General features: G+C 47.0%; 55 protein-coding genes, 1 tRNA gene, 1 riboswitch and 2 other annotated features (1 of these 59 running past the window's edge). Of the genes, 2 read left to right on the top strand and 54 right to left on the bottom strand.

Features of this window, described 5'->3' with window-relative positions; all coding sequences use genetic code 11:
- From QOZ98_RS13685 to QOZ98_RS13555, 27 genes are all read right to left on the bottom strand, one after another.
- A protein-coding gene (locus QOZ98_RS13685; protein WP_308787979.1) for a Spo0B domain-containing protein crosses the window boundary here: on the bottom strand, positions 1-477 show its 5' portion. Its footprint begins 39 nt before the window's first position; the window shows 477 of its 516 coding nt (coding positions 1-477); the start codon lies at positions 475-477; its stop codon lies beyond the left edge, outside the window.
- A gap of 144 nt (positions 478-621) precedes the next feature.
- Positions 622-915 carry a 50S ribosomal protein L27 gene (rpmA, locus tag QOZ98_RS13680; protein WP_308787978.1) on the bottom strand — a complete coding sequence of 98 codons (294 nt, stop codon included), beginning with the start codon at positions 913-915 and terminating at the stop codon, positions 622-624.
- Between the two features lie 13 nt (positions 916-928).
- Positions 929-1,258, bottom strand: a complete 330-nt coding sequence (locus tag QOZ98_RS13675) for a ribosomal-processing cysteine protease Prp (RefSeq protein ID WP_142827726.1) — start codon at positions 1,256-1,258, stop codon at positions 929-931.
- Positions 1,259-1,260: 2 nt separating this feature from the next.
- Entirely contained in the window at positions 1,261-1,569 is a 309-nt protein-coding gene (gene rplU / locus QOZ98_RS13670; RefSeq protein ID WP_142827725.1) for a 50S ribosomal protein L21, read from the bottom strand.
- Positions 1,570-1,583: 14 nt separating this feature from the next.
- Positions 1,584-1,665: a sequence feature (ribosomal protein L21 leader region), on the bottom strand.
- A gap of 223 nt (positions 1,666-1,888) precedes the next feature.
- Positions 1,889-2,827, bottom strand: a complete 939-nt coding sequence (locus tag QOZ98_RS13665) for a nuclease-related domain-containing protein (protein ID WP_308787977.1) — start codon at positions 2,825-2,827, stop codon at positions 1,889-1,891.
- A 60-nt stretch (positions 2,828-2,887) separates the two neighbouring features.
- Positions 2,888-3,688: a septum site-determining protein MinD gene (minD, locus tag QOZ98_RS13660; RefSeq protein ID WP_308787976.1), complete on the bottom strand. Its 801-nt coding sequence runs from the start codon at positions 3,686-3,688 to the stop codon at positions 2,888-2,890.
- Position 3,689: 1 nt separating this feature from the next.
- Complete coding sequence (gene minC, locus QOZ98_RS13655) at positions 3,690-4,379, bottom strand: septum site-determining protein MinC (RefSeq protein ID WP_308787975.1); 690 nt, start codon at positions 4,377-4,379, stop codon at positions 3,690-3,692.
- Complete coding sequence (gene mreD, locus QOZ98_RS13650; protein WP_308787974.1) at positions 4,379-4,909, bottom strand: rod shape-determining protein MreD; 531 nt, start codon at positions 4,907-4,909, stop codon at positions 4,379-4,381. Before mreD ends, minC begins: the two co-directional genes overlap by 1 nt.
- On the bottom strand, positions 4,906-5,790 hold the full coding sequence (gene mreC / locus QOZ98_RS13645) for a rod shape-determining protein MreC (RefSeq protein WP_308787973.1): 885 nt from the start codon (positions 5,788-5,790) through the stop codon (positions 4,906-4,908). Before mreC ends, mreD begins: the two co-directional genes overlap by 4 nt.
- 13 nt (positions 5,791-5,803) lie before the next feature.
- Entirely contained in the window at positions 5,804-6,832 is a 1,029-nt protein-coding gene (locus QOZ98_RS13640) for a rod shape-determining protein (RefSeq protein WP_308787972.1), read from the bottom strand.
- 94 nt (positions 6,833-6,926) lie between these two features.
- Complete coding sequence (radC, locus tag QOZ98_RS13635; RefSeq protein WP_142827718.1) at positions 6,927-7,619, bottom strand: RadC family protein; 693 nt, start codon at positions 7,617-7,619, stop codon at positions 6,927-6,929.
- Entirely contained in the window at positions 7,613-8,221 is a 609-nt protein-coding gene (locus QOZ98_RS13630) for a Maf family protein (protein ID WP_308787971.1), read from the bottom strand. Before QOZ98_RS13630 ends, radC begins: the two co-directional genes overlap by 7 nt.
- 224 nt (positions 8,222-8,445) lie before the next feature.
- Complete coding sequence (locus QOZ98_RS13625) at positions 8,446-9,201, bottom strand: prepilin peptidase (protein WP_308787970.1); 756 nt, start codon at positions 9,199-9,201, stop codon at positions 8,446-8,448.
- Between the two features lie 278 nt (positions 9,202-9,479).
- Complete coding sequence (locus tag QOZ98_RS13620; protein ID WP_308787969.1) at positions 9,480-10,238, bottom strand: pilus assembly protein PilO; 759 nt, start codon at positions 10,236-10,238, stop codon at positions 9,480-9,482.
- Positions 10,235-11,008 (bottom strand): PilN domain-containing protein, encoded by a 774-nt coding sequence (locus tag QOZ98_RS13615; RefSeq protein WP_308787968.1) that lies wholly within the window; start codon positions 11,006-11,008, stop codon positions 10,235-10,237. The genes QOZ98_RS13620 and QOZ98_RS13615 overlap by 4 nt, the downstream gene beginning before the upstream one ends.
- A 6-nt stretch (positions 11,009-11,014) precedes the next feature.
- Positions 11,015-11,953 (bottom strand): type IV pilus biogenesis protein PilM, encoded by a 939-nt coding sequence (pilM, locus tag QOZ98_RS13610; protein ID WP_308787967.1) that lies wholly within the window; start codon positions 11,951-11,953, stop codon positions 11,015-11,017.
- Between the two features lie 32 nt (positions 11,954-11,985).
- Positions 11,986-12,456: a prepilin-type N-terminal cleavage/methylation domain-containing protein gene (locus tag QOZ98_RS13605; protein ID WP_308787966.1), complete on the bottom strand. Its 471-nt coding sequence runs from the start codon at positions 12,454-12,456 to the stop codon at positions 11,986-11,988.
- A 133-nt stretch (positions 12,457-12,589) separates the two neighbouring features.
- Positions 12,590-13,801 carry a type II secretion system F family protein gene (locus tag QOZ98_RS13600; RefSeq protein WP_308787965.1) on the bottom strand — a complete coding sequence of 404 codons (1,212 nt, stop codon included), beginning with the start codon at positions 13,799-13,801 and terminating at the stop codon, positions 12,590-12,592.
- A 1-nt stretch (position 13,802) separates the two neighbouring features.
- Positions 13,803-14,843: a type IV pilus twitching motility protein PilT gene (locus QOZ98_RS13595; protein WP_308787964.1), complete on the bottom strand. Its 1,041-nt coding sequence runs from the start codon at positions 14,841-14,843 to the stop codon at positions 13,803-13,805.
- Between the two features lie 3 nt (positions 14,844-14,846).
- Positions 14,847-16,505, bottom strand: coding sequence for a GspE/PulE family protein (locus QOZ98_RS13590; protein ID WP_308787963.1), 1,659 nt, complete (start codon positions 16,503-16,505; stop codon positions 14,847-14,849).
- A gap of 22 nt (positions 16,506-16,527) precedes the next feature.
- Positions 16,528-18,126: a VanW family protein gene (locus QOZ98_RS13585; RefSeq protein ID WP_308787962.1), complete on the bottom strand. Its 1,599-nt coding sequence runs from the start codon at positions 18,124-18,126 to the stop codon at positions 16,528-16,530.
- Positions 18,119-18,532, bottom strand: coding sequence for a hypothetical protein (locus QOZ98_RS13580; RefSeq protein ID WP_308787961.1), 414 nt, complete (start codon positions 18,530-18,532; stop codon positions 18,119-18,121). The genes QOZ98_RS13585 and QOZ98_RS13580 overlap by 8 nt, the downstream gene beginning before the upstream one ends.
- 30 nt (positions 18,533-18,562) lie before the next feature.
- The gene (locus QOZ98_RS13575; protein WP_308787960.1) at positions 18,563-20,104 is read right to left on the bottom strand and encodes a hypothetical protein; all 1,542 of its coding nucleotides are present in this window, start codon (positions 20,102-20,104) and stop codon (positions 18,563-18,565) included.
- A complete protein-coding gene (locus QOZ98_RS13570; protein WP_308787959.1) occupies positions 20,091-20,582 on the bottom strand; it encodes a type II secretion system protein in 492 nt (163 codons plus the stop codon). Before QOZ98_RS13570 ends, QOZ98_RS13575 begins: the two co-directional genes overlap by 14 nt.
- A 1-nt stretch (position 20,583) precedes the next feature.
- Positions 20,584-21,099, bottom strand: coding sequence for a PulJ/GspJ family protein (locus QOZ98_RS13565; RefSeq protein WP_308787958.1), 516 nt, complete (start codon positions 21,097-21,099; stop codon positions 20,584-20,586).
- A gap of 216 nt (positions 21,100-21,315) precedes the next feature.
- Positions 21,316-23,019, bottom strand: a complete 1,704-nt coding sequence (locus QOZ98_RS13560; protein ID WP_308787957.1) for a sensor domain-containing diguanylate cyclase — start codon at positions 23,017-23,019, stop codon at positions 21,316-21,318.
- A gap of 48 nt (positions 23,020-23,067) precedes the next feature.
- Entirely contained in the window at positions 23,068-24,255 is a 1,188-nt protein-coding gene (locus QOZ98_RS13555; RefSeq protein ID WP_308787956.1) for a bifunctional folylpolyglutamate synthase/dihydrofolate synthase, read from the bottom strand.
- Positions 24,256-24,326: 71 nt separating this feature from the next.
- Between QOZ98_RS13555 and QOZ98_RS13550 the strand changes: the two genes are divergently transcribed.
- Positions 24,327-25,190 carry an ATP-grasp domain-containing protein gene (locus QOZ98_RS13550; protein WP_308787955.1) on the top strand — a complete coding sequence of 288 codons (864 nt, stop codon included), beginning with the start codon at positions 24,327-24,329 and terminating at the stop codon, positions 25,188-25,190.
- Complete coding sequence (locus tag QOZ98_RS13545; protein WP_308787954.1) at positions 25,187-25,984, top strand: ATP-grasp domain-containing protein; 798 nt, start codon at positions 25,187-25,189, stop codon at positions 25,982-25,984. Before QOZ98_RS13550 ends, QOZ98_RS13545 begins: the two co-directional genes overlap by 4 nt.
- Before the next feature lie 408 nt (positions 25,985-26,392).
- On the opposite strand, the gene QOZ98_RS13540 is transcribed toward QOZ98_RS13545, so the two are convergent.
- The 27 genes from QOZ98_RS13540 to QOZ98_RS13410 form a co-directional block, all read right to left on the bottom strand.
- On the bottom strand, positions 26,393-29,026 hold the full coding sequence (locus tag QOZ98_RS13540; RefSeq protein ID WP_308787953.1) for a valine--tRNA ligase: 2,634 nt from the start codon (positions 29,024-29,026) through the stop codon (positions 26,393-26,395).
- A gap of 50 nt (positions 29,027-29,076) precedes the next feature.
- Positions 29,077-29,299 (bottom strand) — a binding site (T-box leader).
- Positions 29,300-29,320: 21 nt separating this feature from the next.
- Positions 29,321-30,376: an AbrB family transcriptional regulator gene (locus QOZ98_RS13535; RefSeq protein ID WP_308787952.1), complete on the bottom strand. Its 1,056-nt coding sequence runs from the start codon at positions 30,374-30,376 to the stop codon at positions 29,321-29,323.
- Positions 30,377-30,524: 148 nt separating this feature from the next.
- Positions 30,525-31,811 carry a glutamate-1-semialdehyde 2,1-aminomutase gene (gene hemL / locus QOZ98_RS13530; RefSeq protein ID WP_308787951.1) on the bottom strand — a complete coding sequence of 429 codons (1,287 nt, stop codon included), beginning with the start codon at positions 31,809-31,811 and terminating at the stop codon, positions 30,525-30,527.
- Positions 31,808-32,791, bottom strand: coding sequence for a porphobilinogen synthase (gene hemB / locus QOZ98_RS13525; protein WP_308787950.1), 984 nt, complete (start codon positions 32,789-32,791; stop codon positions 31,808-31,810). Before hemB ends, hemL begins: the two co-directional genes overlap by 4 nt.
- Positions 32,788-33,489, bottom strand: coding sequence for a uroporphyrinogen-III synthase (locus QOZ98_RS13520; protein WP_308787949.1), 702 nt, complete (start codon positions 33,487-33,489; stop codon positions 32,788-32,790). The genes hemB and QOZ98_RS13520 overlap by 4 nt, the downstream gene beginning before the upstream one ends.
- The gene (gene hemC / locus QOZ98_RS13515) at positions 33,482-34,411 is read right to left on the bottom strand and encodes a hydroxymethylbilane synthase (RefSeq protein ID WP_308787948.1); all 930 of its coding nucleotides are present in this window, start codon (positions 34,409-34,411) and stop codon (positions 33,482-33,484) included. Before hemC ends, QOZ98_RS13520 begins: the two co-directional genes overlap by 8 nt.
- Before the next feature lie 18 nt (positions 34,412-34,429).
- The gene (gene ccsA / locus QOZ98_RS13510; RefSeq protein WP_308787947.1) at positions 34,430-35,260 is read right to left on the bottom strand and encodes a cytochrome c biogenesis protein CcsA; all 831 of its coding nucleotides are present in this window, start codon (positions 35,258-35,260) and stop codon (positions 34,430-34,432) included.
- An 84-nt stretch (positions 35,261-35,344) separates the two neighbouring features.
- Entirely contained in the window at positions 35,345-36,718 is a 1,374-nt protein-coding gene (gene hemA, locus QOZ98_RS13505) for a glutamyl-tRNA reductase (RefSeq protein WP_308787946.1), read from the bottom strand.
- A 575-nt stretch (positions 36,719-37,293) separates the two neighbouring features.
- The gene (gene yihA, locus QOZ98_RS13500; protein ID WP_308787945.1) at positions 37,294-37,875 is read right to left on the bottom strand and encodes a ribosome biogenesis GTP-binding protein YihA/YsxC; all 582 of its coding nucleotides are present in this window, start codon (positions 37,873-37,875) and stop codon (positions 37,294-37,296) included.
- Positions 37,872-40,199, bottom strand: a complete 2,328-nt coding sequence (gene lon / locus QOZ98_RS13495) for an endopeptidase La (protein ID WP_308787944.1) — start codon at positions 40,197-40,199, stop codon at positions 37,872-37,874. The genes yihA and lon overlap by 4 nt, the downstream gene beginning before the upstream one ends.
- A 427-nt stretch (positions 40,200-40,626) precedes the next feature.
- Positions 40,627-41,898 carry an ATP-dependent protease ATP-binding subunit ClpX gene (gene clpX, locus QOZ98_RS13490; protein WP_142827690.1) on the bottom strand — a complete coding sequence of 424 codons (1,272 nt, stop codon included), beginning with the start codon at positions 41,896-41,898 and terminating at the stop codon, positions 40,627-40,629.
- A 174-nt stretch (positions 41,899-42,072) separates the two neighbouring features.
- A complete protein-coding gene (tig, locus tag QOZ98_RS13485; RefSeq protein WP_142827689.1) occupies positions 42,073-43,359 on the bottom strand; it encodes a trigger factor in 1,287 nt (428 codons plus the stop codon).
- A 102-nt stretch (positions 43,360-43,461) separates the two neighbouring features.
- The gene (locus QOZ98_RS13480) at positions 43,462-44,439 is read right to left on the bottom strand and encodes a tetratricopeptide repeat protein (RefSeq protein WP_308787943.1); all 978 of its coding nucleotides are present in this window, start codon (positions 44,437-44,439) and stop codon (positions 43,462-43,464) included.
- 88 nt (positions 44,440-44,527) lie between these two features.
- The gene (locus QOZ98_RS13475; RefSeq protein WP_308787942.1) at positions 44,528-44,827 is read right to left on the bottom strand and encodes a TIGR04104 family putative zinc finger protein; all 300 of its coding nucleotides are present in this window, start codon (positions 44,825-44,827) and stop codon (positions 44,528-44,530) included.
- Between the two features lie 136 nt (positions 44,828-44,963).
- Positions 44,964-45,037 (bottom strand) — tRNA-Arg (locus tag QOZ98_RS13470).
- 143 nt (positions 45,038-45,180) lie between these two features.
- Positions 45,181-45,786 carry an XTP/dITP diphosphatase gene (locus QOZ98_RS13465; protein ID WP_308787941.1) on the bottom strand — a complete coding sequence of 202 codons (606 nt, stop codon included), beginning with the start codon at positions 45,784-45,786 and terminating at the stop codon, positions 45,181-45,183.
- A complete protein-coding gene (gene rph / locus QOZ98_RS13460) occupies positions 45,783-46,532 on the bottom strand; it encodes a ribonuclease PH (protein ID WP_308787940.1) in 750 nt (249 codons plus the stop codon). The genes QOZ98_RS13465 and rph overlap by 4 nt, the downstream gene beginning before the upstream one ends.
- A 77-nt stretch (positions 46,533-46,609) precedes the next feature.
- A complete protein-coding gene (gene racE / locus QOZ98_RS13455) occupies positions 46,610-47,413 on the bottom strand; it encodes a glutamate racemase (RefSeq protein ID WP_308788165.1) in 804 nt (267 codons plus the stop codon).
- A 16-nt stretch (positions 47,414-47,429) separates the two neighbouring features.
- Positions 47,430-47,882: a MarR family winged helix-turn-helix transcriptional regulator gene (locus QOZ98_RS13450; protein WP_142827684.1), complete on the bottom strand. Its 453-nt coding sequence runs from the start codon at positions 47,880-47,882 to the stop codon at positions 47,430-47,432.
- 76 nt (positions 47,883-47,958) lie between these two features.
- Positions 47,959-48,426, bottom strand: a complete 468-nt coding sequence (locus tag QOZ98_RS13445; protein ID WP_308787939.1) for an acyl-CoA thioesterase — start codon at positions 48,424-48,426, stop codon at positions 47,959-47,961.
- Between the two features lie 326 nt (positions 48,427-48,752).
- The gene (gene sdhB, locus QOZ98_RS13440) at positions 48,753-49,523 is read right to left on the bottom strand and encodes a succinate dehydrogenase iron-sulfur subunit (RefSeq protein WP_142827682.1); all 771 of its coding nucleotides are present in this window, start codon (positions 49,521-49,523) and stop codon (positions 48,753-48,755) included.
- Between the two features lie 22 nt (positions 49,524-49,545).
- Positions 49,546-51,294, bottom strand: coding sequence for a succinate dehydrogenase flavoprotein subunit (sdhA, locus tag QOZ98_RS13435; RefSeq protein ID WP_308787938.1), 1,749 nt, complete (start codon positions 51,292-51,294; stop codon positions 49,546-49,548).
- Positions 51,295-51,339: 45 nt separating this feature from the next.
- Positions 51,340-51,951 carry a succinate dehydrogenase cytochrome b558 subunit gene (locus tag QOZ98_RS13430; protein WP_308787937.1) on the bottom strand — a complete coding sequence of 204 codons (612 nt, stop codon included), beginning with the start codon at positions 51,949-51,951 and terminating at the stop codon, positions 51,340-51,342.
- 393 nt (positions 51,952-52,344) lie between these two features.
- On the bottom strand, positions 52,345-53,571 hold the full coding sequence (locus tag QOZ98_RS13425) for an aspartate kinase (RefSeq protein WP_308787936.1): 1,227 nt from the start codon (positions 53,569-53,571) through the stop codon (positions 52,345-52,347).
- 139 nt (positions 53,572-53,710) lie between these two features.
- Positions 53,711-53,885, bottom strand: a riboswitch (Lysine riboswitch).
- Between the two features lie 37 nt (positions 53,886-53,922).
- On the bottom strand, positions 53,923-55,719 hold the full coding sequence (gene uvrC / locus QOZ98_RS13420; RefSeq protein ID WP_308787935.1) for an excinuclease ABC subunit UvrC: 1,797 nt from the start codon (positions 55,717-55,719) through the stop codon (positions 53,923-53,925).
- Positions 55,720-55,776: 57 nt separating this feature from the next.
- On the bottom strand, positions 55,777-56,091 hold the full coding sequence (trxA, locus tag QOZ98_RS13415; RefSeq protein WP_142827677.1) for a thioredoxin: 315 nt from the start codon (positions 56,089-56,091) through the stop codon (positions 55,777-55,779).
- Positions 56,092-56,372: 281 nt separating this feature from the next.
- Positions 56,373-57,338: an electron transfer flavoprotein subunit alpha/FixB family protein gene (locus tag QOZ98_RS13410; protein WP_308787934.1), complete on the bottom strand. Its 966-nt coding sequence runs from the start codon at positions 57,336-57,338 to the stop codon at positions 56,373-56,375.
- Between the last annotated feature and the right edge of the window lie 333 nt (positions 57,339-57,671).

Here is a 57,671-nt window from a genome sequence, read left to right as displayed (position 1 = left end):
GTTTTCGCTGCACTCTTTTCGTACCGTAAATCCTTGTGCTTCCGATAATTCCAAATCCAGCCAATGTCCCGGACAGGTGATGTTCATTTCAAAAGATGAGGCATTGGAAACCAATAGAATCGTGCTGTTGAATGCCTGGTAAGGATCCAGAAGCTCTTTAGCCGCTTCTACAAAATTCTCAAGAAAATGCCAAAACTCCGCATCCAAATGGACAGGTGCCTTTACTGCAGGACACTCTACTTGAAAACGAAATCCAGAAAATCGCCAATTGGCAGTCAACAGCCATTCTTCTGTCAGCGGCAGCCCAAGGTCGGACAGCCGGCTGGCATGCATAGCCGCTTCGGCATGCGAACGAATTATTGCCTGTGCCTCCTGGTGACGGCCAAGGTCCAAATTCATTTTGATCAATTGCAGTTCGTTCAAGAAATCATGGCGCGCATGCCGAAGCGATTGTGCCACTGTCATTGTTTTTTCCATAAGTCACGTCCCGGTTCAGCTTCTTATTCCAGTATACCAAGAGTAAGCAGGAAACTCCTAAAATAATGCGTATAGCCGCACCGGGAACCGCGCTTATTATGTTCAAAAGAAAAAGGACTGCGAAAGCAGCCCTTTTCGTTTTTATTAAGCTTCTTGTGCTATTACAGGGTATACGCTCACTTTTTTCTTGTCGCGGCCGTAACGCTCAAAGCGCACAACACCGTCGATTTTAGCGAAAAGTGTATCGTCTCCGCCACGTCCAACGTTTTCTCCTGGATAAATTTTAGTACCGCGTTGACGGTATAAAATTGAACCACCAGTAACTTCTTGGCCGTCTGCACGTTTAGCGCCAAGGCGTTTAGATTCTGAGTCACGTCCGTTTCTCGTTGAACCTACACCTTTTTTGGATGCGAAAAACTGAAGATCTAATCTTAACATTCTGTCCCACCTCCTAAGCTGTGAAGGTTATTTTAATATATTCTTCATAGTCTTGTTCAATCGTTTTCAATGAAACAATCATTGCGCGTACCAGCAGTTGAACCTGCTCGTCCGTCTTGTCATTCAGGTTCTCCGGAAAACTGACTTTTAAAAAGCCGCTGTTTGCCTGCTGAATGTCAGGTTCGATTCCCGTCAGCTCCATGATGGCGTTCACCGCTCCAAATGAGACAGCGGACGCTCCAGCACATACGAGGTCTTGCCCGTGTTCAGCATAATCCGCATGGCCTGACATTTCAAATGACGAAATGCGTTTTGATGTTTCTTTTACAGTTACAAGTATCATTCTTACAGGTTGATCGCATCGACAGTCAATTTCGTGTATGGCTGACGGTGACCTTGTTTTTTATGGTAGTTCTTTTTAGCTTTGTATTTGAAGACAGTAATTTTTTTCTGTTTACCGCTTTTTACAACTTTAGCTGTAACAGTAGCTCCTTCAACAAAAGGAACACCAACTTTAGTATTGTCTCCACCTACAAATAGAACTTTATCAAATGTGATAACATCTCCAGCTTCTCCAGTCAATTTCTCAACATAGATCTCTTGGCCTGCTTCAACTTTGATTTGTTTTCCACCAGTTTCAATAATCGCGTACATATCCTTGCACCTCCTCTTAGAATAAGACTCGCCTATTCAGGTGACTCGCCGGAGCGAATTCTTAAAGCAACCTGATTCGAGCGGTTGTAGCACGGTACGCTACAAACATAACATTAGAATAATACCACGCCAGAACATGGCGCGTCAATAGACAATGTAAGGTTTCTGGAAAATGGTGATTCGCAGTTTGTGGATTGATCGGGTTGAGGTGCGGTTGTTGCGGATTGAGGTGCGGTTATGGGCCTGCGAGGTGCGGTCTTTGGTGTTTGAGGTGCGCTTATTGGCTCATGAGGTGCGGTCTTGGCCATTTGAGGTGCGGTCACCGGTAAATGCGTCCGAAATAGTCCCGCAGCAGCTCCCGATTTTCAACAATCTGCCGCTTTCCACGCACTTCACTTTGTGGCGCCGTCTTTTCCAGCAGCCGGTAGAGGACGTATTTGTTTTTGACCCCGAGCAACCGGTATGCAAGCCGTGTATCGAGCTCGCTGCCAAAAAGCAGGGCATATTCCTGAAGCGTCACTTCATGCGCACCCCGCGAATAAAATCCGCAGACGCCGCAATTCCATTTGCGCTCTTGCCAATCCAGCGAACAGGTACGGCAAGTAGGACAGGTCACACCGAGCCGCAATGAATCGAAAGTGATGTTATGGCGCTCGAGCCAGTGGTGACTGAAATTTCGCGCTGGCAAGTTTTCCAGTTTGGAGGCCAGCGCTGCTGTATCAAAAAGTTTCAGACCATTCGCCAATTGCTCCAGATGAAACGGCAAATAATCGAGCGACACGACCGGATAATGCTTCGGTGCTTCCACCACTTTTCCAGAACGGCTCGCCAGGACGATCACACCTTGCACCGGTACGCCGAGAAATCCGCTGGCAGCCCGCACCGCTCGATGAAGCTGTGCTTCCGGATTGCGCATCCCTTCCCTGCGGCCGTCGACAACACGGTGAAACTGAAAATTCACCGTGTCAAAATAAAATTCCCCAATCATGTTCTTCACTTCCAATACGCAAACGAACTCCTTGTGAACCAGCAGCAAATCAATTTGCGCCGCGCCGTCTTTGTATGGGATATGAACATCGCTAAGAAAAATCGCTTCACCGGGCAAATCCAATTCTCTCTTTAATAATGAAGCCGTGCGCTGCTCGCCGCTGGCACCCGCCAAAGAATTTTTCAGTTCTGACAATACTGCAGTCTTTGATTCGTGCGCAGCCGGCAGACGTTCTGCCGCAATCATTCCTGCCAATAAAAAATCGTTCATTCGACACCTCCCCAAAGTTATAAAAAAGCCCCCGCTTTCACAGCGGAGGCTCGGATGATCTTATTTTGTGAAAACAGCTTTGATTTTTGTGAACAGGCTTGGCGGTGCTTTTTCCATGCTCATGAGTGGAACCGATTCTCCGAGCAGACGGCGCGCAATGTTGCGGTAGCCGAGTGCAGCGGCGTTAGATGGATCCATGACGATCGGCTCGCCTTTATTCGAGCTCGAGATGACGCGCTCGTCGTCTGCGATGATGCCCAACAGATCGATCGATAAGTGAGTGGTAATTTCATTGATGTCCAGCGCTTCTCCCGCTTTCATCAAATGCGGACGGATACGGTTAATGATCAAGCGCGGTGCATCGATGTTCTCTTCCAGCTCAAGTAGACCAATGATGCGGTCAGCGTCGCGGACGGCCGATATTTCCGGCGTCGTTACGACGATGGCATGGTCTGCCCCAACAACCGCATTTTTGTAGCCTTGCTCAATTCCAGCCGGGCAATCGATGAGGACGAAATCATAGTCTTTCTTCAATTCCGTCACCAATTCTTTCATCTGTTCCGGATTGACGTCGTTTTTGTCAGCCGTCTGTGCTGCCGGCAAAAGATACAGCATGTCTTCAAAACGCTTGTCTTTGACGAGCGCCTGGTGCACTTTGCAGCGGCCTTCCAATACATCAATCAAATCATAGATGATGCGATTTTCCAGACCCAAGATAACATCGAGGTTGCGCAATCCGATGTCGGTGTCGATCAGGCATACTTTTTTCCCTTGAAGAGCCAATGCAGTGCCGAGGTTGGCGGTTGTCGTCGTTTTACCGACGCCTCCCTTGCCTGATGTAATTACGATAGCTTCTCCCACACTAGCTTCCTCCTTTAAACGTTGAAATTTGCGGACGGATAAACCGCAATTCCTGCAAACGGTCAATGATGATGGTGCCGTTTGTATGTAAATAAGCACATTCCATTTCCGGCTGCTCCGATAAACTGGACAATTCGTCCGTCATCGTTTCCAATTCGTCGTCGATTTTCAATTGCGTGGCTTCCAGCCATGAGGCTGCGATAACTGCGTCGCGATTGCCTTTTGTACCGGCGTGCGCCGCGCCTTTTAGCCGGCCCAGTACATAAACGCTGCCGCCTGCTTCCACGCGGCCGTTCGGATTGACGTCTCCGATGACGACCAAATCGCCTTCAGCTTTGATGACTTGTCCAGAGCGCACGATGCCGACATATGTTTCCGACTGGCGTTCACGGATCATTTGATCGCTTTCTTCGACTGTCAGGATATCGCTCGTCGTCGCAACTACCTTCAAATGAGGATTGGTTTGGACCACTCCGCTCAATTCCTGGATCTGGCTATCGGTGCAATAGCGTTTATTCAGATGCACCGTCACTTCGGTATCACTGTCAAGCGCAGGATCCGACACCTTTGCTTTTAACTCGGTTAATAGATCAGCGTAAGCACACTGGTCATCTAGATACAGCACGAGCCCTTTGTTTTTCCCTTTAATATTAACGAGATTCTTCAAAAAATGTGTCACCTGCGCTTTCATTAATATAACCCTATCTTATTGTCACGCTCCGACAGCTGCGTGACCATCACCGATTTGAACACCCAGCCGAGCATCACCAGAAAAATCGAATTTGCGACCATCGTCGGCCAAAGCCTTGTCGATAAAAATGTGCCAAGCGGCATCCCTGTCAATGAAATCAACAGGAAAAACTGGTACAGCACAAATTCGAAAATTGCCAATAACGCGAGCGTCAGCAGCGTCGATGTCAGCAGGTTCCGCGGAACCCGCTTGAAGACAAACGATGCCACGAGGCAAATGGCTGGATACAAAAAAGAATATAATCCAATAATATCAATGTAAAAGACATCATACAAGAGCCCGAAAAATAATCCGTAAAACATGGCATGCTTCAGATCATAGTAAAGCGTCAGGAAAATCAGGAACATTATCAGAAAACGCGGCACAATGTAATTCAATTCTCCGCCAATATTCAAAGGTGAAAAAAGGCCGAAAACCGGTTCCATGAAAAACAGGACGAGGCAGATCAACGGGATCAGGAAGCGGATCATGATTCATCGTCTCCTGTCACGCCATTGTCTTCACCGTCCACTTCCGGCATTACACGGTCCGCAATGATCACATGATTCAATAAGGAAAAGTCAGCCGCAGGTTTTACATAAGCAAGCTGCGTCAATCCAAATTCATCAATGGTGATTTCCGTAATAGTGCCGATTAAGATGCCTTTTGGAAAAATGCCGCCCAGTCCGCTGGATATGACCTGGTCGCCTTCTTTCAGTTCGATGTCGGCGTCAATTCGCTTCAACAGCAACTCACGGCGCTCAGCGTCATAGCCTTCAATCAGGCCGAACACCTCTTCATCTCCACCGACGACCAACGCGGAAACGCGGTAGTTCGGGTTCAGCGTAGAAATCAATTCCACTGTAGAAGTGGTTGGCGTCGTCAGCGTCACTTTGCCGATCAGGCCGCTAGCCGTCATGACCGCCATGTTTTCCGCCACTCCCTGGTTGGAACCGCGGTTCAAAATGATTTTTTCTTCCCATTGATCCGGATTCCGTGCGATGACGGTTGCCTGAATGGGGTTGTAATCCCGCAAGTCTTCTTCTTTTCCAACGATTTGATTTAATTCTTCGTTTTCAGAACGCAAGTCTTTAACTTCTGCCTGCACGCTTGCAAATTCTTCTAAGCGCGTTTTCAGATGCTGGTTTTCTTCAAATGTATTCAACAATGAATCGACATTATCAAAAATTCCAGTGACAAAATGAGCAGGGCGTGAAAATACCGACTGCCCGGCTCCAACAGCATCTTTTATGATTTGTTCCGGCAGCGATACATTGCTGCGGTCACGGAGCGAAAAAGAGATTAGTGCTACGAGCAGGATGACTCCCAACAGCAGCAAAATCAGCCGCTTGTTCGTTAAAAGCTGTGGCATATCGCCATCCTCCTTATTTGATTGATAGTTGGCGGCGGAATTGGTCCATGTTTTCCAAAGCTTTGCCTGTGCCGAGTGCAACACAGTCCAATGGATTATCGGCGATAAACACCGGCATGGACGTTTCGGCTGAAATGACGCGGTCGAGGTTTTTCAGTAAAGCGCCTCCGCCAGTCAACACGATGCCGTTTTCCATAACATCCGCGCTCAACTCAGGCGGCGTCTGTTCCAGCGTCACTTTGATGCCAGCTACGATAGCGGCGACCGATTCGCTGAAGGCTTCCGCAATTTCCTCGGAAGTGACTTCCAGTGTTTTCGGGAATCCTGTCAACAGGTCGCGCCCACGGATTTCCATGGTCACGCCCCGTTCAGAAGGTTCCATGATGCGCGCAGAACCGATGCCGAGTTTCAAGGCTTCGGCTGTCCGCTCACCAATCAGCACATTGTAGGTTTTGCGGATATACTGAGTAATTTCCATATCCAGTGCATCACCCGCAACGCGAATCGACTCGCTTGAAACGATGCCGCCAAGTGAAATGACCGCTACTTCAGTCGTTCCGCCTCCAATATCGACGACCATACTGCCCATAGGTTCCCATACCGGCAAATCTGCTCCGATTGCCGCTGCGAAAGGCTCTTCGATTGTGAATGCCTCGGTCGCTCCGGCTCCCCGGGCAGCGTTCAAAACAGCACGCCGCTCGACAGAGGTAATGCCGTAAGGAACACAAATCATCACCGTTCCGCTTTTCCATTTGCTGCCGGCCGCTTTAGACGCTTCAACTAAATAATGCTTGATCATCGTCAAGGTCGTATCGTAATCGGCGATGACGCCGTCGCGCATCGGGCGGATTGCCGTGATGGAATTTGCTGTGCGCCCCATCATGTTTTTGGCTTGGCTGCCGACTGCCACGATTTCGCCGGTTTTTTTATTTTTAACGACAACGGAAGGCTCGCGAAGAACGATTCCTTTGCCTTTGATATACACCAATGTATTTGCAGTACCTAAATCAATTCCAACATCTTTTGAACCAAATCCAAACACAGGGTTTCTTCCTTTCTATAACAAGCCGGTATTTCGGCAATTGCGTTGACACAATACTAATCATTATAGACGAAAAGAAAAAAAATAAACAGTGCTACATGAACCCCTTTTCTTTCAACGAAATGAATTGGTGGTCTCCAATGATGACGTGGTCAAGCAGCTCGATGCCGATGATGCTGCCTGCTTCAACAAGCCGTTTGGTGACGTCAATGTCTTCCGGCGATGGTGCCGGATTTCCGGAGGGGTGGTTATGAGCGCAGACGATTGAAGCCGAGGAACGGCGAACGGCTTCACGAAAAATCTCGCGTGGATGGACGATGGAGGCATTCAGGCTGCCGACAAAAATGGTTTGCCGGTGCATGACCTGGTTTTTGATATTGAGAAACAACACGACGAAATGCTCTTGCTTGAGAGAGGTCATGTCCGCCATTAAATAAGAAGCCGCATCTTTCGGGGAACGGATGGTGAACTTTGTATCGGTCTGTTTCGAAGACAAGCGCCGGCCTAGTTCGACGGCGGCAAGCAGCTGCACCGCTTTCGCCTGGCCAATGCCATTGATCGCCACCATCTCTTCAATGGTGGCGTTTTTCATTTCCTGGATTTGCTCGAAATGCGTCAGGACGCGGTTGGCCAAATGCAGCACCGACTCCTGCCGGCTTCCGGTCCGCAAAAGAATCGCGATCAGCTCCTGGTTGGACAAAGCTGCCGCCCCCTGATTGACCAAGCGCTCACGGGGCCTGTCGGCAATATGGACGTCGCGGATCATCAACGGCGCTTCGTTCAGCATCGAACACCGCTCCCTTCCAAGAAAATAAATCCTGCAGCTGCCAATTTTTGCGTAAGCCCTGCAATCGGCAAACCAACCACAGCGTTGTAATCGCCTTGAATTTCTTTGACAAACAAGCCGGATACTGTCTGGATGCCATAAGCGCCGGCTTTATCGTACGGGTCGTCCGTACCAATGTAAAGATCGATCCATGCTTCCGGCAATTCGTAGAACGTCACCTGGACCGCTTCATGGAACGTCAGCTCGCTGTCTCCTTGGACAACGGTCACAGCGGTAATCACTTCATGCGTGCGGCCTGATAATTTCTGCAGGTAATCTTTGGCCTGCTCTTTGCTTTTCGGTTTCAGTAAAATCTCGCCGTCCAAAACAACGATCGTATCAGAGCCGATGACGACAGCCTCTTTGTGAGTTTGTGCCACTTCCTGCGCTTTTTGTGCTGCGCATGCCAGCACATAACCTAGTGCTGTTTGGAATTGGAATGGATCGGGTTCATCTTTCGTGCTAGGGACGACTAAAAAATCAACGCCCAGCATGCCAAGCAGTTCCTGGCGGCGCGGCGACTGTGAAGCTAAAACAATGGGGAAATCGGATTTGAATTTCATTTATGGTATCTCTCCTTTTTCAAGAATCATACCATTTGGAGAAACGCTGAAACAAACAGCAAAAAATGAATTTTGCATGGATTGCGGGATCTAAAAATGAGATTTGGATGATTTGATTTGTACAAAGCGCTGCGCAGAGCTATTTTAAATTCTAATTTACAAAGTTTGAGTTGTTGTTCCGAAAAACAGCTGCAACTTTCAATAAAAAAGATGAAGCCTCAGCTTCACCCCAGAAAATTCATATACCATGCGAGCATGCCATCGCCCCAAAAATAGACGATGACGGCAGCTGCCGCAATTGATGGACCAAACGGAATTGGTGTCTTGCGCCCTTTTTTCGTGACGCGCAGCTGGATGATGCCGACGATCGCCCCGATGAACGATGCGAAGAACAGGGTCATGAACGTACCGACTGTCCCGAGCACCAGCCCAATCACAAAGAACAGCTTGATGTCGCCGCCCCCCATGCCGCCTTTGGAAACGACAGCAATCAGGAACAACAGCAAAAATCCGACCGCAGCGCCGAGCAGGCTGTCCCACCACGGTTCAAGTGGAATCACAAAGCGCAAGCCGAGCAGCACTACCGCAAACGGCAGGAGCACTTTGTCGGGTATCAGCATGTAGGCGATGTCCGACACCGTGATGATGACCAGCAGCGAGACGAACAAGATCGCCACAATCAGCTCCGGCGTAAATCCGAACATCAAATACGACGCCACGAATAAAATTGCGGTGACGGCCTCCATCAGCGGATAGACCCAATGGATTTTCGAGCCGCAAGTCCGGCACTGGCCTTTTAAGAATAAATACGAAAACACCGGGACCAGATCAAGTGCCGTCAAGCGCCGTTGGCAGTTTGTGCAATGCGATGGCGGGTAAGCGATCGATTGTTTTTTCGGCACACGCAAACCGACCACATTGAAGAATGAACCGAACACCAGTCCAAACAGCGAGAAGAAGATAGAATAAGTCAGTACCATAGAAACCCTCTTTGCTTTAGTTTTTTTAGTTAACCAGTAGTGAAGTTGAAGAAATCACTTCAGATGGATGTTTTTCGCAGGCGAAAAGCGATTAACAGAGCTTTTGTTTGCGGAATAATCTAGTTTGTTTGCGGGATAACCTAATTTGTTTGCGGGATATCATCGTTTGTTTGCGGAATACACCATGTTGTTTGCAGAACGGTCTCCATCTATTGCAAATCCTTCAAATCAGCTCTACCAAAAAGAGAGAAATCGCAATGATTTCTCTCTGTCGTTTATTACTCCTCTGAATCAGTTGCGTTTTCTTCTACATTAATATCAATATCCACGTCGACATCCGTCTCTTCGTCAACTACCTGTTCTTCAGCCAAATCCGTTCCGTCATTTTGCGGCAGCGGATTGACTTTGCCTGCCGGAGCAGGGGCATCGATTTTCGGTAGCGTGTCTGCTAGGGCAATCAAGTCTGGACGGAAGTACGCAGAAAATGTCAGGTTGACATCAATCGCTTCGCTCACTTGGTCGGCTGAAGTGATTTCTTCGTTGGAACCGAAATCGATGGCTTCAACAATCATGATGCGTTCCATCGCTTCCACTTCTTCGATGAAAGCCGTGATTTCCTGATAGTCGTTCGCTTGGATGGTGACCGTCGTCAGCACTTCCTGAAGGTTTTCCAACCCTTCGACCGGCACCGGCAATTCAACGAGGCCTTCTGTTATGCCGATGTTGTCTACTAAAGTATCGGAAATCAATTCAGCTTGTTCAATCTGCAGAACAATTTGTTCGGTCAATGATTCGACGGAAACCTTTTGCTGCAGATCGCTCGGGCTTATTTTTTCGCCTTCCGGCAATTCTTTCAGCTGCGCCTGCAGCGCAACCAGCACGTCGCGTTCAGAACTTAAAGTTTGTTCGGCCTGCAGCCGGGCTTCTTTCGCCGGAGCGTAAATGGATAAATACGAATACGCAGCCAGTGCCAGCAGGAAGATGATGGCTAACACGATCAGGCCTTTTTCTTTTTGGCTTTTCGATAAGCTGCTCATTGGCCATCCCCCCCCGTTTCTGCTGGAGCGGTTTCAGCCGGTTCGACTGTATCGGCAGGCGCTTCTGTTTCGGTATTGACGTCAACGTCCACTTCGACATCTTCTGCTGGCTCTTCTACCGCTTCTTCTGTCGGCTCTTCGGTTACAACTTCGCCTTCTACCGGAACTGCCGTATCGTCTGTCGGAATGCGGCCGTCGATAAAGATGATGGTGTATGTCGCCAAATAGCGAGGCGTTTCTTGAATGATCGCTTCTTCGATTACGGCGCCTTCTACAACTTCTTCAGTTTCCAGTTCATTTTGCGAGACACTGTCCAAAGTCGCTGATTCGATCAGCTCAGATGCTTTCAGCTGCGCCAAATAATATGCGGCTTCACGTGCCGTATCAAATTGGACAGACAAGATTGCCTGGTCCAGACCGGTATAGGAAAAGCTTTCAAAAAAGCCCCGTTCCGGCAGCATGGATACCAGCTCCTGCAAAAGCGGAACGGTATCAAATTGATAACTCTCCGCCCAGTCGACAGTGGCTTTCAGCTGCTGCTCTTCGTTCATGCCTTGCGCCGCTTCCAATTGGGTGCGGATCGCTGCTTGTTCGGCAGCGACTTGTGCGGATTGCGCCATTAAAGTTTCCTGTTCACTTGCATGGGAACCGGCCATAAATGCCAAAACCGCCCAAATAATGACGGCCACCAATAAAATCGAAATCGCCGCAATCAGAAAAGCGGGACGGTCCCGTTCTTTTTGCGGCAATAGGTTAATATCTACTAGCATAAAACCTTACACCTCTTTCAGCGCGAGACCGATGGCCCGGTTAAAGCGTCTTGAAACATCTTTTTCGTCGCCGCATGGAATGACATCAAGCACAAGCGGCTGGATCGGAATCTGGAACCGCATTTCCAGGCTTTGCTGAAAAGCCTGCCAATCGTAAAACTCTCCATTGCAAACAACTTTCGTAATGCCTTCTTCTCCGCTGTTCATATTGTAGCGGTAGAAGTTGGCCAGTTTTTCAACTTCAATTTCAATGGTCTCCATAACTGCAGAACGATCGGCCAACAACGGATCTTCAATTTCCAGATCAACCGGCCGCATGAACATCGGAAAATGCTCGTGGAAGATGGAGACGGTCATTTTTTTCGACTGCAGGTCGATCAGCATGATGTGTTCATCTTCCTGGAAGTCGTGCTGCAAATAGCCTAAACGGTAAAGAGCGAGCGGTGTAATGTCAGCGACGATTGCTTTTAGCTTTACCTGGTCAAACACGTCTTCATAGGACTTCACGACCGATTCCTTGGAGGCGATGATGATCGCTTCCGGCTGTTCTTCTTCCGGATGGTACGGCACCACATCAAAGACGGGATCTTCAAAGGGCAAGTAAAGCGTCGAACCGATTTCGATGAAAAAATGGCCTTTCAGTTCATCGGCTTCGACATCTTCGGGGTATGGTACTTTGCGGATAATAACGAATTCGTCAGGGGCGAGGAAGCGGACTGACTTCTTAGAGAGACCCCACTGATTGACAGCCTTATCGAGTTCCGAGGCCAGCGCCGCCGCATCGACAATCTTACCCTCTTCGATAATGCCTGCTGGAAGAAAAATTTCTTCCGCGCAATTCAGCTCTATCGGCAAAGAGGATTTTAAGTCGACATGACGGATCGCGTCTTCTTCTATTGTAATGGTGACGACGCGTGCTTTTCTCGATAAAAACGATAAGGCCATTTTTTCAGCTCCAAAATTTTTATTATTTGTTATTAATTAGTTTGATAGTCATCGCCAAATTGAGCATTTGATAATGCGCTAAGTCCAGAATTATTAATTGCTGTAGTTATATCGTAAGTATTTCCATTAGCAGCAGCTGCTCCTTCAATAGTATTACCACCTTGTACTGCTGTAATTAAAACTCCATCTGCAAGAGATCCGGCATCATCCATATATGATGAAGATGTAACTTCGGCACCGGTAGCACCAGTCGTAATCCCGTTCACAAGCTCATCAACTGTAACATCAGCTTCACTTGGATTTTCTGTAAAAAAGATATTTGCTGCAGAAAGTGCATTTTGATAATCAGATTTAACTGCACCGTGTCGGCTATTCTCTATGATAGTACCAATCGCCGGAATAGCAATCGCCGCGATAATCGCGATAATTACGATAACAGCTAAAAGCTCGATCAATGTCATACCTTTTTCGTTGTTCAGTTTCTTTTGCAAATATTTTTTCATTTTCTTTTCCTCCTATTTTTTTACTTTTAAATAATACTTTGAGTACAGCTTCATTATAACAATAGTACCAGTTTTAGCAATAGTCTTTTCTTGTTTTTTTACAAAATATTTTAAAGAGAAAATGTGGAAACCGCTACAATTGGTCTACATTCTGGAACATCTCGAACATCGGCATCATGATAGCTAGCACTATAGTCCCTACTAATGCAGCAAGGAAGACGATCATCAACGGTTCAATCAACGCTTTCAATCGGTCGGTCTCGGCTTCGACTTCCTTTTCGTAGAATTCGGCTACTTTGCTGAGCATGTGGTCGAGCGAACCGGTTTGTTCCCCGATGGAAATCATATGGGGAATGAGAGGCGGAAATGCCCAATGCTTGCGCATCGGCTCGGTCAATGAACCGCCGCGTTCCAGTGAGTCGCGTGAGGACAGGATAACTTTCGACATGACGGCGTTGCCAACAACTTTTTCAGTCATGGTCAAGCATTGCAGGATCGGCACCGAACTGGAAAACAGCGAGCTCAACGTTCTGGTCAAACGGGCAAGCGCCGACTTCTGGAGGATCTTGCCGAAAATTGGGATCTTCAGGAGCAATGTATCCAGGATCATATTGCCTCTCGGGTCTTTGCGCATCAGCCAGATAACTGCGAAAATCGCAAGCGCACCCATCACCAGCAAATACCAATAGCCCATGACAAAGTCAGATGCGCCCATGACAATCTGCGTAATCATCGGCAGTTCGCCGCCAAAGCCTTCGAACATATCGGCGAACATCGGCACGATGGAAGACAGCAGGAAAATAACAACGCCAATTGCCAGGATGCCGACAACAACTGGATAGGACATCGCCGACACCACTTTTTGTTTTGTTTGGTAGGCTTTGTCGTAATGCGTCGCCAAACTTTCCAAAGATTCATCGATGTTCCCGGACATCTCTCCCGCTTTTACCAAGTTAATGGTTAACGGCTCGAAGATTTTTGGGTATTTTGCCAGCGAGTCGGATAAGGAATTGCCTTTTCTCAGCTCTTCTGCGATTTCTGATAAACTTTTTCGCAGCGCTTTGGATTCGACCTGCTGCGACAGGATGTGGATTGAGTCGACAATGGTTACGCCGGCGCGCATAAGCGTCGAAAATTGGCGCAGGAACATGATAAACTGGTCGCGTTTTACCGGGTTGCCGAACGATATGTCTTTTTGCAGCGTGGTCGCCGGCATTTCACGGATGTCAATGACGCGAATTCCTTCATCGCGCAGCTTTTCCACCGCTTCCCGCCGGCTGTTGGCCACAGCAATGCCGTTCCGGATTTTTTTACGGTCGCGCCCTTCGTATTTGTAGCGGGCCACGTTATTCCGCCCCTTTCAAGTAAGGCTGCGCAATTTCACGCGTGATCTTGCCTTTTTTCAACAGCTCCTGCACAGACGTTTCCATCATGTGCATGCCGGACGCACGGTTGGTCAAAATAACGTTCGGAATTTGATGGACTTTTTCAGAACGGATCAAGTTGGCGATGGCCGGATTGGAAATCATGATCTCGGTTGCCGCTACCCGCCCTTTGCCATCTGCAGTTGGCAGCAGGCGCTGGGAGATGACCGCTTTGATGATGCCGCCAAGCTGCGTCCGAATTTGGGCATGCTGCTCGTGCGGAAATACGTCAATGATCCGCTCGATGGTCGAAGCGGCACTCGAAGTATGCAGTGTGCCCATAACCAAGTGGCCCGTTTCGGCAGCGGTGATGGCGGTGGTGATTGTTTCCAAATCCCGCATTTCCCCCACTAAAATAACATCAGGATCCTGCCGGAGTGCTGCACGCAAGCCGTTGGCAAATGAATTTGTGTCAAAGCCGACTTCACGCTGGTCAATGACCGAGGTGCCATGCTTGTGCATATACTCGATCGGATCTTCCAGTGTGATGATGTGTTTGGTCATATGTTCATTCATATAGCGGATCATAGCGGCAAGCGTTGTCGACTTGCCGGAACCAGTCGGACCGGTCACGAGGATCAATCCCTGGTGGGTATCCGCCAATTTTTTTAACGTATCCGGCATTTGCAGGTCGTCAATGGATGGAATCCTGGATGGAATGGTCCGGAAAGCGTGTGAAATCGAACCGCGCTGATGGAATGAGTTGACCCGGTAACGTGCCACACCCGCAATCGAGTAGGAATAATCCATCTCTCCTTTTTCAAGGAATGTGTCCCATAACGATTCGGGCATCAGCGCTTTGGCGATTGCCATGGTGTCGTCCGGCATCAGTTTTTCTTCGCCAAACTGGATCAAGGTGCCGTTCATACGGAAAATCGGTGGGATGCCAGTCGTCATATGGATATCGGAAACATTGCGTTCTTTGGCTTCGGTCAATACGTTATCGATAAATGTAGTAGGCATAGGCTAGTCTGTCATGGCAACGCGAAGTACTTCTTCCGTCGTTGTCATGCCCTCCTTTACTTTTAGTAAACCGTCATCGATGAGGAAGATGGTTTTATTCCGGACAGCGATTTCACGGATTTCTGCTGCGGTGCCGCCGCGGTTGATGATGTCTTTGATTGCATCGTCCACCACCAGAACTTCGTGGATCGCCATACGGCCTTTATAGCCGCTCATATTGCATTGCGGACAGCCTTTGCCGCGGGCAATGGTTTCGACCGTGATGCCGCGTTTAGCAAAAATCGCTCGTTCCCGTATAGTAGCCGGCTGGATTTCCCGGCAATCCCTGCAGACGCGCCGTATTAAACGCTGTGCCACGACGGCATTCAAAGACGCCGTCACTAGGAAAGGCTCGATGCCCATATCCATCAGACGGGTGATGGAAGCGATCGAATCGTTGGTGTGAATCGTACTCAGCACCAAATGCCCGGTTAACGAAGCCCGGATGGAAATATCAGCCGTTTCTTTGTCGCGGATTTCCCCAACCATGACAATGTCCGGATCCTGCCGCAAAATCGACCGCAAACCGGCTGCAAACGTTAAGCCGACATTGGCGTTCACCTGAATCTGGTTAATGCCTTCCAATTGATACTCGACAGGATCTTCGACCGTGATAATATTGACTTCTTCTGAATTGAGCTTGTTCAGCGCCGCATAGAGCGTCGATGATTTACCGGAACCGGTCGGACCGGAAATAAGGATAATGCCGTTCGGTTTGTCGATTTCGTGCATAAAGCGCTCCATGTTTACATCATTAAAGCCAAGTTTCGATATATCCGTAAGGTTTTGGCTCAAGTCTAAAATCCGCATAACGATTTTCTCGCCGAAAACTGTCGGCAAGGACGACACGCGCAAATCGATGGCACGGAAGTCGACTGTTGTCTTAATCCGGCCATCCTGCGGAATGCGATTTTCGGTAATGTCCAAATTCGCCAAAATCTTGATTCGCGCTGTGATCATCTGCTGCATGCTTTTTGGCAGGATCCGCTCGGTGCGCAGCGTGCCGTCAATCCGGTAACGCACGAGAACGCGGTTTTCCTGGGGATCAAAATGGACATCGCTGGCTTTTTGCGAGACGGCATTCGACAGGATTTGGTTGACCAGCCGGACGATCGGCGCATCCAGATCGTTCAATTCTCTTTGCTGCTCTTCCGCTATTTGCGGCAACTCTTCCAACAGTTCGTCATATGATTCTTCATCGTAATATTTCGCAATGGTCCGGACGATATCTTCTTTGGAAGCAATCGTCGGCTCGATCTGGAAGCCGGTCGTCAGCCGGAGATCATCAATGGTGATGAAATCCGTCGGATCGGTCATGGCAATAAACAGCCGGTCGCCTTCCGTCTTAAGCGGCACCAGTAGTTTGCGCTTGGCAAATTCCTTGGGCACCACGTTGAACAGCATCGGATCGAATGGATAGCGGAACAGCGATACATGCGGGATGCCAAGCTGGACTTCCAGCGTCTCAATCAGTTGCTGCTCGGTGATGATGCCTCGCTGCAGCAGGGCATCACCCAGCTTTTGATCGTTTTGCTTGTCCTTCAGCGTTTCCTGCAGATCTTCTTGCGTCAATAACCCCTGTTCGACCAAAATATCGCCTAACCTTCTTCTGACAATCGCCATTTCGATCTCTCCTCTCTAACACTTACTTTGTAATCAGCTTTCCGCCTTTGTCGTATTCAGGCGTTTCATCTACTGGATCTTGCTCTTCAGCTGGATCGTTGGCTGCCGGTACATCATGGATGCCATCTTCGTTCTCATCGATAAACCCAGGTTCGCCGTCTGTCGGAACGTTTGGTGTCGTCGGTGTTCCATCATGGATGCCGTCTTCATTTTCATCAATAAATCCGGGTTGTCCGACTGTCGGGACAGTTGGCGTTGCAGTCGTTCCATCATGGATGCCGTCGCCATTGTCATCAACAAATCCCGGCTGGCCGGCTGTTGGAGAAGTTACTGTTCCGTCATGGACACCATCTCCGTCTGCGTCCACAAATCCAGGCTGCCCAGTTGTCGGGACAGTGGTCGTGCCATCATGGATGCCGTCGCCGTTGACATCGATAAATCCAGGCTCACCAGCAACCGGAACTGTTACTTCCGGGGCTGCTGGCAGAGCTAGCGGGTAAACTTCAACGCGGTGGATTGGCGGATAAAAATCGTTTGATACCGTTTCGACTTCCACGGTTTCATTGCCATCGTAAATGGTGCGGGTAACATTCAGGCGTGTTCCGGACACCCCGATTTCGTCAACTTGGTTGCCGCTCGTCACAAACGCACTGTATTGCTTGATCAAACGCGGTTGGATATCGGTTTGTTCGGTCAAGTCGATCGCATACGAATACACGAATGGATAACCTGTAATCGACGCGTTCAAAGAATCGCTCGCTTTTGTCAGGTTCAAGGTAAATGAACTGTCATTCGGGTTCGTGAAAACTAGGTCGATTCCAAGTTGCCGGTTGATCGCCGCTTCCTGGCCCAGTGGAATAGATGCAGGCACTTGCGAACCGATGCTGCGCTCATCTACCAGATAATTGGTTTGGAGCAGTGCGCCATAAATGGCGGAAGCAATTTGCGTCAATTCCTCGTCGCTGACATCCGTCACTGAAAGCTGAGCAATAAACTCAAGAAATGAAAATTGAGCACCCGGCGCGAGTTGAACACCGTTCAAGGCATCTATGACCGTTGAACTGCCGATGCTTGAAAATGTGGTCGGGAATACAACATCCGCCACTTTTTCACGGTCGAGGCTCAGGCTGTCGTCGCTGATCGACACTTGCGTTTTTGTTTGCCCGCCTTGAAGTGCTGTTTCCAATTTCCCATTAATTGCTTCGACATCCGCTTCAGAAAAATCGGCCACCGGGAAATATTCAGCTAAAAACGATCGTGTCGTATCCGGGGACAAACTAAAGACAAAGCTATTTTGTGCTCCCGTTTCGGCATTTCTGACCGTTTCATCCAACAGGATTTCAGCATTTTCAAGCGGGTAGATTTCCGTTGCATCCTGGTAAGTGACATGGAGTTCCGCATTTGCGCGCCACGTTTCCGACTGGCCGGCAAACATCATTGTCGCCGACTCCACTTCCATATTGGAAACATCGGTCGTGCCGATGTAGGTGTTGTCGCCAAATTCTTCAGTAGGAAACAGCCAGTTGTCTACAGCATAAGCGCCGGCGTTGGCCGCTCCAAAGACAAAAACCGCTAAGCCGAATACCGCCGCAAAGGCCATTCCAAATAATTTATTATCCACGGGTAATCTCCTCTCGCTCAGCATCGATCGACTGCATGCCGAACGGTTTTGGTTTTTGCGCCGGTTCTGGAACTGCTGGTGCTTCTTCTGTTTCCGGTGTGGCTAAATACGTTTTTGTTTTTTGTTGCTTTTGCTCACGGCGTTCTTCAGCCAGGCGCTGTTTTTCGTTTTGCTCTCGCTCTATCAGCTTCATGTAGACGAACGCTGCCAGAAACGATACGCCAAGAAGTGCCAAAGCCACCATATACCAGGCATAGGCTCCCTGCATCAGCAATGCGGCAGCCGCAGCAGCTAATCCGCCACCGGCAATGGTCATCCGCTTGGCGAGCGGCACTTGTTTGAGAAGCATATAAGCCAGCGGCAAAACCACAGCCGCTAAAATGATAAAAAGTAATAAGCGTATCATGTAAATCCTCCTATTTTGTTCATCGATAGTTTAATATTCGATCTCCAAATCGATATCGGTATCAATTGGATTCGGCACAGAAACGTCCAACGGCAAAGTGCTGGTATTTTTCAGCACAACACCGCAGTTTTCCAGAAAAGTCGAATAAGTGTCTTCCCGTTGAACGTAAAGATCGGTCATTTTATGTGTAACTCCGCCGATTTTAACCGTTCGATCTGCATTTGTAGATGTCTTTAGTTCAAAGACCTTGTTTGGATCAATTGAAAAATAAGACAATGCCCCGCTTTCTGAAAACTCGATTTCCTGGGACAAGCGCTTTAAATCCGCACTGTCAATGCGATCAATATCCAGGCATAGTCTGGAGTAATTGGAGATTTCGATGTGGTTTTTCCAGTCGATATTGGCGATTTTCGGATTTTCTATTGGCGTATTATAGCCAAGAATAAGAAAATTGGTGTAATACATGTTTTTAATATTGACGTCTACCGTCAGTTCTTTGACGATGATCGTTTGTTTGACGCCATTTTTCCCCAAGTTGATTAGGTTGTTGCCGGCATCCAATTTGCCATTAATGATGAGATTGGCGTTGATCAGGTTGTTCATATTGTTGGAAGCGGCAGCGTCATTCTGCTGGACCACCAGGTTAATGCCTTCAAAGTTGAGATTGTTGCAGTTTTTATCACAGACATAATCTTTAAAGTCATTGGTGTAAACGCGGAAATCAGCCGGATCGAGGCTTTTACTTTTTATCAGCTGAATAAAATCCTTTAAATCCTCTCCTGCTGCGGCCGCACATTCATAAGGGGCTGTAGCTGTTTGATCAACGACGCTTGTCAAAAGATCAGTGCAGGATCGTGTTGGCGGAACCAAAGTGAATATTTTTTCATAGGTTATATCTTCGTCTTGGGTGATGAGAATGGTATCCACTTTGATCGATTCGTCAGCATTCAAGAAACTATCGGGTATGCTTACAAAAAAGGTTGCGACCAATTGTTTTAACATTTCTTCCGAAGTGCCCTGGACCTCCATCTCGATTTCAATGGACGTCACCTCTTTATCCGATACAGATGGCAATGCTGTATCTTTTTTGTCTTTATTCAACTGGATTGCTTTCAAATCAAGAACCGAATAATCGATTTGTTCTTCAGAAAATGGAACTGTCTTGATTCCGATCTGTTCTTTCAACTCCTCGATTTTAGCCATGATGCGCTCAATATATAAAGCTTTCATATCTGCATCGATTTTTTCTTCCCACTGAATCCGTTCAGCCTCGGTATCGCACGCTGTCCCAAGCGGGTACTTGATACAGTCAATCAGGGCATTCAGCTTTAACTGAGTCTGATCACTCATTTCCTGTTTGAGCATTTTGAGCTCCCGTTCGAAATCCGATGTAAAGTACAGGGTTCCCATTTCCGCAGCAGCTACTGCATGGTTTGTCACATCAACCGTTTGTTCCTGTTTTGCGTGATTCAGTGAACCGGCGATAAACGTTGCTGACATGCTTAAGAACAAAACAACTATCAGTAGCACTATTACTAACGCGTAGCCTTGCTGATTTTTAAAATGCTTCATTTTTATGTCCCCCTTTATACATGCCGGTAATGATTCGCGTAAGGACGGTATCGATAGAAATTGAGTTCTTGCCTGAAGTAAGTTTTAAGTTGACCGGATGGTGCTGCTCTTTTGGAAGTATGATTTGTTCAGCAAAAACAGTTCCGGTATAAACCACTCCATTGATGGACGTGCCATTATAGTCGTAGTTTTTGTCTATAACTCTTTCAAAAGGTGCACAGCCAGTCTCATCACAGGTTTTCAAAACTAGCTGTCCGTTCTCGAACTTTACTGAGTAGCTATCACTTTTTCTATGGGCATTCGATAATTCTACAATAATGAGATTGGCATCCTGTTGAATGTGAGTCTTGGAGGTTTCGACCACACTGTGCTTAAAGCCAATCGACATGGCAGTCCATGCTGCGACAGCAATGATCGATACTAAAGCGAGCGCAGCAAGAAGTTCAATTATGGTTATTCCTTTTTCGTTGATTTTCATATCAATCAACCTTCATTTCAACAATAAACTTGATGTATGAAAAGGTTTGGCTGCTTATACGGCCATCGTCATAAACTTTTAAATGAACTTTGTGTAATTGCGATAAACTGGGGTCATTGCATTTCAAACTGTTTTCAGCCTCCTTCAGAAAAGGCTGACAATTTAAATAAACATCTGCTTCATATCGGTAACCATCCGTTTTTTCGTAGCGGATAAAATCATCTGTAGTTGTAATTTCAGTGTAGCCAGCCGCAGGCATCCGGGTTACCAGAACGGTTTTGAAGTTTTCATAAATGGACGGATCTGCCAGGTCACGTTTTCCAACCCAACCTGCCTCTCCCGAGATATACGCCATTTCCTGCCTAGCCAAATTCATCGTGTCTAATTTCGTTTCTGTCTTGGCATTAAATAATGTCATTTGAGGGAAAATGGACATGATGCCAATAAACAGGATGCTCAATATGACCACCGCTGCCAGAATTTCAACCAAAGTTAATCCTCTGTCATTCATGTTCATTCAAATCCCCCCTTAAACATGCACGAATATATTCCTTTATATTCCTATTAAAAGAAACTTTCTATCTAATTTTAACTTAGCTACATTATTGCATTGTTTCTGCCCTATTGAACAGTGTTTTCTCATGAATTTCAAAATTTATTGCTAAAAACCAGGGTATATTCTGGGCCAAAATAGGAAAAAAGACTACAGATGAGGATTAACCCATCTGTAGCCTTATTTTGAATATGCCGCAACTTTATTCCGTCCAGCCTGTTTCGCACCGATATACAAGGCACGGTCGGCATTGCGGATCAGCGACATGCCTTCATCGCTGTCATCCGGTGCTGTTGATACACCGATGCTTAAGGTGATATGGACAATTTGCTGCTCCCGGTTAGCGGCAAGATCACTTTCGATCAGGAACTCATGTTTTTCGATGCGCTTGCGCAGGTTTTCAGCGAGCAGCATGGCCAAATCTTTGCTGTAATCTGTCAGCAGCACGACGAATTCTTCGCCGCCATAGCGGGCGATGGTTCCTTCGTCCCCGATTTCTTCTCTTAAAATATCCGCCAGCTGAACGAGGATGTCGTTGCCGCTTTGGTGGCCATACCGGTCATTGATGCTCTTGAAATGATCGATGTCCATCATGATGAGCGATAATTGCGTCAGACGGCCTTCGTTCATTTCTTTAATGCAACTCTCTAGGCTTTCGTCCAAATAGCGGTAATTGTAAAGTTTGGTCAATCCGCAACGTTCGCTTTTCGCTATGACTTTTTGCATATAGCCGGCTTTTTCCAGCGATACGGCAAAATAAGTGCTGAGGATTTCCAAAATTTGCAGCTGGTGTTTGGCAAAAGCGTATTTCTTTTTTGATGCCAGCACCAGCACGCCTTCTGTTTTGTTGTTTCGAGCGATGGGGGTAGCCATCAAACTTTCTGTGTCTTGCGGAAGATTGCCGGTGACCAAATCCTGCCACTGGCTTTTTTCATCATATACATAAGAGTCGTTGGTGATGATGACTTTCCCGGCAATTCCTCTATTATATGGAATAGATTTGATGACGCGCGGCTGCAATTTATTGTTTTCAAAAACCCGCAGCATCTGCTGCAGGTCGTCCCTGTAATCGATTACATAGGCATATTCAACTTTGAACATTTTAGCGACCTGCACGACAAACTGATCGAGTACTTCGTCGGTCTCCAGCCGTGTAGCCAGCTGATGTCCGATTGCCCCAGCTTTTTTCAAGTCGATATTTACCTGTTCTGAGTTGTTATACATTTTCAGCACAGCAGTCATGATGAAGAACGGAACACCCAGCAGGATCAGTGCTGGAACACCAATATATGATTCGAAAATATATAGCGCTATGGCATAAGGGAAAATCACCAGCATCAGGACGAAATCCCAAATGGCATCAATGGATAAGAATTTATTCTTATTGCCAGTCATACGATCATAAACTTGATAGATGATCTGATTGCTTAAGACCGTCATCACTTGGAAAATCAATCCATATAAAACTACATGAGACAGCTCCAAAGAGCCGATTTGTCCGCCAGCAGCTTTATATGTAAGTCCTGCAATTAATGACATCAAAAAAAACATTAATGAATTAAAAGGAATCCGCAGCGATTGCGCTTCATTCGTCCGGCTTCGGTAGAGCACAATGAACATGCTTAATTGAGAAACCAGCATCTCGATAAAAATGCCATATTTCAAGAAAAGTGCTACGGTTACCCATTGCACCAAAAACGTCGAAGCGCCGTTGATGTTCATCGGCATCAGGCTCATTAAAACAAAAAACAAAATATAGGCCAATAAGTTCCATGGATCTGCTACAGATGGTGGGAAAAAATTATAGACAACCACTAAGCCAGCTGGAACAACCAGAGTCCATAAGCTCCAAAGAATCGTTTTGCGAGTAAATTTCTTCCCCATATCATCTTCCCTTTCTAGGCAACTAACTCCATTGCGTCACAATGGCCATTAGGATTGGTAATGTTGAAAAAAAGTATCCGCATAGTTTCTAAGGACTGTCAGGAGGTAGAGTGAACCCGTGACTATAGTCTCTTCTTTCCTACCTTTTACAGGTAATATATCACATAAATTTGTAATTGTCTTTCTTTTACTTCTACTTTCTTCAAATAAAGTTTCTGCAGGCAATGCACGTTCATTGTCAAAGTTAACAAATGTGAAATGGTCGCTGATGGTTTCAAGCCGGCGCAGGGCGTAGACATAGTCCTTATCTTTAAAAATTCCCATAACGATGTGAATGGGACGGTCGGGTAATGCTTCTTTTACTGTTTCCACGAGTGCATCGATGCTTGCTTTGTTGTGTGCTCCGTCAAAAATAACCCCCGGCAAGATCTTTTCAAACCGGTAAGCAAGCTTAGTCGATGACAAGCCAAGCTGCGCTTTTTCTTCATCGAATTCCAGACCAAGCAACTCTTTGGCGGCTTCGAGTGCAAGTGCAGCATTCTTTTGCTGATGAGGTCCTTTCAATCCTAAACGTGAATCTGCCAATTTGGTTGGCAGGATCACATCCGAGTGGAGACGGTCCGCTTTTTCCCGAACAATGTTCATCGCTTCGTTTGGCAGATCCCCGACAACGACCGGTTTCCATTTTTTTATGATCCCCGCTTTGTGGCGAGCGATTTCTTCTATTGTATTTCCTAAGAAATTGGTGTGATCGATGGAGATGGAGGGAATGATGGCAATCTCGGAATCGATGACGTTTGTGCTGTCAAGCGTCCCTCCCATGCCGGCTTCAATGATGGCAAAATCGGGGGCTTGCTTTCGGAAAATGACAAATGCCGCTGCAGTCAAAAGCTCGAAATCAGTTAATGGAGTCTTCACTACACTCAATTGTTGCATGGCCCAGCCAAGTTCATCTGAGCTGACAGGCGTGCCATTGATCTGAATTTGATCATGAAGATCCTCGATGCATGGCGAATAGAAATTGCCGATGCTGCGGCCATGCGCTTGCAGGATAGCCGAAAGAAAAGCCGCAGTGGACCCTTTGCCATTAGTGCCTGCCAAATGGATGAATCTACCCGTTTGATGGGGATTTTCGAGTTCTTCCAGTGCAGCGGTGATGGCATCCAAGCCAGGCAGAATGGCAGAGTCTGTATGTATATTCCATTTGTTTTTATATTGTTCGAGTCCGATTATCATAAGAAGCCTCTTTTCTGCAGTAAACATGATACACTTTTTGAGTATGATTATAGCACGAAGGTGGAATGGATATGACGAGTTGTTGGGTTATTTACAACGGAAGCCTAGTTTCCGATAAGTTTGCAGACCAAGCCAGGCTTGTGGCTGAAGCAGCTGACAGAGCAGGCATCGCTGTAAAGATCATGAAGAATTACGAAACTATAATGGATTTATCAGTCAACTTAAGTATACCTGATTTTGCAATTTTATTGGATAAAGATATATTGCTTGGATATTTTTTGAAAAGCCGTGGAGTTCCGGTTTACAACGATCCGGCCGTCATTGATTTATGCGACAACAAAGCCACACAATATGTCCAGCTCGCCGCGCAACAGTTGCCGATGCCACGGACCATTGTTGCACCGAAAGTCTATCCGAACTTCTCTATAGCGGATTCCGGTTATTTTGAGGAGGTAATCGAACGCCTTGGACTGCCGATGATTATCAAAGAAGGCCACGGCTCATTTGGCATGAAAGTGTATTTGATTGAAACCGAAGAGCAGTTTTACGAGAAAGTCGACAGCTTGAGAGGCATCGATTTTGTCTTCCAGGAATTCGTTGCATCGAGCCGCGGCCGCGACATCCGCATCAACATTGTCGGTGAACGGATTGTTGCAGCCATGTACCGTCATTCGGAAACCGATTTCCGCGCCAACATTACCAATGGCGGCGTAGCTTCTCCCATCGAGCTGACCCTTGCCCAAAAGGAAATGGCATTGGCTGCAGCGCATGCAGTTGGCGCAACGTTTGCCGGAGTCGATTTGCTGTTTGGCGAAAACGAACAGCCTTTAGTGTGCGAAGTGAATGCCGCTGCCCATATCCGCAATATCCTGAATGTCACAGGCATTAATGTTGCAGACGCCATGATTGCTTATATATTGGAGGACTTAGGATGAAACTTCTTTATGAAACGACTGATACCATGCGGAATCAAGGATTTATAGATGAGCTCGAGCGCTTTGGAGATGCTGTGCTGGTATCGTGGGACGACTGGAGTGAAGATGGCCTGGCAATGCTTGTGGATAAGCTGCACGGTGACACCGTGCTTTTCCGTGCACGCCGTCCCGCAGCAGCCCGCCTCTTGGAAGACCACGGGATCCGCCTAGTGAACCGTGCCGAAGTGAACCGCATCGCCAACGACAAATGGCAAAGTTATCAATTGTTCTTGCTGCTGGGTGTTCCGGCTGTTTCGACCTACCGGGAAGCACTGGAATTTCCGTGCGTCGCCAAAACCGTAGACGGCCATGGTGGATCTGAAGTGTGGCTCTTAGATTCCACTGAAGAAATCCCCGATGCCTCTTCCCCGCTGATTTTCCAGCCGGTGGTCGAGCATTTGGCGGATGTCCGTGCCTATGTCATTGGCACAGAAGTTGTTGGTGCCGTTAAGCGCAGCTCCGGCAACTCGTTCAAAGCCAATTATTCGCTCGGTGGAGCTATAGAGAAGTTTACTCTTACTGCCGCCCAGGAAAAAGATGTCTTACGGATTGCGCGTGCTTTAAACAGCGACTATATCGGCATTGACTTTTTGCTGCTGGAAGACGGACGCTATCTGTTTAATGAAATCGAAGACCCCGTCGGCGCACGTTCGTTCTATGAAACGCACGATGAAAATATTGTAGAATTGCTGGTGGAACATATACGTAAGCTGGAAAAGCATGCGCCGTTCCGCCAGGAAGATGGACCAAAGTAATTTTATCTTTTCCAAACCGCTCCGGTCGCTTTGGGCATGGCTCCCGCAAGAAGCCAGGCAAAGAACGCCAGTCTTCTTGCTTCGCCTAGCCCGTGGACGCTCCGTCGCTAAGAAACATGTAAATTCGAAGTAAGTCTAAGAAGTTGCTGCATGCAAGTCTCTGCTACCTCATCTCTCTTACTCTTTTTTTAGAGGTTCTTAAAAATGATCATTTGCGTTGTTTAAATAATAGAATATGAAGCAAACTAGCGGAGACTCCAGCGGGATAGCGAAGTGCCGAAATCCACTTGGGCGCTAAGCCCAAGTTAGTTCGGCGCAAGCCCGCAGGAAAGCGGAGCTAGTTTGCGGAATATCCCTATAAAAACGAAAAAACCGCTTCCCCAAATGGGAGAGCGGTTTTTCGAATTATTACAGGTTTTGCAATTCTACAATGCGTTTTTCAACCGTTGCGTGTTTTTCCACGTAATCGGCTTGCTTCGCACGTTCTTCTGCAACAACTGCTTCAGGCGCTTTGGAAACAAAGCGTTCGTTCGACAATTTGCCGCTGACGAGCTTGACTTCTTTTGCCCATTTTTCCAGTTCTTTGTTCAGACGCGCAAGCTCTGCATCTATGTCGATCAAGCCTTCAAGCGGCATGAACAACTCCGCACCGGATACAACAGCGGACATCGACTTCTCAGGAGCTTGAATGTTTTGGCCGATCGTCAAGGTTTCCGGATTGCAGAAACGTTCGATATACGCTGCATTGGCTTCAAGTACAGCATGCGTGTTGGCATCTTTTGCCGAGATCGTCAATGGCACTTTTTTGCTCATTGGCGACTGAACTTCTGAACGGATGGTCCGTACTGAACGGATAACATCCATCAACAGTTTCATGCTCGAAGACTGGCTTTGGTCGGTCAGGGAATCATCCACTGTCGGCCATGCCGCAATGGTGATCGATTCGCCTTGGTGCGGCAAATTCTGCCAGATTTCTTCCGTGATGAACGGCATGAACGGATGCAACAAGCGCATTGTGTTATCCAGTACATACGCAAGAACCGAACGCGTCATTTTCTTCGCTTCTTCATCTTCGCCGTATAATGGCAGTTTCGACATCTCGATATACCAGTCACAGAAATCATCCCAGATAAAGTTATAAAGAGAGCGTCCCACTTCACCGAACTCGTAGCGTTCTGCAAGTTCTGTCACCTGTTCGATAGTTTCATTCAAACGGGTCAAGATCCATGAATCGGCTACGGATTTCTTGCCGGAAAGATCGATTTGGTCGTAAGTCATGCCTTCCATGTTCATCAAAGCGAAACGGGAAGCATTCCAGATTTTATTGGCAAAGTTCCAAACAGACTCCACTTTATCGTTCGAGTAGCGAAGATCCTGTCCAGGAGATGACGCTGTTGCCAGGAAGTAGCGCAGAGAATCCGCTCCGTACTCAGAAATCACATCCATTGGATCAACGCCGTTGCCGAGCGATTTGGACATTTTGCGTCCTTCCGCATCGCGTACAAGACCGTGGATCAATACGTCTTTAAACGGTTTTTCACCGGTAAATTCGAGCGCCTGGAAAATCATCCGGGATACCCAGAAATTAATAATGTCATAGCCTGTAACCAAGGCATCAGTCGGATAGTAGCGGCTCAGGTCATCGTTTTCTTCCGGCCAGCCAAGCGTCGAGAACGGCCATAGGGCAGATGAGAACCACGTATCCAGTACGTCTTCATCCTGTGTCCAGTTTTCAGCGTCAGCCGGCGCTTCGTGGCCAACGTAGATTTCATTAGTTTCGTTATGGTACCAGGCTGGAATTTGATGCCCCCACCAAAGCTGGCGTGAGATGCACCAGTCACGGATATTTTCCATCCAGTGCAGGTAAGTTTTCTCGAAACGGTCCGGTACGAAGTTAACGCCCGCATCGGTTTTCTGTGCTTCCACTGAAGCAGCAGCCAAAGGCTTCATGTCTACAAACCATTGTGTGGACAGGTAGGGTTCAACAACGGCCCCACTGCGCTCTGAATGGCCAACTGAGTGCAAATGCTCTTCGATTTTGAAGAGAACATCCAAGTCCTGTAAATCTTTGACAATCTGCTTGCGGCATTCGAACCGGTCAAGCCCTTCGTATTTGCCGGCGTTCTCGTTCATCGAACCGTCTTCGTGCATGATCAGCACGCGTTCCAGGTTGTGGCGATTGCCGATTTCAAAGTCGTTCGGGTCGTGTGCAGGCGTGATTTTCACGGCGCCGCTTCCAAATTCCATGTCTACGTAATCGTCCGCAACAATTTCCATTTCGCGGCCGATAATCGGAAGGATGACTTTTTTGCCGATCAAATGCTGGTAGCGCTCGTCTTTCGGATGAACCGCAACCGCTGTATCGCCAAGCATCGTTTCCGGACGGGTCGTTGCGATTTCGATGTGGCCGCTGCCGTCCGCAAGCGGATAACGCATATGATAGAACGCACCTTGTACATCTTTGTAGATAACTTCAATATCAGAAATGGCGGTTTTGGTATTCGGATCCCAGTTGATGATGTATTTGCCGCGGTAAATCAGCTTTTTCTCATATAGTTTTACGAAAACTTCGCGCACCGCTTTTGACAAGCCGTCATCCAATGTGAAACGCTCGCGGGAATAATCAAGTCCAAGGCCCAGTTTCGACCATTGCTCACGGATATGGCCTGCGTACTGGTCTTTCCATTTCCACGATTCTTCGAGAAATGCTTCACGGCCCAAATCATAGCGCGAACGCCCTTCTTCTTTCAGCTTGCCTTCCACTTTTGCCTGCGTCGCGATGCCGGCGTGGTCCATACCCGGAAGCCACAAGGCGTCAAAGCCCTGCATGCGCTTCATGCGCGTCATGATGTCCTGCAAAGTTGTGTCCCAGGCATGACCCAAATGCAGCTTGCCGGTAACGTTCGGCGGCGGAATCACAATGGTATACGGCGTTTTGCCGCTTTCCGGTTTGGCTTCGAAGAATTTGTTGTTGACCCACCAATCGTAACGCCCTTTTTCAATCGATTGCGGATCGTACTTGGTCGACATTTGTTCAGTCATTGGAATTCCTCCTTTAATTTCTGGCAGAACGCAAAAAACTCCTATCGTCTGTAAAGGACGAAGGAGTTTTTCGCGGTACCACCTTTATACACAGGTCCACTTGCACACCTGGCTCTCAAGTTTCATAACGGATGTTAAGTCCGGTTCCCGCTACTCTGTTTCACGGCAACTGCTCAGAGGTGACATTCAAATGTGTGCCCATGAAAACCTCTCACCACTCGGTCTTCTCTCTGAAATGCCCGCACATCCTACTATCCTCTTCAACGCATGATTATCTAATTACTCCCATTGTACTCAATATCCGGTTTTAGCGTCAAGTTTTTTTACAATGAATGCCACAATCGGCGCCGCAATCAGCAAGATGAAGAACAGGCGGAACAATTGGAAGCCGGTGATCAGCGCCACATCGCCTCCGACCGCCAATGCCGTAATGGCCATTTCAGCAATGCCGCCAGGTGCCGCGCTCAGGAAAAAGTCGAGAAATATGTATTCAGGCAGCAATTGGGCGAGAATCATCGCAATCAAAACTGTAAATCCGATGAGCAGTACGTTGTTTAAAATAATTGCGGCACCAAGCCGGAATGTCAGCTTGTCTCCAATCCCTTCCATCTGCAGGCCAAGGTTCGCACCAATGCACACTTGCGCGATGGCAATGAGCCAGTATGGCATATCGATAAGAACATCGCCCGACACGGTCTGGACGACAGCCATTGTCAAGATTGGCGCCAGCAGTTCTGCAGCTGGAAAGCCGATCCGTTTCATTCCCGCGAAAAGCACAACACCGACTACGAACGCCAACAAGAAAAGTGACGGCGAAAACGCGAACACCTGCCGCTCCATTTCCCCTGCGCCTCTGCCGTTCAAAAATATCGTCAAGAACGGCACGATTGTCACCACCATGAAAATCCGGATGGTCTGCATCATCGTCACAACGGTGATGTTTGCCGACGGAATGTCTTCAGCAAGAACGACCATTTGCGCCAGTCCGCCTGGAATCGAACCGAGCAGGCTGGTCGCCAGGCTTTCATTGACCATTCGCTTGAACAACAGCCCAAGCCCTATTGACAGCGCGACGACTGAAACGGTCATAAATGCCATATACGGCAAATCCACCGCCATCAACAGCACCGCATCCCGCGTAAAGGACGAGCCGATCTGAATGCCGAGCATCACCAGTCCCGCTGTCCGCAAAATTTTTGGCCAGTAAAGAGGCAGTTTCGTGAATTGAGTGACCAACAATAAGGCAAACATCGGACCAAGCAGCCACGGCAGGAACATGCCGATCGCTTCAAACACCGCTCCCGCTGCTGTTGCAATAATTGCGGTCAGTATAAACGCCCTCACAGTCATCCCTCTTTTCCACGTGTCGTTAGTTCTTTCTATGTTACACGAAATAACAAAGTATATGTGCGGTGAGGGAAATTTCATGATCTTCTGCTCTCCTTAATGAGTCCAAAAAAAATGAGGCACCCAAAAAATCGGATGCCTCTTTTCTATATTAGCGTGCCAATTTAGCAAATACAGTATGGAATGCTTCCACGGTTTTTGCAATATGCTCTTCCGTGTGGGCAGTCGATAAGAACATGCCTTCAAACTGGGATGGCGGCAGGAAGATGCCTTCTTCTGCCATCAAACGATAGTAATCTGCGAACAAATCCGTATCGGAAGTTTTCGCTGTTTCAAAATCAACCACGTCTTCGTTTGTGAAGAAGAAACCGATCATCGAACCGGCGCGGTTAACAGTATGCGGGATGTTGTATTTCGTCGCTGCTTCCCGGAATCCTTTTTCCAGCTGGTCGCCACGTTCAATGAACACGTCGTAGCTTTCTTCTGTCAAACGGGACAAGGTTTCGTAACCTGCGCGCATCGCCAGCGGATTTCCGGACAGGGTGCCTGCCTGGTAAATCGAACCGCTTGGAGCTACTTGCTGCATGATTTCACGTTTGCCGCCGAATGCGCCAACCGGCAATCCGCCGCCGATCACTTTGCCCAGGCACGTCATGTCAGGCGTCACGCCGAAATAGCCCTGTGCACAATTAAAGCCGACACGGAAACCGGTCATGACTTCGTCAAATATAAGAACCGTGCCATTTTCTGTTGTCAGATTGCGCAATTCCTGCAAGAAGCCCTCATTTGGCGGCACAACGCCCATATTGCCGGCAACCGGTTCTACAATAACTGCAGCCAGATCGTCGCCGAATTCCTGGAACGCCAATCTTAGGCTTTCCAAGTCGTTGTATGGAACCGTAATGGTGTTTTTCGCAATTGATGCTGGAACCCCTGGTGAATCAGGCAAGCCCAAAGTCGCAACGCCTGAACCAGCTTTGATCAACAGACTGTCGCCGTGGCCATGGTAGCAGCCTTCAAACTTCAGAATTTTGTCGCGTCCAGTATAGCCGCGCGCCACGCGCAATGCACTCATCGTCGCTTCCGTACCAGAAGATACCATACGGACCATTTCGATCGATGGAACACGTTCCATGACCAGTTTTGCCATCGTGTTTTCAAGTTCAGTTGGCGCGCCGAATGATGTGCCAAGCGCCGCTGTTTCCTGAATCGCTCCCACCACTTCCGGATGGGCATGGCCCAAAATCAGCGGACCCCAAGACAAGACGTAATCGATGTAGGTATTGCCGTCTATATCCGTGATGGTCGCGCCGCTGCCGGATTGCATGAAAATCGGATCCATGTTGACCGATTTAAAGGCACGGACCGGGCTGTTGACGCCGCCCGGCATTAGTTTTTTTGCTTCAGTGAATGCTGCCAATGATTTTTCGTATGTCATTTAATTCCCTCCAACCAGCGTGCTGCGTCTTTGGCGTGATAGGTCATTACAATATCCGCTCCAGCGCGCTTCATGCTCAATAAGGTTTCCAAAACAATTTTCTCTTCATCGATCCAGCCATTTGCTGCTGCTGCTTTGACCATCGCGTATTCGCCTGACACGTTGTAGGCAACAATCGGAATATCGAAATTATCGCGGACTTCACGGATGATGTCCAAATAAGACAGAGCCGGTTTGACGATCATGAAATCTGCGCCTTCCTGGATATCGGAAGTTGCTTCCCGCAAAGCTTCCATGCGGTTAGCCGGGTCCATCTGATAGGTTTTGCGGTCTCCGAATTGAGGCGTTGAGTGAGCCGCTTCACGGAATGGTCCGTAGTAAGCGGAAGAGTATTTAACGCCGTAAGACATGATCGGCGTATTTTCAAATCCAGCCTGGTCCAATCCGTAGCGAATTGCCGCAACAAAGCCATCCATCATGTTCGATGGTGCAATAATGTCAGCTCCTGCTTTCGCCTGGGACACAGCAGTGCGCGCCAAAAGATCAAGTGATTCATCGTTCAAGATGACGCCATTTTCAATCACGCCGCAATGGCCGTGGTCTGTGTATTGGCATAGGCATGTATCAGCAATGACCACTAGCTCAGGATGGCGCTCTTTCGCAAAACGGATCGCTTCCTGCGTGATGCCGTGATCATGATAGGCTTGTGAACCGACTGCATCTTTTTCATTTGGTACGCCGAAAAGAATGACGGAAGGAATTCCAAGATCAACGACTTCATCCAGTTCTTCGCCTAATTTATCCAGTGAATAATGGAAAACACCAGGCATTGAAGAAATTTCGTGTTTGATGTTTTCACCTTCGACCACAAAAATCGGATAAATAAAATCCTCTTTATGCAAGCTCGTTTCGCGGACCATTGACCGGATATTGGCTGAACCGCGTAAACGGCGGTGACGATTAAAATTCAATTCTTTCATTTCGACAATCTTCCTTTCGCTATTTCATTGATAACTTCTATATAGGTATATTTCTTTGGAGTAAAATCGACTGTTCCGCCGATTGCCTGGATGGCTTCCTGCGTTACGTGGCCAATAGCAGCGGTGCGGATATTTGACCAGTCGCCCCCCGCCTGCCGGTATGCCGACACGGCAGAAGGACTGGCAAAAAGAATGGTGACGCCTTTTAGCAGCACCAGTTTTCCAGCGTTTTCCATGTTCAGGATCGTATCATAAACCGTCCATTCATCTACTTGCATCGGCATGGAGGCAATGGTGTTTTTTGCCAAAGACCCTTTAATGAACAAGCATTTGGCATTTTCGGCAATCACCGGAAACTCTCGGATAAAATGGTCGGCACTGAAGATCTTCGGGATGAAATCCGGCGCGTAGCCATGCTGCTGCAAAACCGCAGCCGTCTGCTCTCCAACCGCGGCAATCTTTGCTCCTACGGTTTCATGAAGCTGGCAAAATGCCTGGGCACTGGTGCGGCTTGTGAAAATCAGCCAGTCGTAGCTGTTAAAGTCAGGCTTTTCCGACTGGCGGATGGATGTGGTGACAAGCGGAAAATAAAGCGTCTTCGCTCCCAGCGATTGTGCATGGCGGACCGCTTCTGCCGGTTCTCTTGAACCGGTAAAAACAATGGTTTCGCCTTCAAGCAGTGGCTTTTCCTTAGACATTGCTCTCAGCTTTAACGCGTTGAATCAAATCATAGCCGCCCTGTGCGCTGATTTTCTCAGCAACTACACGGCCAGCTTCGATCGGATCACGGCTGACAGACATTTCCTTGAACACTTGGTCCGCTTCCGGTGAAGAAATTAGTCCAGTAAAGGTGATTTCTCCATCATTAACCGTGGCAAAACCGGCAATCGGCACTTGGCAGCTGCCGTCCATATCTCTCAGGAATTTGCGTTCTGCGTTAACGGCCAATGCTGTATTTTCATCATTGACTTTAGCGAGTTCCGCCAAAAGTTCTGCATCCTCTTCGCGGCATTCGATTGCAAGTGCCCCTTGCCCAATAGCCGGCAGGCATTCTTCAACTTCTAAAAACTCAGTAACTAAATCATCTTTCCAGCCCATCCGTTTCAAACCGGCTGCCGCTAAAATAATGGCGTCAAAATCGCCCGCCTGCAGTTTTGCAAGGCGCGTATCGATGTTGCCGCGGATCCATTGAATGTCAAGATCCGGACGCAGCAACAAGAGCTGTGAACTGCGGCGCAAACTGCTTGTTCCCACAACTGCCCCAACCGGAAGTTCCATCAATTTCACATGGTTGTTCGCAATATAAGCGTCGCGCGGATCTTCACGGTCTGGAATACAGCCGATGGCAAGGCCTTCAGGCAATACAGAAGGCATGTCTTTCATGCTGTGTACCGCAAAATCGATTTCGCGGTCAAAAAGTGCCTGTTCGATTTCTTTGACGAATAAGCCTTTGCCCCCAACTTTCGAAAGCGTTACATCCACGATGCGATCGCCTTTTGTAACGATTTCCTTGATTTCAAACTCAAAAGGAGCTCCCGCCGCTTTTAATTTATCGATAAACTGGTTGGTTTGCGTCAACGCCAGCTTGCTTCTTCTTGAACCTACAATAATTTTTCTCAAAATAAATCCTACCTTTCTTTAATACCAAAAATGAAATTCAGACAACCGGCTGCCTAAAAAGAAATTGATCAGCAGCAACAAAAATGCATATGCATGGGCCAGCGCATAATTCATGCCGATTAATGAACCCTTGCGATGCCACCATAGGATAAAGCTGTAAACGACCAGAAGGATGAACGAACCGATAATCTTCATATCGAGCAATGAAAATTCTGCAAGGGATATATAAGCCCATTGCAGCCCGAGAACGAGCGACACGAACAGCAGCGAAATGCCGACAAGGATGGAAATTGTCATAAACTGCTGGGTTTGGCCGAGTGATGGTAGATTGCTCCATTGTTTTGTCCACTTTTTCTGCTTCAGCATCCGGTAAAGAATCATGTGAAGCACCGAAAAGACAAATGATAAAGAAAAAGCCACATACGACAAGATCGCGAAGCTGATGTGGATGAACAATAGCTCCGACACCAGCGCTTCCCCAACAGGAGAGCGTTCGATCTGAACCGGCGCAAATGTATGGATCGTCATAAAGATAAATCCGATAATGTTGATAAAAAATACAGCAAAATCAAAGCTGTAAAAAATCCGCAGGACGAGCGACAGCGTCACCAACAGCCAGGCATAAAAATAAATGCCTTCAAACAAGGTCAATATCGGAAACCGCTGGGTCTCAAAAATGTACAGACCCAAAAATATCGTTTGCAATACCCAGACAATGCCGAGCAGTGACATGGCGATCCGGCTGGCTCTTTTTTCTTTATATAAGTAATCTATAAAATAAAAAACAAGGCTGACAGCATATAGAATAACCATAGCTTCGTGCAGCCTTGCCATTGTTATATCAGCCATCCCATTCCCCTTCGTTTCCATAGTTAAAGGCGTTTCGTCTCTACATTTTAACATATAGAATCGAAAACGCCTCTTTAAGAAAGCTTAAAATGAATATCCGGGAGCTTTAGTTGTTGATTGCTGGGTTTGAAGAACGGCTTTATCCGTTTTCTGTTGCGTTGCTTTTGATTGTTTCTCAATTTCCTGTTCCACTTCATCTTCAATTCCAAAGATTTGCATGAACAACTCCAATTGCTCGCGGGATTTAGGCGCTCCGCCCATTTCCTTTGCTTGCAAGATCGGATCTTTCAACAATTGATTGATGATCGATTTCGTGTGTTTGTTCAAAATTTTCTTTTCGCGGTCAGTCAGATCCGGCATTTTGTTTTCAATGCTCGCCATTGTCTCGGCCTGAATGCCAAGCGCTTTTTGGCGAAGCGCAGAAATTACCGGTACAACGCCAAGCGTCGTCAGCCAGTCGTTAAACTGGATAGCTTCCTGGTCAATCATAGTCATGATTTGGCCAGCTGCGCGTTCACGCTCTGCCAAGTTCGCTTCCACAATTCCTTGCATGTCGTCGATGTCATACAAGAAAACGCTCTGCAAGTCACCAATTCGTGGATCCATATCACGCGGAACGGCGATGTCCACCATAAACAAGGGCTTGCCTTTGCGGAGTTTCTCAACATACTGCATCAATTCAAAATCAATGACAAAGTCAGCTGAACCCGTAGAAGAAATCAGGATATCCGCTTCAAGCAATGCGCATTGCAATTGGTTTAACGGTTTCGCGTTGCCCCCGAATTTATCCGCAAGCAGTTCTGCTTTCTCAAATGTACGGTTAATCACCGTAATTCGGTCAGCACCGCTGCCTTGTAAGTTTTTGATCGCCAATTCACCCATTTTGCCGGCGCCTAAAATGACGACGCTTTTGTTTTTAAGCGTGCCAAAAATCTTCTTGCCGAGTTCAACCGCTGCGTACGATACAGATACCGCATTTTCGCCAATAGCCGTTTCAGAATGCGCTCTTTTTGCCAACGTTACGGCCTGTTTGAACAGTTGATTGAACACTGTTCCAGTGGTGCCGTATTCCTGGCCTGCAAGAAAGCTGCTTTTCACTTGTCCTAAAATTTGTGTTTCGCCCAGAACCATTGAATCGATGCCGGCCGTTACACGGAATAAGTGCTCGATTGCTTTGTCCTGCTCATAGACAAATAAGTACTGCGAAATCGCTTCTTGCGGGAGGCCAAAATAGTCGGCAAGAAACTGCTTCACATAATACTTGCCTGTGTGAAGCTGATCCACCACCGCATAGATCTCCGTCCGGTTGCAAGTAGATACGATGACGTTTTCCAATATGCTTTTTTGTTCTTTTAACGCCTGCATCGCCTGTGGCAGCTCATTTTCAATAAATGACAGCTTTTCACGGATCTCCACAGGTGCAGAGCGATAATTCACCCCAACTACTAAGGTATGCATGGGTACAAAACACCTTTCCCGGTCAATATTTCATATAAACTCAGTATACCACTTATCATCTTTAATATGCTTTTGAAATTGTGAACAAGACATGAATATAACTCTTATTTATAATTATTATAATCTAATACTAGCAAAGGTGTTTCGGGTCTACAAGTATAACGCTCTTAGTCGGAATTGACTGTTAACTTACGAGTTGTAGTGTGAAGATTTCGCTCCCAGCGGGGTCTCCTTAATGCCGCTTCACTGCTCCATCAGCAGTCGCCGCCTTGCATTCATTCTTCTAAAAATCATCACGTATTGAAACATTTAATATTTTTTCTGTAGAAGCCTTTTTATTTTTAAGAAATCACTTCATTAATTTATGATACTCACAAAGATATGGAGCAAACCAGCGAAGACTCCCGCGGGATTTTGGTGCAAGCCCGTGGAAGCTGGCACCGCGACGTCTTTGTAGCGCCTGCTGCATGACCCGCATCCTGCGGGCCCGACAGCTTAGCTGGTTTGCGGAATATCCTATCAAATACCAAATTTTTCATCAAAAAAGCGCAACCCGAAGGCTGCGCTTTAGTTTATTACATTCTGCTTTCGATTTCTTGCCATGCTTCGTCTTTGCCCAGTCCGGTTTCGGATGAGAAGACGATCAATGGATCGGATTTGTCCATGTCCAAAGTTGTGCGGACAATTTTCTTGTGCTTGTCCCATTTTCCTCTTGGAATTTTATCCGCTTTGGTCGCGATGATGATGCATGGAATTTCAAAATGTTTCATGAAATCATACATCGCGACATCGTCTTTGCTTGGCGGGTGGCGCAAATCGACGATCTGGATAACAGCGCGCAATGGCTCGCGGTCTGTGATATAGCGTTCGATCATCTTGCCCCATGCTTCGCGTTCGCTTTTTGATACTTTGGCATAACCGTATCCGGGAACGTCGACATAAAACAGCTTTTCTTCGATTTTATAGAAGTTCAAAGTCTGCGTCTTGCCGGGTTTGGATGAAATGCGGGCCATGCTTTTGCGGCCGATCATTTTGTTGATGAAAGACGACTTGCCGACGTTTGACCGTCCGGCTAAAGCGAATTCCGGCAGGCCGTCTTCCGGATACTGGTCCGGACGGACGGCGCTGATTACTAGTTCTACATTATTAACTTTCATTCATTTTCTCCTTCCAAGGCAATTTCCAATGCCTCGTCTGCTTGAGAGACCAGTTTAAAGGTCAGTTCTTCACGGATAGTTTCTGGGATATCTTCCAAATCCCGCTCGTTATCAAGCGGCAGGATGATGGTCTTCAAGCCGGCACGGTGAGCACTCAAGGTTTTCTCTTTGATTCCGCCGATTGGCAAGACACGTCCGCGGAGTGTAATTTCACCCGTCATGCCGACTTCACGGCGGATCGGGCGTTTGGTCAAAGCAGACACCAAGGCTGTTGCAATGGTGATACCTGCTGAAGGGCCGTCTTTTGGAACGGCGCCTTCTGGCACGTGGATGTGGATATCATGCGACTCATGGAAATTAGGGTCAATCCCAAGCGATTCGGCACGGGCACGGACAAACGACAAAGCGGTCTGTGCAGATTCCTTCATGACATCACCCAGTTTACCCGTCAATTGCAGTTTGCCTTTACCGGCTGACAGAGAAACTTCGATTTGAAGTGTATCTCCTCCGACTGTCGTGTAGGCAAGTCCGGTTGCGACACCTATCTGGTTTTCTGTTTCGGCCATGCCGTAACGGAATTTGCGTTTGCCTAAGTAAGATTCAACTTCCTCAGCCCCGACGGTGACCTGCTCTTTTTCTTTCGAAATAATCTGTTTAGTCACTTTTCGGCAAATAGAAGCGATTTGGCGTTCTAAGCCACGGACACCAGCTTCGCGCGTATAGTAGCGGACGATGTTGAGTAGCGCTTCGTCTTCAAACTGCAATTGCTCATCCGTCAATCCATGCTCTTTTAATTGCTTTGGTGCCAAATGGTTTTTGGCAATCATCTGTTTTTCAACTTCCGTATAACCGGCAATCGAAATGACTTCCATGCGGTCGCGCAATGGTCCGGGAATCGATCCCAAATCATTCGCTGTGGCAATGAAAAGCACATTAGACAGGTCATAAGTTTCTTCAACATAATGGTCGCTGAATGAATTATTTTGTTCCGGATCCAATACTTCCAGCATTGCAGAAGATGGATCGCCACGGAAATCATTCGACATCTTATCAATTTCATCCAATAGGAAAACTGGATTTACTGTTCCGGCTTTTTTCATCCCTTGAATGATCCGGCCTGGCATTGCACCGACATACGTACGGCGATGGCCGCGGATTTCCGATTCATCACGGACGCCGCCGAGGGACACGCGGACAAAGTTGCGGTCCAATGATTCCGCAATCGATTTTGCCAAAGACGTTTTACCAACACCCGGAGGCCCCACAAGACAAAGAATTGGTCCACGCAAGGAATTGGTCATCTGTTGGACAGCCAAATATTCCAGAACGCGTTCTTTGACGCTTTCCAATCCATCGTGGTCACGATCTAACACTTCTTCAGCGTATTTGATATCCAGACGGTCTTCTGTCGATTCTGACCATGGAATCGTTACAAGCCACTCGATATAGTTGCGAATAATGCCGCTTTCTGCAGCTGCAGAAGGCAGTTTTTCATAGCGATCTAGCTCTTTCAAAGCCACTTTCTCAGTGGATTCAGGCATTTTCGCATCTTCAATCCGCTTTTTCAAGTCGACCACTTCAGCTGATTTTCCGTCTTTGTCGCCAAGTTCGGTTTGAATCGCTTTCATCTGCTCGCGCAAATAAAACTCTTTTTGCGTTTGCTCCATCGCTTTTTTAACACGCAAGTTGATCCGTTTTTCCAGATCCACAACTTCCTGTTCGCTGTGCAGACGGGTGATCAGCAGTTCCAGGCGTTTGCTGATATCAAACATTTCCAGTACTTCCTGTTTGGCAGCCACTTTCATCGACAGATGGGAAGCCACCATATCCGCCAATCGGCCCGGCTCTTCAATGTCCGCTACCGTATTGTATGTTTCGGTAGTAACTTTTTTCGAGCTCTTGGCATAATTCTCAAAATGCTCCAGCAATAAACGCATCAGGGCATCCTGTTCAGCGTCTCTTTCTGTTTCATCTGGGAATGAAGTCACTTCAACAACCGTATAATTGTCAGCTTCTTCGTAATTCTTCATCTGTCCCCGTTCCAAACCTTCAACAAGTACACGGATTGTGCCGTTCGGCAGCTTCAACATCTGTTTGACGTATGCCAAGGTGCCGATTTTGTGAAGATCGTCTTTTTCAGGCTGCTCCGTGCTCATATCTTTTTGGGTCGCCAAAAAGACGATATTGTCTTCCAGCAATGCCTGTTCCAACGCAGCCACAGATCGTTCACGGCCGACATCTATATGCAGCACCATCGTCGGGAATACAAGAAGTCCTCGCAACGGCAATAATGGAACGCTTTTCGTTACTTTTTTCTTAGCCATGTGGGAAGTCACCTCCGGGAATTTTTACAACAAGAAATTTTTGGGTATGGATGTACTTTTCATTGTTCAGCTTCTGCTTTCCTAGTACTTGTCGGAGGCCCGCAGGATGCGGGTCAGCTAACCATTGCGACACGATGCCGCGCTTTTAGGTTAGCATCTGCTTTTGGCCGCTTCCGCTTTTCTCTTGTCCAGCTTCAGCGGCCAACTCCTCGGGATGTAAGCCACTCCGGCTGTGCGGCTGAAAAAACGCCGCTTCGCCGGATCGTCTTACACCTGTCGGAGCTGAACGGCCGCTTCCGCTTTTCTAACAAAAACGGACTGACTCAGACCGTGCGGATGCGCACGATCAGAGTCAGCCCGTATCATCCTTTTTGATTGGTTCATCTTTCACTCTGCGAGATTTTTCCGCAGGGTGAAGTTCCACTCATTATGCGGATGTTTTTTCGTTATTGTCTTTAACGTACTCTGAGCCGTCTTCTAAAATTAGTTTAGGCTGTACGCTATCAGCAACTGTTTCTTTTGTGATGACACATTCGACGATGTCTTCGCGTGAAGGCAGGTCAAACATTACTTCGAGCATAATGTTCTCGATAATTGAACGAAGTCCACGGGCACCGGTTTTGCGTTCAATTGCCAATTTCGCAATTTCGACAAGGGCACCAGGCTCGAATGTCAATTTAACGCCATCAAGCTCCATCATTTTCTGGTATTGCTTGATCAATGCATTTTTAGGTTCAGTCAAGATTTCAACCAACGCTTTTTCATCCAATTGCTCAAGGCTTGCCAATACAGGCAAACGGCCGATGAACTCTGGAATTAATCCAAATTTCAAAAGATCTTCAGGAATCAATTGGCTAAGCAATGATTTCTCATCCAACTCTTCTTTGTTCGGATCTGCACCAAAACCGATGATCTTGTTGCCGAGACGGCGTTTGATGATTTGGTCCACTCCGTCAAAGGCACCGCCTACGATAAACAATACGTTCGTCGTATCGATTTGGATGAATTCCTGGTGAGGATGCTTGCGTCCGCCCTGAGGTGGTACGCTGGCAGTTGTGCCTTCCAAAATTTTAAGGAGGGCCTGCTGTACGCCTTCACCGGAAACATCGCGCGTAATCGATGGATTCTCGGATTTACGGGCCACTTTATCGATTTCATCGATATAGATAATGCCTTTTTCTGCACGTTCCACATCATAATCTGCAGCTTGGATCAGCTTCAACAAGATGTTTTCAACGTCTTCACCGACATAACCGGCTTCCGTCAACGATGTAGCGTCCGCAATAGCAAATGGTACGTTCAGAATACGGGCCAAGGTTTGTGCGAGCAAAGTTTTCCCGCTTCCTGTTGGTCCGATCAATACAATATTGGATTTCGACAACTCAACATCGTCAATCTTGCTGTTGGAGTTGACGCGTTTATAGTGATTGTATACTGCTACAGCCAGAGATTTCTTCGCTTTTTCCTGACCGATAACATAGCCGTTCAGAATGTCCAGAATTTCTTTTGGCTTAGGCACTTCTTTGAATTCTACTTCTTCGTCCGTACCAAGCTCTTCTTCTACGATTTCCGTACAAAGCTCAATACATTCGTCACAAATATAAACACCTGGTCCTGCGACCAGTTTACGAACCTGCTCTTGTGGTTTGCCACAGAATGAGCATTTTAAATGCTCTTTTTCGTCATTGAATTTGAACAATGTATTCACCCCTATTCAAGCCATTATCTTACAAGATTATCGTAATTCTAGCAACTAATTAGATTCACCGTCAATTCTTTGGCAGCGGACATGTGCATTCAGTGTTCTATGTAGTGGAAAACAAGGTGCGTCTCCGCACCTTGTTTCGCCTATTACTTATATGTTGCTTATGTGTTATTCAGAGATTTTAGCGTTGTCCACCAGGAACTCAACTGTGTTCTGCATACGGATATCGTTTTCAAGCATTTCAGTTCCACCTAGAGCTGTTTTGATCTGTTCAATGTCCATGTTGAATTGACCAGCCATTTTTTCAAGCTCTTTGTCGATGTCTTCTGAAGTCACTTGCATGTTTTCAGCTTCAGCAATTGCTTCAAGCGTCAATGAAACGCGTACGCGTGTTTCAGCATCGCCGTGCATTTGCTCGCGAAGTGCAGCTTCGTCCTGGCCAGAGAATTGGAAGTACAATTCAAGGTTCATGCCTTGCTGAGTCAAACGTTGTTCGAAATCGCTCATCATACGGTCCATTTCTGTGTGGATCATTGCATGAGGAATTTCGATTGTTGCGTTTTCAGCAGCTTTTTGAACTAACTCGTCGCGCAATGTTGCATCAGCAGCAGATTTCTTCTCAGCAATCAGGCTGTCTTTCATTTTTGTGCGAAGAGCATCCAAGCTTTCAACTTCAGGGTCGATTTCTTTAGCCAACTCGTCGTTTAGCTCTGGAAGTTCCTTGCCTTTAACTTCGCTTACTTTCACTTTGAACGTTGCAGCTTTTCCTGCTAGTTCAGCAGCGTGGTATTCTTCTGGGAAAGTGACTTCAACGTCTTTCTCTTCTCCAGATTTTACGCCTACCAATTGCTCTTCGAATCCTGGGATAAATGAGTTTGAACCGATTTCAAGGGAATAATCATTTCCTTGTCCGCCTTCAAATGCTTCTCCATCTACAAATCCTTCAAAATCGATAACAGCTGTATCGCCTTCAACGATTGCTTCGTCTTCTTTAACAGTCAACTCAGCCAAACGCTCCTGGTTTTCTTTCAACTGATTTTCGATATCTTCGTCAGATACTTCAGTATCAGGTTTTGATGCTTCAAGTCCTTTGTATTCGCCAAGCTGGACTTCAGGTTTTACAATTACTTTCGCTGTAAACACAAGCGGCTGGTTTTTTTCGATAGTTTCGATATCGATTTCAGGACGGTCAACCGGGTTGATGCCTGCTTCTTCAACTGCATTCGCGTAAGCGTCCGGCAAGATGAAATCCAAAGCGTCCTGGTAAAGTGATTCTACGCCAAAACGTTTTTCGAACATTTGACGCGGCATTTTCCCTTTACGGAAACCTGGTACGTTGATTTCTTTTACAACTTTCTTAAACGCTTTATCAAGACCGGCGTTTACTTCTTCTGCAGGAACTTCAATTGTAAGAATCCCTGTGTTACCTTCTTGTTTTTCCCATTTTGCTGACATTATATAAGCCCTCCAAACATTTTCTAAAAAGTCATTTTACGTTTTATACGATTTTTGACAACTTCAATATTATAGCACACATAGAGTCAGGTTCAACTATTTCTACCCATTCCGCATTTCAAACCACAGTTCTGCCTGCTGAATCAGCTCCAGAAGCTTTTCATTCTCATCAAAAGACGTCATTCCGCTAAACAAGCCTTCGGTATAATCCATATATGCCTGCGCCACTTCCGCTTCATCATAATCATCCCAGATGAATGGGTAGAGGAGGTAAATATGGCGTTCAAACAATTCTTTCACAAGTTCCAGACGCGTTGGATCTTTCGCCAAATCATCTTCCATTATGGCCGTTATCTTTCGGATCCGGTCATTATTAATCGGGTCTGGCAAATTGTTTATGTTAAATGTGCCTTTGTAATGGAACTTTTGGACAGTCACTTCTGCGTCGATCTTTTCCTGATATAGCATAAATAATATGTATGTTTTCGTTAACAGATCCGCATCTGGATGCTCAATAATTGCCAACAGCCGCTTTTTCAGCGCCTGATAGGAAGTTGTCGGCAAATCCAGAATCAGCTGTTCCTGCTCTGAAGGGGGCAATGCCAAAAATGAATCAATCGCATAGAGCGAGGCATCTACTTTCTCCGAAGCGTTCGCGGCAATCCGCTCGTTCAAGTCACGCAATTGCTGGAACTGCTCAAGCCGCTCTTCCGGCAGGATTTTTTCTTCTATCAAAAGCTCGATCATCTTTTCCGCTTCTTCAAATTCACGTACTTGCATCAAAATGCTTATGTATAGCTCCATCGTCTCCAAATAATGGATCGGACCAATCTTTAATAGCTCCCTGCAGACTTCCAGGGCTTCTTCAAATTCTCCCAGTTCATACAGACAATACGTATAGCCGCCTAAAGCTGCTGCGTGTTCAGGTTCATAAGTCAGCACCTGATACAGGTTGTCCCGGGCATCTTCATACTTTTCTTCTTTTAAAAAAGTCATGCCTTCTGCGAGCAAGCGGTTCACTGTCGTTGGAAAAACGATCACATTCCCCATGCGCTTTAACTCCCGGTATTTCTTTCGCATCCTGCCACCTCATTTTGTGTTTCGTAATCATAGTATATTCCCTTTTGCCCGAAAATAAAAACCTTATCGCAGAGCACATAAACGGCAGCTACCACAAAGGTTTCTGTTCGTTGCTCAGCTCCATCATTTTAGGTATTAAGGACAAGGCTACAGCAAAGAGTATTAGTATCATGCTGATCGAATAAACCAAGGACAAATCAAAAATTGCGGCAAACGGCAACGGCAATAACACCAGCCAGTTGATGAGGGTCATGCGCTTCCGTGATTTTGGCGTTGCGTATTGATTGCTTTGGCAACGCGGGCAGGTCATCGCCCCACTGAACTTCCACGATGCCTTGATTGATTCTTTCCAGGTCCATTCGGTTTCACAAGTTTTGCATGTCGGCATATAAACGCCTCCTTGTTATATAGTACGTAATGCAGGAGGAATGGTTTCAGTGTTTAGTGATTAACACAAAGAAACCTCCCCGCCGTTCCATTGAACGATGAGGAGGTTTCTTTGAAAATTATGTACATCTCTATAATGTCCCAGGAGGGATTCGAACCCCCGACCGACGCCTTAGAAGGGCGTTGCTCTATCCAGCTGAGCTACTGAGACCAAAGCTTTCTTGAAGTCCAGACAGTGGCGTCTGCTGTTGCGGACGGCTTCGCTTTTCTTACGAAAGACAATTTTAATTATAGAAATGATTTGAAGAAAAGTCAATGCTATTTTAAAAAAACATTAGAAATAATTGATGGCGTTTATTTATCTTCGTTCAGCCACGCAGGCATGCTGTCATTGAGCTTGCGCAATGCGTTGCCACGATGGGAAATTTCGGCTTTCTCATTAGGCTGCAGTTCAGCCATCGCTTTATCCTGAGCTGGCACGAAAAAGATCGGGTCGTAGCCAAAACCATTATCGCCCCGACGTTCGTGGAGAATCGTGCCTTCACATGAACCTGAGAAGGTTTCGGTCTGCTGTCCTGGTGCAGCAACAGCCAAGACGCATCTAAAACGGGCTGTACGCTCGCTGTCCGGCACGCCGTCCAACTTCTCCAGCACTTTATCAATATTGGCGTCATCGCTCTTAGCGCCCCCAGCATAACGCGCTGAGTAGACACCCGGCTCGCCGTTTAAAGCATCAATCTCCAAACCGCTGTCGTCTGAGATCACCGGAATGCCGAGCGCTTGTGAAACCGCTTCGGCTTTTAGAATGGCGTTCTCTTCAAACGTCACGCCTGTTTCTTCCACATCCATGTCCTGTGCGACGTCAATCAGCGTCAGCACTTGGTAGCCAAGTGGAGACAGCATCGTTTCAAAATCTTTGGCTTTGCCTTTGTTTTGCGTTGCGATTACTATTCTTTTCATAGTTCTGCTGGCACCTTTTCACCGATGCGTCCAGCTAGTTCGCCTAACGCTTCCCGCTGAATAGCAATCAGCTGGCTGATTCCCGCTTCTCCAAGGTCCATCAATTCGTTTAGCTGAGCACGAGTGAAAGTAGATTCTTCCCCTGTTCCCTGCAGCTCGACAAAATTTCCGGCGCCAGTCATGACGAGGTTCATATCCACTTCTGCACTTGAATCCTCCACATAGTTCAAATCAAGGATCGAGCCGTTTTCTGCCGTGACCCCGACACTTGTTGCGGCAAGAAAATCTGTTACCGGGAATGCTGGCAGCTCCAACTTGCCGATAGCCATCGTCATGGCGATAAATGCACCTGTGATCGACGCTGTACGTGTTCCGCCATCTGCCTGGATAACGTCGCAATCAATCCAAAGCGTACGTTCTCCAAGCTTCTCAAGGTCCACAACGGCACGCAATGCACGGCCGATCAGACGCTGGATCTCCATTGTGCGTCCACCGATTTTGCCGGCTGAAGCTTCGCGGCGGTTCCGGCTGTTGGTAGCGCGTGGAAGCATGGAATATTCTGCCGTAATCCAGCCTTTGCCCTGGCCGCGCAGGAATCCAGGAACTCTGTCTTCAATCGTTGCAGTACAAATAACTTTTGTCTGCCCCACTGTGATCAATACCGAGCCTTCCGGATGAATCAAGTAATCTACGTCCACTGTTACCGGACGCAGTTCGTTCGTTTGTCTATTATCTATGCGTGTCATAAAAATCCTCCTCGTATATGCTCAAATAGCTTACCATATTTCACTGGCAACGACAAAAACCTGACGGCTGAGAGCCATCAGGTTTTGTGGAATCGTATCGAATGGATGATCGGTTCATCGATCCCCAGCCACTTATGGATGATCGAGCTGAATATTTGCGTAGATCCCGATGTATAGAAATGATGCACCGGCGGCTGGCTCCAATTTGCGAACTGCTTTTTGTAATTCAAGTAACGTTCGACATCTTTTGCCGTTTCTTCAGCCGACGACAGCACATGCACCGTGTCGCCAAGCACTTCTTCAATAAAGCCTTGGAGCAACGGGTAATGCGTGCAGCCCAAAATCGCCGTGTCGAACTCTTCGTAGGCAATCGATGCCAATGTATCCTGAACGATGCGGTGAGCAAACTCGCCTTCGTACTCGTCACTTTCTACTAAAGGGACAAACCGCGGGCACGCCAGCTGTACGACATTTGCAGAAGAAACCAGCGACAGGATTGCTTTTTCGTAGGCACCGCTCTTCACCGTTCCCAAAGTACCCAAAACGGCGATTTTTTTAGTTGTTGAAGATTTGATGGCAGCGCGCGCTCCCGGGAAAATAACCCCGATCACAGGGATCGGAAGGTTTTTCTGCAGGGAGTACAGCGCGGCTGCGGTTGCTGTGTTGCAGGCGATGACCAGCATTTTAATATTCTTTTTCATCAGTGCATTGGCCATTTGCCACGTATAGGTCCGTACTTCCGAAAGCGGTCGCGGGCCGTAAGGGCATCTGGCATTATCACCGATATAATAAATTTGCTCGTTCGGCAATAATTTCATTATTTCTTTTGCGACGGTAAGTCCACCGACTCCTGAATCAATTACTCCGATTGGCGCATTCAACGTCATCGCCTCTATCCTATTTCATGTTTTTGTGCAATTTCTCAAGCAAAGCCGCAAATTGCTCGGCTTCGTCCAAAGTGAAATCTGCTAGTACGGTTTCTAAGTATTCCTGGCGCTTCTGGATCACTTCTTCAATAACGCGTTCGCCTTCTTTTAACAATTTGATCCGGACAACCCGGCGATCCTGTTCTTCACGGATGCGAACGACCAGCTCATTTTTCTCCATGCGGTCAACCAAATCGGTTGTGGTGCTGAACGCCAAATACATTTTGTTCGACAAATCGCCGATGGTCATGTCTCCATGCTCAAACAGCCATTGCAGCGCAACGAATTGAGGCGGTGTAATTGTATACGAATTTAAAATTTCCCGGCCTTTTTGCTTGATGATTCCGGAAATATAGCGCAATTCCTTTTCCATAAAAGCTATGCGTTCTAAATCATGGCTGATGCCTTGCTTGTCATCATTCATTAATAGTTACCACTCCTTGAAAAAACCTATCTTATACCTATAGTGAAGGTTTTTTATTGATATAGCAAGAACTGCCTTATTTTTTTGCAATTGCCAATTGCCCTGAGCGGAGCAATTCGATGTCCCCATCTGTCCACGGATGGCCTTTTCCGGTCTTTTTTGAAATCTGGACAATTGCCCCTCTGCCGGTAAAGCAGGTCTCGCCTTTTTCGTTGACTGTCCAATAATGGACATCGACAGAAGAAGTTCCAACGCGTGCGATTTTGACATGAACATCCAACTTTTCATCGAAAAACACCTGCTGGACAAAATCCACCTGCATATCCGCCACCACCGGAAAAAGCTCATTGCCCGCTTCTAGCCAGCGCTGCATCAATCCCATTTCTTTCATGAACTCGATCCGTGCAAATTCAAAGTAGGCAATAGGCACCGTGTTGTTTACATGGCCGAACATATCGGTTTCAGAAAACCGCACTTGAACCGGGGCAGAAAAGAAAAAGTCCTGCTTCCACTCTTCAAAATCATCAATATAATTCGCTTTCATAGGAAACCTCCGATTAAATAACTTTATAAGGGGAACAAAAGAATCCTCTTTGGGCTAGGCAGCGCTAAGGATGATAAAAAACATAAGATTTTTTGCATATTACAACGTGCTAAAACAATGGTTTCCTATCCGATAGCTGCATGGCCTTTAGAAGAAAGATCAACAAGCGTCCGCCTGGAGCAATTTCTTCTATAGTCCAACCCATTTAAATCAAACTCATTAATCTATTTCATTTTCTTAGTATATCAAAAACTCCAGTAAAGAGCAGGCATTTTCTAACGCGGGCAAAATAAAAAACCCCGCCGCAGCGGGGTTTCCAGTAAATGCTAGTCAACCATTCTGTCGCTTCCGAAGAAGTTCCGGAACATTTGAACAGTTGTATCGCGGTTCAACGCTGCGATCGAAGTTGTCAAAGGAATTCCTTTTGGACAAGATTCCACGCAGTTTTGAGAGTTGCCGCAGCTTGCCAGTCCGCCTTCGCCCATGATCGCGTTCAAGCGTGCGTCGCGGTTCATGGCACCCGTTGGATGAGCGTTCATCAAACGAACTTGCGAAAGTGGTGCAGCTCCGATGAAATCGGATTTATCATTAACGTTCGGGCATGCTTCAAGACATACGCCGCACGTCATACATTTAGATAGTTCGTATGCCCATTGGCGCTTGCGCTCAGGCATACGCGGCCCATCTCCAAGGTCATGCGTACCATCAATTGGCACCCATGCTTTAACTTTCTTCAACGAATCGAACATCCGGCTGCGGTCAATGACAAGGTCACGGACAACAGGGAATGTTTTCATCGGCTGAAGACGGATCGGCTGTTCTAATTGATCCACCAAAGCAGTACACGATTGACGCGCTTTGCCGTTGATGATCATCGAACAAGCTCCACAAACCTCTTCCAGGCAGTTCATGTCCCAGTTTACAGGAGTGGTTTTTTTCCCTTCAATATTGACAGGGTTACGACGAATTTCCATCAATGCCGAAATGACATTCATGTTCATCACATATGGCAACTCGAACTTTTCCCAATACGAATCTTCATCCGTAGAGTTTCTGCGTTCGATTTCAAATATAACCGTTTTTGCTGCTTCACCCATGGTAAATTAGCTCCCTTCTATATCATGCTTTTGCAGAATAATCACGTTTACGCGGTGGAATCAACGAAGTATCGACTTCTTCATAATGGAAGATAGGTGCATCAAAGCCATTAAATTTCGCCATCGTTGTTTTGAGGTATTCCTCGTCGTTACGTTCCGGGAAATCCGGTTTGTAATGAGCTCCGCGGCTTTCGTTCCGGTTGAGTGCCCCGATAGTGATCACTCGTGCTAAATGTAGCATATTTCGCAATTGACGTGTGAACATTGCGCCTTGATTGCTCCAAAGCTGTGTATCAGTGATGCTGATATGGTTGAATCGCTCAAGCAGTTCCTGGATTTTTTCATCCGTCTTCTGCAGGCGATCGTTATAGCGTACGACTGTTACATTGTCCGTCATCCATTCGCCCAATTCTTTGTGAAGAACATAAGCGTTTTCCGTGCCGTCCAATGCCAGAATTTCTTCCCAAACGCGTTGTTCTTTCGCTTCATGTGCATCGTAAATCGTCGAAGGAAGATCTTCCGCCAAGACATCAAGGCCTTTTACGTATTCTAGAGCGTTTGGTCCTGCGACCATTCCGCCGTAAATCGCTGAAAGCAATGAGTTCGCCCCAAGACGGTTACCGCCGTGCTGAGAATAATCGCATTCGCCTGCTGCCAAGACACCAGGGATGCTGGTCATCTGATAGTCATCGACCCATAATCCACCCATAGAATAATGGACAGCCGGGAAGATTTTCATCGGTACTTTACGAGGGTCATCACCTGTGAATTTCTCGTAAATCTCGATGATTCCACCAAGTTTGATGTCAAGCTCTTTTGGATCTTTGTGGGAAAGGTCCAAGTAGACCATGTTCTCGCCATTGATGCCGAGCTTCTGGTTGACGCAGACGTCGAAGATTTCACGTGTTGCGATATCACGCGGAACCAAGTTGCCGTATGCCGGATACTTTTCTTCAAGGAAATACCAAGGCTTGCCGTCTTTGTAAGTCCAAATACGTCCGCCTTCTCCACGAGCCGATTCTGACATTAAGCGCAGTTTGTCGTCTCCCGGAATCGCTGTCGGGTGAATTTGGATAAATTCGCCGTTCGCGTAGTAAGCACCTTGCTGATAGACGATCGAAGCCGCTGAACCTGTGTTGATGACAGAGTTCGTCGATTTCCCGAAAATGATTCCCGGTCCGCCGGTTGCCATGATTACAGCATCCGCACGGAACGATTTGATTTCCATAGTCGTCATGTTTTGAGCTGTGATTCCTTTGCCGACGCCCTGCTCGTCAAGAACAAGACCAAGGAATTCCCAGCCTTCGTATTTGGTGATCAGTCCGCTTACTTCGTAGCGGCGGACCTGCTCGTCCAATGCATACAATAATTGCTGGCCAGTTGTAGCACCCGCAAATGCTGTTCTATGGTACATTGTTCCGCCGAAACGACGGAAATCCAAAAGGCCTTCCGGCGTACGGTTAAACATAACGCCCATGCGGTCGAACATGCGGATAATCCCTGGTGCTGCGTCTGCCATTGCTTTTACAGGACGCTGGTTTGCCAGGAAGTCGCCTCCGTAAACAGTATCGTCAAAGTGAATATCAGGAGAATCCCCTTCACCTTTTGTATTAACTGCTCCGTTGATCCCGCCTTGCGCACATACTGAGTGGGACCGTTTAACGGGCACGATTGAGAATAAATCGGCGGGAGAACCTGCCTCTGCAACTTTAATTGCTGCCATCAAGCCGGCTAGGCCACCACCGACGATAGAAATTTTGCCCTTCGCCATGTTAGTATTCACTCCTCTTTTAGTTCACCAATGATTGAGCCATTCTTATACGAATGCAAACAATGCTCTCATACCAATAATCGATAGTACAATAAATACTAGAAGCGTGAAATAAGTTGCATTTCTTTGCGCTGCTTCGGACTGTGTAATTCCCCATGTAACCAGGAATGACCAAATTCCGTTCGCAAAGTGGAAAACTGCGGCTAATACACCAACGATGTAGAATGCCAGCATAAATGGATTGTCCAGAATGTTCGCCATCATATTGAAATCGGCTTCATCTGCTCCGATTGCAACTTGGAATCTTGTTTCAAAGACGTGCCAAGCGATAAAGACTACCAGGAATACTCCTGTATAGCGCTGTGCAACAAACAACATATTGCGCAAATAGCTATAATGCCCAGGGTTGTTCTTCGAAGTAAACGCTATGTATAACCCGTAGAACGCGTGATACATGAGCGGCAAGTAGATGACAAAAATCTCCAGGAAAATAACGAATGGAAGATTAGCCATAAAGTGAGAGGCTGTGTTGAATGACTCTACCCCTTGCGTAGCAAAATGGTTGATGATTAAGTGCTGCGTTAAGAATAACCCGATAGGAATAATCCCCAACAATGAGTGCAGCCTGCGCATTAAAAATTCACGATTGTTATCCAAAATTTTACCCCCCTCAAAACATTGATTGGCAGCGTCCAGGGCAGACAGTATATTACGAAAGCACCTAAAGCCGCACACCATCATGATACAATAATATGACATATTTATTGTACTCCCCCCCTTTAGGAGCGTCAAGGCAACGAAGTTCTTTCAAACAGATAGTTAACAAGCATTTAAAGGGCATTAGACATGCTTTCAACAATAAACCGCATTAGAATGTAACCGTTTTAATGGAATTCCGCAAAAAAGCGATTCTCTAATTGAGAATCGCTTTTTTGCTGTATTCTACCTTATTCCACTGCTATCAGTATTATTGCAATATTGCCATTGAGAATTTGAACATTTTGTGAATATTTTCACGAACAGTTATTTCAGGAGTAAAACGGCTCTTTCCTATTTCACTTCTACCTCAGACAATTCGTATGCCTCGTGCAGCGCATTTGCCGATTTTTTCATATCCACTTCCGGCACAACCACTGAAATTTTAATTTCAGACGTGCTGACCATCTTCACCGGAATTTCTTTGCTTCTTAAAATATCGAACATCCGCGCGGCTACACCTGGATTTGAAACCATTCCAGAGCCGACGATCGATACTTTAGACAAGCCCACTTCAATATTCAGTGACAAGAAGCCAATTTCTTCTTTTGCACTAGTCAGGACTCGCTGTGTTTCTTCCAGGCTTTCCTGGCTGATGGAAAATGAAACAGATGGCGGAAGTTCCTCGCTGATGCTTTGGACGATAATGTCCACATCGATTTGATTTTCGGCAAGCTTCGTAAATATATTTGCCAGGGATCCATTAAACGGTTTTTTGTAGGTCACCGTTACCCTGGCGATTCCCGGTTCAAATGCAACGCCTCTGACGATTAAGTTTTTCTCCACAGTGATCACCTCTTGTATGATAGTGCCAGGCTCATCTGAATAACTCGCTCTGACGGATAATGGAACCTGGTTGTTTTTTGCAAACTCGACTGCCCTTGGGTGCAGAACGCCTGCACCCAGATTGGCAAGCTCCAGCATTTCATCATATGAAATCTGTTCCAGTTTGCGTGCGCCTGAGACATAGCGGGGATCAGATGTATAGACGCCGTTGACATCTGTATAGATTTCACATTTCTCAGCTTTTAATGCTGCTGCAAGTGCCACAGCTGTTGTATCAGATCCACCTCGGCCGAGCGTTGTGATGTTGCCAATTTTGTCGACTCCCTGAAAACCGGCGACAACACAAAAATAGCCGTTTTCCAGTACACGTTCCAGACGCTCTGTATGGATCCGTTCAATACGGGCGTTGCGCGGAACAGATTCAGTTTCGATTCCCGCCTGCCAGCCGGTGAAAGACAGTGCTTCGTGCCCTAACTTTTTAAATGCCATTGCCAATAAGGAAATGGTAACTTGCTCGCCGGTAGCAAGCAGCATATCCATTTCACGTTTTGGCGGCTCAGCAGAAATTTCCCCGGCCAGCCCAAGCAACGTGTCAGTCGTTTTTCCCATTGCTGAAACGACAATGACAACGCGTTTCCCTTTTTCTTTTTCACGAATGGCCCGTTCGGCCACTCCAATAATTTTTTCTGGAGTCGCAACTGACGTCCCTCCAAATTTCATGACGATCGTTTCCATTCCATTCACTCCCACATTTAGTATGTGGCCCTCAAAATGGCTGGCAATGAGCCTATAGAGCAGCAGTGCCAGACATAAAAAGAGGCAGCTCACCGCAACCGCGGCAAACTACCTCTTTTATCATGCACGAAAAACGTCCATGTGAGATAGCCCTCCAGAGATTGACTCTGACAGCTCTGCACTTCTTAAATGCAGAACCAGCATGCGCAACAGCAGTTGTACGCACACTTCGGCGACCGCCCCTTTCACCATTCATCTCAGATTCTGCAAATCTCCGAATGCTTACTATTGACGTTCGCGCCTCTATCATCACTTTTCCAAGTGATTCAAATATTCTTTTACGATAACACGTTATGTTTCGCTTGGCAACGTGTCCTCTGCAAAATGCTGCTCAATCGATAAAGCGAGCGCTTCTGGCATACCCGCCTGCTTTATCTCTTCCACAGAAGCTTCTTTGATTTTTTTGACCGAGCCGAAATGTTTCAGCAGCTGCTGTTTGCGTTTCGGTCCGACTCCTTCAAGGCCGTCAAGCGCCGACTGGATCGAGTTCTTGCCGCGCAATTGACGGTGGAAGGTGATGACAAAACGGTGGACCTCGTCCTGTATGCGCTGCATCAAGTAAAAGGCTTCGCTGGTCCGCTTGAGCGGCACAACTTCAACCGGATTGCCATATAATAATTGTGAGGTCTGATGCTTATCGTCTTTCGCAAGGCCGGCAATTGGAATCGACAGGCCAAGCTCGTCTTCCAAAATCTCGCGTGCCGACGACATCTGCCCTTTGCCCCCGTCAATTACGATAAGATCAGGCAGCGGCAGACCGTCTTTCAAAACACGCGAATAGCGCCGGCGAATAACTTCCCGCATCGCCGCGTAATCATCGGGTTTTGAAGCATTCCGCGTTTTGTACTTGCGATAATCCTTTTTAGATGGTTTGCCGTCAATGAATGTAATCATCGCAGACACTGCATCAGCTCCTTGAATATGGGAGTTGTCGAATGCTTCGATGCGCAGCGGCGTCTGGATATTCATCGCATCGCCAAGTTCCTGGCAGGCGCCGATTGTTCGCTCTTCTTGGCGCTCCAGCAGCTGGAATTTTTCCTTGATGGCAATTTCGGCGTTTTTCTTCGCCAGCGCCACTAAGTCTTTTTTCTTTCCGCGCTGCGGTACCAGCACCCGTACACCGAGCCATTCTTTCAGCATTTCAGGATCGTCCGCTTCCGGCACTAGGATTTCGTTCGGTTTGACGTGATTGGGCTTTTCGTAAAACTGTCCAAGATAAGTCAAAAATTCTTCTTCCGGATCCCGGTACAACGGGAACAATGAAACGTCTCGTTCAATCAGTTTGCCTTGTCGTACAAAAAAGACCTGTACACACATCCAGCCTTTGTCAACGGCATAGCCGAAGACATCGCGATTGGTAAAATCGTTCATCGCCATTTTCTGCTTTTCCATAACGGTTTCGATCATGGAAATTTGGTCGCGGTATTCTTTTGCCCGCTCAAATTCCAGATTTTCTGCCGCTTCGGACATCTTCGTCACCAACTCATGCTTAACTTCACGAAATCCGCCATTCAAAAACTTGCTGATGCCGTCGATCAGTTCCTGATAGGTCTCTTTTTCGACCGGTTTGACGCAAGGCGCCAGACATTGCCCCAAATGATAGTACAGGCAAACCCGATCTGGCATCGTATGGCATTTCCGCAATGGATACAGGCGGTCCAGCAGTTTTTTTGTTTCTGCTGCAGCGTACGCATTGGGATAAGGGCCAAAATACTTTCCTTTGTCTTTTTTGACCTGACGGGTCGTAATCAGCTTTGGATGGCGCTCTCCCGTAATCTTCAAGTATGGATAGCTTTTATCGTCTTTGAGCATGATGTTGTATTTGGGATCGTATTTTTTGATCAAGTTCAATTCGAGAATGAGTGCTTCTTTGTCGGAAGATGTGACAATATACTCGAAATCCTCGATTTCATTGACCAAACGCTGTGTTTTGGTATCGTGGCTGCCTGTGAAATAGGAGCGCACGCGATTTTTTAAAACTTTTGCCTTCCCGACATAAATAATCGTATTTTGGCGGTCTTTCATTAAATAACAGCCTGGCTGATCAGGCAGTATCGCTAATTTATGCTGAATCAATTCATTTGCCATTTTATCTCACCCTATTAAAAAACCGGGCACCATCACTGGACCCGGTTTAAGAATTAATTATGCGTGTTTTTCAACCATTTCAGCTAATGCTTCTTTTGGTCTGAATCCAACTACTTTATCGACAGTCTCTCCGTCTTTCAGCAATAGCAAAGTCGGAATGGACATGATGCCGTAATTTCCAGCTGTTTCCTGGTTTTGATCCACATCAACTTTTACGATTTTAACTTTATCGCTCATTTCAGCGTCCAATTCTTCAAGCACTGGAGCGATCATTTTACATGGTCCGCACCAAGTTGCCCAAAAATCTACTAAAACTAGCCCTTCTGATACTTCTTGTGAAAAGTTCTGATCTGTACCGTGTACGATTGCCATGAATAATTCCTCCTTATGATTAAACCAAACTATATACAGAGTATAGCATGCGTTAAAAACACTAGCTATTTTTTTGCCTACTCTTCCAATACCCGGCAAATAGTGGTGTTAAACGAGAAAAAGTTAGCCTTGCTTTCTGTTCCAGCTGACGATTTCATTGCAAGCAACACATTATTAGAAAAACATACTAAAAATCACAAATGAAAAACAGGTGAAGAAAAATGGTTAATTTTTCTTCACCTGTTTAGACTTTAAAACTTATCAATCTGCCAACCAGCAGATTACATTACTTTTTTGAATTCTTCTGTCAGCATCGGGATGACTTCGAACAAGTCTCCGACAATTCCGTAATCTGCTACTTTGAAGATGTTTGCTTCTGGATCTTTGTTGATGGCAACAATAACTTTAGAGTTGGACATACCGGCCATGTGTTGGATTGCGCCAGAAATACCAGCTGCGATATACAAATCAGGTGTTACCACTTTCCCTGTCTGTCCAATTTGAAGAGAGTAATCGCAATAATCCGCGTCGCAAGCTCCGCGTGAAGCGCCAACAGCCCCGCCAAGAAGATTAGCTAATTCCTGCAGTGGCTCAAATCCTTCAGCACTCTTGACGCCACGGCCTCCAGCAATGATTACTTTCGCTTCAGAAAGATCGACGCCTTCTGTTGATTTGCGAACAACGTTTTTAATGATTGTACGCAGGTTCGTGATATCAACAGATAACGAAGTGACTTCGCCAGAGCGTTCCTGTCTTTCAAGCGGAGCGATATTGTTCGAACGCACTGTGATAAAATCGATTCCTTCTTTTAACTTCACTTTTTCAAACGCTTTACCTGAGAAGATTGGGCGGATGAATACTGCATCATCGCCTTCGCCTTCAATATCCGTTACATCCGAAATTAATCCGGCCTGCAATTTAGAAGCGATTTTCGGTGCCAAGTCTTTGCCGACTGCCGTATGGCCAAAGACAAGTCCTTCCGGGTTTTCCTGTTCAACAACTGCCATAAATGCCTGGCCGTATCCGTCAGACGTATATGACTTCAGGTGTGGATGTTCTACTGTTATAACACGGTCTGCGCCGTAAGCTACCAATTCAGCTCCGAAGTCAGCAACCGAATCGCCGATCAAGACACCAATTACTTCTCCGCCGCCAGAAATCTTCTTCGCAGCTGCAATTGCTTCAAATGAGACATTACGCAAAGACCCTTCGCGCGTTTCTCCCAAAACTAATACTTTTTTCGCCATGGTCTGTTTACCCCCTAAGTAGATGTGTAAAATATATGGAATGTTTATTTGCCGGTATTTAAATGGAAGGAGCCACCTCTTCAGACACTGTGCCTGTCAGAGTTGAACGGGCGCCTTCGCTTTTCTTTGTCCAGACTCCAGCGCCTAGCTCTTCGGGTCATAAGCCAACCCAGCTGTGTGGCAAAGAGCGCCACTTCGCTGGTTCGTCTTATGCCTTTCAGAGCTGAACAGGCACTTCCGCTTTTCTTTGTCCAGACTCCAGCGCCTAGCTCTTCGGGTCATAAGCCAACCCAGCTGTGTGGCAAAGAGCGCCACTTCGCTGGTTCGTCTTAT

Source organism: Planomicrobium stackebrandtii (assembly GCF_030814955.1).
Taxonomy (GTDB): domain Bacteria; phylum Bacillota; class Bacilli; order Bacillales_A; family Planococcaceae; genus Planococcus; species Planococcus stackebrandtii.
This window is presented reverse-complemented; position numbering and strand designations above follow the sequence as displayed.

What these genes read in the sequence shown, in the direction of transcription:
- sdhA (WP_308787938.1), bottom strand. Translation starts at nt 51,294, where the DNA reads ATGGCGAAGGGCAAAATTTCTATCGTCGGTGGTGGCCTAGCCGGCTTG.
- uvrC (WP_308787935.1), bottom strand. Translation starts at nt 55,719, where the DNA reads ATGGCAAATGAATTGATTCAGCATAAATTAGCGATACTGCCTGATCAG.
- QOZ98_RS13540 (WP_308787953.1), bottom strand. Translation starts at nt 29,026, where the DNA reads ATGACTGAACAAATGTCGACCAAGTACGATCCGCAATCGATTGAAAAA.
- QOZ98_RS13595 (WP_308787964.1), bottom strand. Translation starts at nt 14,843, where the DNA reads ATGCCTACTACATTTATCGATAACGTATTGACCGAAGCCAAAGAACGC.
- hemB (WP_308787950.1), bottom strand. Translation starts at nt 32,791, where the DNA reads ATGAAAGAATTGAATTTTAATCGTCACCGCCGTTTACGCGGTTCAGCC.
- pilM (WP_308787967.1), bottom strand. Translation starts at nt 11,953, where the DNA reads ATGGCCTTATCGTTTTTATCGAGAAAAGCACGCGTCGTCACCATTACA.
- ccsA (WP_308787947.1), bottom strand. Translation starts at nt 35,260, where the DNA reads ATGGCTGATATAACAATGGCAAGGCTGCACGAAGCTATGGTTATTCTA.
- yihA (WP_308787945.1), bottom strand. Translation starts at nt 37,875, where the DNA reads ATGAAAGTTAATAATGTAGAACTAGTAATCAGCGCCGTCCGTCCGGAC.
- QOZ98_RS13450 (WP_142827684.1), bottom strand. Translation starts at nt 47,882, where the DNA reads ATGAATGATGACAAGCAAGGCATCAGCCATGATTTAGAACGCATAGCT.
- QOZ98_RS13480 (WP_308787943.1), bottom strand. Translation starts at nt 44,439, where the DNA reads ATGCGAAAGAAATACCGGGAGTTAAAGCGCATGGGGAATGTGATCGTT.
- QOZ98_RS13620 (WP_308787969.1), bottom strand. Translation starts at nt 10,238, where the DNA reads ATGAGCAGCTTATCGAAAAGCCAAAAAGAAAAAGGCCTGATCGTGTTA.
- QOZ98_RS13465 (WP_308787941.1), bottom strand. Translation starts at nt 45,786, where the DNA reads ATGAAAAGAATAGTAATCGCAACGCAAAACAAAGGCAAAGCCAAAGAT.
- sdhB (WP_142827682.1), bottom strand. Translation starts at nt 49,523, where the DNA reads ATGGGTGAAGCAGCAAAAACGGTTATATTTGAAATCGAACGCAGAAAC.
- QOZ98_RS13475 (WP_308787942.1), bottom strand. Translation starts at nt 44,827, where the DNA reads ATGCCGACATGCAAAACTTGTGAAACCGAATGGACCTGGAAAGAATCA.
- QOZ98_RS13535 (WP_308787952.1), bottom strand. Translation starts at nt 30,376, where the DNA reads ATGACTGTGAGGGCGTTTATACTGACCGCAATTATTGCAACAGCAGCG.
- mreC (WP_308787973.1), bottom strand. Translation starts at nt 5,790, where the DNA reads ATGCCACAGCTTTTAACGAACAAGCGGCTGATTTTGCTGCTGTTGGGA.
- QOZ98_RS13575 (WP_308787960.1), bottom strand. Translation starts at nt 20,104, where the DNA reads ATGAAGCATTTTAAAAATCAGCAAGGCTACGCGTTAGTAATAGTGCTA.
- QOZ98_RS13615 (WP_308787968.1), bottom strand. Translation starts at nt 11,008, where the DNA reads ATGCTAGTAGATATTAACCTATTGCCGCAAAAAGAACGGGACCGTCCC.
- QOZ98_RS13555 (WP_308787956.1), bottom strand. Translation starts at nt 24,255, where the DNA reads ATGATAATCGGACTCGAACAATATAAAAACAAATGGAATATACATACA.
- QOZ98_RS13665 (WP_308787977.1), bottom strand. Translation starts at nt 2,827, where the DNA reads ATGAACGATTTTTTATTGGCAGGAATGATTGCGGCAGAACGTCTGCCG.
- minC (WP_308787975.1), bottom strand. Translation starts at nt 4,379, where the DNA reads ATGAAAGCGCAGGTGACACATTTTTTGAAGAATCTCGTTAATATTAAA.
- QOZ98_RS13675 (WP_142827726.1), bottom strand. Translation starts at nt 1,258, where the DNA reads ATGATACTTGTAACTGTAAAAGAAACATCAAAACGCATTTCGTCATTT.
- rph (WP_308787940.1), bottom strand. Translation starts at nt 46,532, where the DNA reads ATGACACGCATAGATAATAGACAAACGAACGAACTGCGTCCGGTAACA.
- QOZ98_RS13570 (WP_308787959.1), bottom strand. Translation starts at nt 20,582, where the DNA reads ATGAAAATCAACGAAAAAGGAATAACCATAATTGAACTTCTTGCTGCG.
- tig (WP_142827689.1), bottom strand. Translation starts at nt 43,359, where the DNA reads ATGTCAGCAAAATGGGAAAAACAAGAAGGTAACACAGGGATTCTTACA.
- trxA (WP_142827677.1), bottom strand. Translation starts at nt 56,091, where the DNA reads ATGGCAATCGTACACGGTACAGATCAGAACTTTTCACAAGAAGTATCA.
- QOZ98_RS13560 (WP_308787957.1), bottom strand. Translation starts at nt 23,019, where the DNA reads ATGGGGAAGAAATTTACTCGCAAAACGATTCTTTGGAGCTTATGGACT.
- QOZ98_RS13550 (WP_308787955.1), top strand. Translation starts at nt 24,327, where the DNA reads ATGACGAGTTGTTGGGTTATTTACAACGGAAGCCTAGTTTCCGATAAG.
- lon (WP_308787944.1), bottom strand. Translation starts at nt 40,199, where the DNA reads ATGGCTAAGAAAAAAGTAACGAAAAGCGTTCCATTATTGCCGTTGCGA.
- hemA (WP_308787946.1), bottom strand. Translation starts at nt 36,718, where the DNA reads ATGCATACCTTAGTAGTTGGGGTGAATTATCGCTCTGCACCTGTGGAG.
- QOZ98_RS13625 (WP_308787970.1), bottom strand. Translation starts at nt 9,201, where the DNA reads ATGGTACTGACTTATTCTATCTTCTTCTCGCTGTTTGGACTGGTGTTC.
- QOZ98_RS13545 (WP_308787954.1), top strand. Translation starts at nt 25,187, where the DNA reads ATGAAACTTCTTTATGAAACGACTGATACCATGCGGAATCAAGGATTT.
- mreD (WP_308787974.1), bottom strand. Translation starts at nt 4,909, where the DNA reads ATGATCCGCTTCCTGATCCCGTTGATCTGCCTCGTCCTGTTTTTCATG.
- rplU (WP_142827725.1), bottom strand. Translation starts at nt 1,569, where the DNA reads ATGTACGCGATTATTGAAACTGGTGGAAAACAAATCAAAGTTGAAGCA.
- QOZ98_RS13410 (WP_308787934.1), bottom strand. Translation starts at nt 57,338, where the DNA reads ATGGCGAAAAAAGTATTAGTTTTGGGAGAAACGCGCGAAGGGTCTTTG.
- QOZ98_RS13580 (WP_308787961.1), bottom strand. Translation starts at nt 18,532, where the DNA reads ATGATACGCTTATTACTTTTTATCATTTTAGCGGCTGTGGTTTTGCCG.
- QOZ98_RS13630 (WP_308787971.1), bottom strand. Translation starts at nt 8,221, where the DNA reads ATGAAATTCAAATCCGATTTCCCCATTGTTTTAGCTTCACAGTCGCCG.
- hemL (WP_308787951.1), bottom strand. Translation starts at nt 31,811, where the DNA reads ATGACATACGAAAAATCATTGGCAGCATTCACTGAAGCAAAAAAACTA.
- QOZ98_RS13590 (WP_308787963.1), bottom strand. Translation starts at nt 16,505, where the DNA reads ATGGCGATTGTCAGAAGAAGGTTAGGCGATATTTTGGTCGAACAGGGG.
- QOZ98_RS13565 (WP_308787958.1), bottom strand. Translation starts at nt 21,099, where the DNA reads ATGAACATGAATGACAGAGGATTAACTTTGGTTGAAATTCTGGCAGCG.
- QOZ98_RS13520 (WP_308787949.1), bottom strand. Translation starts at nt 33,489, where the DNA reads ATGTCTAAGGAAAAGCCACTGCTTGAAGGCGAAACCATTGTTTTTACC.
- rpmA (WP_308787978.1), bottom strand. Translation starts at nt 915, where the DNA reads ATGTTAAGATTAGATCTTCAGTTTTTCGCATCCAAAAAAGGTGTAGGT.
- radC (WP_142827718.1), bottom strand. Translation starts at nt 7,619, where the DNA reads ATGCTGAACGAAGCGCCGTTGATGATCCGCGACGTCCATATTGCCGAC.
- QOZ98_RS13425 (WP_308787936.1), bottom strand. Translation starts at nt 53,571, where the DNA reads ATGGAAACGATCGTCATGAAATTTGGAGGGACGTCAGTTGCGACTCCA.
- QOZ98_RS13605 (WP_308787966.1), bottom strand. Translation starts at nt 12,456, where the DNA reads ATGAAAAAATATTTGCAAAAGAAACTGAACAACGAAAAAGGTATGACA.
- QOZ98_RS13445 (WP_308787939.1), bottom strand. Translation starts at nt 48,426, where the DNA reads ATGAAAGCGAATTATATTGATGATTTTGAAGAGTGGAAGCAGGACTTT.